The sequence below is a fragment of the Rhodothermales bacterium genome (assembly GCA_039944855.1).
Classification (GTDB): Bacteria; Bacteroidota; Rhodothermia; order Rhodothermales; family JANQRZ01; genus JBBSMX01.
Genome location: JBDUXZ010000034.1, coordinates 57,672 through 115,342, shown reverse-complemented (window position 1 = coordinate 115,342; position 57,671 = coordinate 57,672). Strand labels below are relative to the sequence as shown.

General features: G+C 69.5%; 40 protein-coding genes (2 of these 40 cut by a window edge). 20 read left to right on the top strand and 20 right to left on the bottom strand.

The genetic code is table 11. The features are described from left to right. The 4 genes from ABJF88_17490 to ABJF88_17475 form a co-directional block, all read left to right on the top strand. Positions 1–3,245, top strand: partial view of a M1 family metallopeptidase gene (locus ABJF88_17490; protein ID MEP0548733.1) — the 3' portion only. It extends 10 nt beyond the left edge of the window; only the last 3,245 of its 3,255 coding nucleotides appear in the window; its start codon lies off the left edge, out of view; the stop codon is at positions 3,243–3,245. Between the two features lie 86 nt (positions 3,246–3,331). Continuing rightward, a complete protein-coding gene (locus ABJF88_17485; GenBank protein MEP0548732.1) occupies positions 3,332–3,952 on the top strand; it encodes a hypothetical protein in 621 nt (206 codons plus the stop codon). Positions 3,953–4,018: 66 nt separating this feature from the next. Beyond that, on the top strand, positions 4,019–4,579 hold the full coding sequence (locus ABJF88_17480) for a hypothetical protein (GenBank protein ID MEP0548731.1): 561 nt from the start codon (positions 4,019–4,021) through the stop codon (positions 4,577–4,579). Positions 4,580–4,651: 72 nt separating this feature from the next. Further along, complete coding sequence (locus tag ABJF88_17475) at positions 4,652–5,884, top strand: DUF2391 domain-containing protein (GenBank protein ID MEP0548730.1); 1,233 nt, start codon at positions 4,652–4,654, stop codon at positions 5,882–5,884. A 4-nt stretch (positions 5,885–5,888) separates the two neighbouring features. On the opposite strand, the gene ABJF88_17470 is transcribed toward ABJF88_17475, so the two are convergent. Further along, positions 5,889–6,815, bottom strand: a complete 927-nt coding sequence (locus ABJF88_17470) for a patatin-like phospholipase family protein (GenBank protein ID MEP0548729.1) — start codon at positions 6,813–6,815, stop codon at positions 5,889–5,891. A 228-nt stretch (positions 6,816–7,043) separates the two neighbouring features. Here ABJF88_17470 and ABJF88_17465 point away from each other — a divergent pair, with 228 nt between their 5' ends. From ABJF88_17465 to ABJF88_17445, 5 genes are all read left to right on the top strand, one after another. Continuing rightward, positions 7,044–7,799 (top strand): glycogen/starch synthase, encoded by a 756-nt coding sequence (locus ABJF88_17465; GenBank protein ID MEP0548728.1) that lies wholly within the window; start codon positions 7,044–7,046, stop codon positions 7,797–7,799. Between the two features lie 400 nt (positions 7,800–8,199). Then, a complete protein-coding gene (locus tag ABJF88_17460) occupies positions 8,200–9,462 on the top strand; it encodes a hypothetical protein (protein MEP0548727.1) in 1,263 nt (420 codons plus the stop codon). Positions 9,463–9,523: 61 nt separating this feature from the next. Then, positions 9,524–10,837: a hypothetical protein gene (locus tag ABJF88_17455; protein MEP0548726.1), complete on the top strand. Its 1,314-nt coding sequence runs from the start codon at positions 9,524–9,526 to the stop codon at positions 10,835–10,837. A gap of 39 nt (positions 10,838–10,876) precedes the next feature. Continuing rightward, positions 10,877–12,196, top strand: a complete 1,320-nt coding sequence (locus ABJF88_17450) for a tetratricopeptide repeat protein (GenBank protein ID MEP0548725.1) — start codon at positions 10,877–10,879, stop codon at positions 12,194–12,196. Positions 12,197–12,359: 163 nt separating this feature from the next. Continuing rightward, positions 12,360–14,048, top strand: coding sequence for a capsule assembly Wzi family protein (locus ABJF88_17445; GenBank protein ID MEP0548724.1), 1,689 nt, complete (start codon positions 12,360–12,362; stop codon positions 14,046–14,048). A 20-nt stretch (positions 14,049–14,068) separates the two neighbouring features. Here ABJF88_17445 and wecB read toward each other — a convergent pair whose 3' ends face one another. Both wecB and ABJF88_17435 read right to left on the bottom strand, forming a co-directional pair. Next, positions 14,069–15,154 (bottom strand): UDP-N-acetylglucosamine 2-epimerase (non-hydrolyzing), encoded by a 1,086-nt coding sequence (gene wecB / locus ABJF88_17440; protein MEP0548723.1) that lies wholly within the window; start codon positions 15,152–15,154, stop codon positions 14,069–14,071. Between the two features lie 70 nt (positions 15,155–15,224). Beyond that, entirely contained in the window at positions 15,225–16,289 is a 1,065-nt protein-coding gene (locus tag ABJF88_17435) for an NAD-dependent epimerase/dehydratase family protein (protein ID MEP0548722.1), read from the bottom strand. A gap of 449 nt (positions 16,290–16,738) precedes the next feature. Here ABJF88_17435 and ABJF88_17430 point away from each other — a divergent pair, with 449 nt between their 5' ends. The 5 genes from ABJF88_17430 to ABJF88_17410 all read left to right on the top strand — a co-directional run bounded on the left by ABJF88_17430 (position 16,739) and on the right by ABJF88_17410 (position 23,154). Further along, entirely contained in the window at positions 16,739–18,691 is a 1,953-nt protein-coding gene (locus ABJF88_17430; GenBank protein ID MEP0548721.1) for an ion channel DMI1, read from the top strand. A 67-nt stretch (positions 18,692–18,758) separates the two neighbouring features. Continuing rightward, positions 18,759–19,007 (top strand): SEC-C metal-binding domain-containing protein, encoded by a 249-nt coding sequence (locus ABJF88_17425; GenBank protein MEP0548720.1) that lies wholly within the window; start codon positions 18,759–18,761, stop codon positions 19,005–19,007. Positions 19,008–19,184: 177 nt separating this feature from the next. After that, positions 19,185–20,558: a T9SS type A sorting domain-containing protein gene (locus ABJF88_17420; protein MEP0548719.1), complete on the top strand. Its 1,374-nt coding sequence runs from the start codon at positions 19,185–19,187 to the stop codon at positions 20,556–20,558. Between the two features lie 98 nt (positions 20,559–20,656). After that, a complete protein-coding gene (locus ABJF88_17415; protein MEP0548718.1) occupies positions 20,657–21,742 on the top strand; it encodes a T9SS type A sorting domain-containing protein in 1,086 nt (361 codons plus the stop codon). Between the two features lie 212 nt (positions 21,743–21,954). Beyond that, on the top strand, positions 21,955–23,154 hold the full coding sequence (locus tag ABJF88_17410; protein ID MEP0548717.1) for a LuxR C-terminal-related transcriptional regulator: 1,200 nt from the start codon (positions 21,955–21,957) through the stop codon (positions 23,152–23,154). Between the two features lie 88 nt (positions 23,155–23,242). Here ABJF88_17410 and ABJF88_17405 read toward each other — a convergent pair whose 3' ends face one another. The 4 genes from ABJF88_17405 to ABJF88_17390 form a co-directional block, all read right to left on the bottom strand. Beyond that, positions 23,243–23,800, bottom strand: a complete 558-nt coding sequence (locus ABJF88_17405) for a hypothetical protein (GenBank protein ID MEP0548716.1) — start codon at positions 23,798–23,800, stop codon at positions 23,243–23,245. Between the two features lie 230 nt (positions 23,801–24,030). Further along, complete coding sequence (locus tag ABJF88_17400) at positions 24,031–25,959, bottom strand: nucleoside-diphosphate sugar epimerase/dehydratase (GenBank protein MEP0548715.1); 1,929 nt, start codon at positions 25,957–25,959, stop codon at positions 24,031–24,033. A gap of 323 nt (positions 25,960–26,282) precedes the next feature. Then, entirely contained in the window at positions 26,283–26,987 is a 705-nt protein-coding gene (locus tag ABJF88_17395) for a DUF1990 family protein (protein MEP0548714.1), read from the bottom strand. A gap of 1 nt (position 26,988) precedes the next feature. Then, on the bottom strand, positions 26,989–27,594 hold the full coding sequence (locus ABJF88_17390; protein MEP0548713.1) for a hypothetical protein: 606 nt from the start codon (positions 27,592–27,594) through the stop codon (positions 26,989–26,991). 136 nt (positions 27,595–27,730) lie between these two features. Here ABJF88_17390 and ABJF88_17385 point away from each other — a divergent pair, with 136 nt between their 5' ends. Then, positions 27,731–28,048, top strand: a complete 318-nt coding sequence (locus tag ABJF88_17385) for a hypothetical protein (protein MEP0548712.1) — start codon at positions 27,731–27,733, stop codon at positions 28,046–28,048. A gap of 10 nt (positions 28,049–28,058) precedes the next feature. Here ABJF88_17385 and ABJF88_17380 read toward each other — a convergent pair whose 3' ends face one another. Further along, positions 28,059–30,728, bottom strand: a complete 2,670-nt coding sequence (locus ABJF88_17380) for a T9SS type A sorting domain-containing protein (protein MEP0548711.1) — start codon at positions 30,726–30,728, stop codon at positions 28,059–28,061. Between the two features lie 422 nt (positions 30,729–31,150). Next, a complete protein-coding gene (locus ABJF88_17375; GenBank protein ID MEP0548710.1) occupies positions 31,151–31,483 on the bottom strand; it encodes a hypothetical protein in 333 nt (110 codons plus the stop codon). Positions 31,484–31,684: 201 nt separating this feature from the next. On the opposite strand from ABJF88_17375, the gene ABJF88_17370 reads away from it, so the two are divergent. Beyond that, the gene (locus ABJF88_17370) at positions 31,685–32,596 is read left to right on the top strand and encodes a serine hydrolase (GenBank protein ID MEP0548709.1); all 912 of its coding nucleotides are present in this window, start codon (positions 31,685–31,687) and stop codon (positions 32,594–32,596) included. A 38-nt stretch (positions 32,597–32,634) separates the two neighbouring features. Continuing rightward, positions 32,635–33,669 carry a dihydrodipicolinate reductase gene (locus ABJF88_17365; GenBank protein MEP0548708.1) on the top strand — a complete coding sequence of 345 codons (1,035 nt, stop codon included), beginning with the start codon at positions 32,635–32,637 and terminating at the stop codon, positions 33,667–33,669. Here ABJF88_17365 and ABJF88_17360 read toward each other — a convergent pair. Genes ABJF88_17360 through ABJF88_17350 form a run of 3 tightly spaced genes read right to left on the bottom strand, consistent with a single transcriptional unit; the run spans position 33,647 to position 38,339 of the window. After that, the gene (locus ABJF88_17360; GenBank protein MEP0548707.1) at positions 33,647–34,585 is read right to left on the bottom strand and encodes a BadF/BadG/BcrA/BcrD ATPase family protein; all 939 of its coding nucleotides are present in this window, start codon (positions 34,583–34,585) and stop codon (positions 33,647–33,649) included. The genes ABJF88_17365 and ABJF88_17360 overlap by 23 nt on opposite strands. Continuing rightward, entirely contained in the window at positions 34,582–36,534 is a 1,953-nt protein-coding gene (nagB, locus tag ABJF88_17355; GenBank protein ID MEP0548706.1) for a glucosamine-6-phosphate deaminase, read from the bottom strand. Before nagB ends, ABJF88_17360 begins: the two co-directional genes overlap by 4 nt. A 20-nt stretch (positions 36,535–36,554) precedes the next feature. Continuing rightward, positions 36,555–38,339: a glycoside hydrolase family 3 protein gene (locus tag ABJF88_17350; GenBank protein MEP0548705.1), complete on the bottom strand. Its 1,785-nt coding sequence runs from the start codon at positions 38,337–38,339 to the stop codon at positions 36,555–36,557. Between the two features lie 261 nt (positions 38,340–38,600). Here ABJF88_17350 and ABJF88_17345 point away from each other — a divergent pair, with 261 nt between their 5' ends. Continuing rightward, positions 38,601–41,720, top strand: coding sequence for a fibronectin type III domain-containing protein (locus ABJF88_17345; protein MEP0548704.1), 3,120 nt, complete (start codon positions 38,601–38,603; stop codon positions 41,718–41,720). Positions 41,721–41,727: 7 nt separating this feature from the next. Here the strand turns inward: ABJF88_17345 and ABJF88_17340 are convergent, their stop codons facing one another. The 3 genes from ABJF88_17340 to ABJF88_17330 all read right to left on the bottom strand — a co-directional run bounded on the left by ABJF88_17340 (position 41,728) and on the right by ABJF88_17330 (position 46,304). Next, positions 41,728–42,633 (bottom strand): GNAT family N-acetyltransferase, encoded by a 906-nt coding sequence (locus tag ABJF88_17340; protein MEP0548703.1) that lies wholly within the window; start codon positions 42,631–42,633, stop codon positions 41,728–41,730. Further along, positions 42,630–44,660 (bottom strand): MFS transporter, encoded by a 2,031-nt coding sequence (locus ABJF88_17335; protein MEP0548702.1) that lies wholly within the window; start codon positions 44,658–44,660, stop codon positions 42,630–42,632. Before ABJF88_17335 ends, ABJF88_17340 begins: the two co-directional genes overlap by 4 nt. Before the next feature lie 87 nt (positions 44,661–44,747). Then, complete coding sequence (locus ABJF88_17330) at positions 44,748–46,304, bottom strand: family 10 glycosylhydrolase (protein ID MEP0548701.1); 1,557 nt, start codon at positions 46,302–46,304, stop codon at positions 44,748–44,750. 166 nt (positions 46,305–46,470) lie between these two features. Here ABJF88_17330 and ABJF88_17325 point away from each other — a divergent pair, with 166 nt between their 5' ends. Together ABJF88_17325 and ABJF88_17320 are read left to right on the top strand one after the other, a co-directional pair. Further along, entirely contained in the window at positions 46,471–47,433 is a 963-nt protein-coding gene (locus ABJF88_17325) for a hypothetical protein (protein ID MEP0548700.1), read from the top strand. Then, positions 47,430–49,979 carry an Ig-like domain-containing protein gene (locus tag ABJF88_17320; protein ID MEP0548699.1) on the top strand — a complete coding sequence of 850 codons (2,550 nt, stop codon included), beginning with the start codon at positions 47,430–47,432 and terminating at the stop codon, positions 49,977–49,979. The genes ABJF88_17325 and ABJF88_17320 overlap by 4 nt, the downstream gene beginning before the upstream one ends. 207 nt (positions 49,980–50,186) lie before the next feature. Here ABJF88_17320 and ABJF88_17315 read toward each other — a convergent pair whose 3' ends face one another. The 5 genes from ABJF88_17315 to ABJF88_17295 all read right to left on the bottom strand — a co-directional run. Further along, a complete protein-coding gene (locus ABJF88_17315) occupies positions 50,187–52,034 on the bottom strand; it encodes a family 10 glycosylhydrolase (protein ID MEP0548698.1) in 1,848 nt (615 codons plus the stop codon). A 106-nt stretch (positions 52,035–52,140) separates the two neighbouring features. Further along, positions 52,141–53,529 (bottom strand): T9SS type A sorting domain-containing protein, encoded by a 1,389-nt coding sequence (locus ABJF88_17310; GenBank protein ID MEP0548697.1) that lies wholly within the window; start codon positions 53,527–53,529, stop codon positions 52,141–52,143. Between the two features lie 127 nt (positions 53,530–53,656). Further along, on the bottom strand, positions 53,657–54,910 hold the full coding sequence (locus ABJF88_17305; protein ID MEP0548696.1) for an IPT/TIG domain-containing protein: 1,254 nt from the start codon (positions 54,908–54,910) through the stop codon (positions 53,657–53,659). A gap of 59 nt (positions 54,911–54,969) precedes the next feature. Further along, a complete protein-coding gene (locus ABJF88_17300; GenBank protein ID MEP0548695.1) occupies positions 54,970–56,028 on the bottom strand; it encodes a PorV/PorQ family protein in 1,059 nt (352 codons plus the stop codon). 44 nt (positions 56,029–56,072) lie between these two features. Then, positions 56,073–57,671 carry the 3' portion of a hypothetical protein gene (locus tag ABJF88_17295; protein MEP0548694.1) on the bottom strand. It continues 567 nt past the right edge of the window, so 1,599 of the gene's 2,166 nt are visible here — the last part of the coding sequence; its start codon lies beyond the right edge, outside the window; the stop codon is at positions 56,073–56,075.

The window sequence follows — 57,671 nt, the reverse complement described above, 5'->3', positions numbered from 1 at the left end:
TGCCCTGCCTCATTTCGGCCCTCGCATTTCTCCTCTCGTCGCCCCCCGTGCACGCGCAGCAGGCCGCCTCGTGGCAGCAGTCCGTGGCGTATGAGATGGACGTCCGGCTCGACACCGACCGGCACCGGCTCGCCGGGCGGCAGCGCCTCGTCTACGCCAACAACAGCCCGGACACGCTGCGGCACGTGTTCTACCACCTCTACTTCAACGCCTTCCAGCCGACCTCGATGATGGCGGAGCGGAACCGCCACCTCCCCGACCCCGACCGCCGCGTCGCCCCGCGCATCTTCGAGCTCGGCCCTGACGAGATCGGGGTTCAGCGCGTCGAATCGCTCACGCAGGACGGCATCCCCGTCACGTATCGCGTGGACGACACGGTGATGCAGGTCGACCTCGCCCGGCCGATCCTGCCCGGCGCGTCGTCGACGTTCGAGATGGAATTCGAGGCACAGGTGCCGCTGCAGACGCGCCGCAGCGGGCGCGACAGCCGCGAGGGCATCGACTACTCGATGACGCAGTGGTACCCGAAGATGGCCGCCTACGACGCGCTCGGCTGGCACGCCGACCCCTACGTCGGCCGCGAGTTCTACGCCCCGTTCGGCACGTTCGACGTCCGCATCACGCTTCCCGCCACGTACACGCTCGGCGCGACGGGCGTGCTGCAGAACCCCGATGCCATCGGTCACGGTTACGGTGACCCTGCCATCTCTCCCACGACGGCCCGCCCGCTCGCCGACTCGCTCACGTGGCACTTCCGCGCCGAGCGCGTCCACGACTTCGCGTGGACCGCCGACCCCGACTACCTGCATACCCGTCTCCGTGTAGACGACGTGCCCGGCCGCACCGAACCCGTCGAACTCCACTTCCTCTTTCAGCCCGACGTGGCGGAAAACTGGGAAGCGATCGGCGAGCAGACGGCGGAGCTGATCCGCTTCTTCAGCGCGCACTACGGCGCGTATCCGTACCCGCAGTTCACGGTGGCGCAGGGCGGCGACGGCGGGATGGAATACCCGATGATCACGCTCATCACCGGCGACCGCCCGCCGCGCTCGCTCCTAGGCACGACCTCGCACGAACTGGCCCACATGTGGTTTTACGGGATGGTCGCCACGAACGAGGCCGACTTCGCGTGGATGGACGAGGGGTTCACGAGCTACATCTCCCGCGAAGCCCTCGCCCACCTCCGCAACGCCGATGCCGCCGAGCCCGTGAGCCACGCGAGCGCCCGCGAAGCCATCGTCCGCCTCCAACTCCTCGACCTCTACGAGCGGCCGAGCAAGCCCGCCGACTGGTTCGAGACGAACCGGGCCTACAGCGCCGCCTCGTACTCCGCCGGCGAAGCCCTCGCCGACCTTCTCGGCTACGTCATGGGCGATGCGACGCGCGACGCCTTCCTTCGCGCATACGTCGAGCGCTTCGCCTTCCGCCACCCCTACCCCGCCGACGTGCTCGCCGTGGCGAAGGACCTGAGCGGGCTCCAGCTCGACTGGCTCTTCGAGCAATTCCTCCACGGCGAGCGCTACGATTACAGCGTCGACGACATCACGGTGGAGGACGCGCCGGGCGGCGTCCGCTCGACGATCCCGCTCCGGCGCAACGAACCCGGCGTACTGCCCGTCGACGTGCGGCTCCGCTTCGCCGACGGGGCCGAGGAGTGGGTGACGGTGCCGCTCACGGCGATGCAGGGCCACAAGCCCGTCCCCGCCGACTGGACCGTCGCCCCGGCGTGGGCGTGGACCGACCCGAACTATGACCTCGTCGTCGAGCGGCCGAGCCGCGTCGTCGAGGCCGCCGTGGACCCGGAGGGGCGGATGATCGACCTCGACGTGGCGAACAACCGCGCCGTGCGGAACGGGCCAGACGTGCCGCTCGCCTTCGCCGGATTCCTCGCCGACCCGCCCTCCGCACGCGGCGCCATCACGTATGCACTCAGCCCCATCGCGGTCTACAGCCACGACTACGGCGGCGGCGGCGGCGCCCAACTCCGCGTCGCCCTCCCGAACGACCGCGGCTCGGTCCAGCTCGGCGTGACGCTCTGGCCCGCCGTCCTCGGCGACGAGGCGCGCGGCTTCGACCCGGTGCTGCCGGACTACAGCCCCACACCCGATCTGCCCGGCGACCTCCCCTTCCCCCCTCCCGCGCAGAACGCCTCCTCGCTCGACGGGGTCGACTACACCGCCGTCTACAGCCGCCGCCTCCGCGCCCTCGGCCCGCACGACGAGTTGAGGTTCAGCGCGCGGAAGCACCTCGGCATCGTGGAAAACCAGATGGCGCTGACGAAAGTGCTCGGCCGCTACCCGACGCTCCGCGACTGGGGCCACACGCTCACCCTCACGCTCAGCCACCAGGACCGCACCTCCGACCGGGCCTTCGAGGACTACGACCCGATCGATCCGCCTCTCTTTTTGGAGGACACCTTTGGCTTCGACACCGGGTTCAGCGAACGCCCCGTGCTCTCGTCGCGGCTCGACTACCGGATCGGTGACGATGACAGCGAGATCGCCGCATTCCTCGAAGTCGGCGGCAGCCTCGGGACGGAAGATGGCCGCTTCGTCCCCGACAACGAGACCGCCAACCGGCTCTTCGTGACGGCGACGAAGGCCGGCGGCATCGGGCCGTTCACCGGCCTCGCCCGACTCGCGTTCGGCGTCGGGTCTGACCGGCTGAGCCCGCAGAAGCAGTTCGGGCTCGGCTCGGCCTCCGTCGAGACGCGGTGGCGCTCCGACGCGTACCGCGTGCTCGCCACCGCGCCGGACGACCCGCAGCGCGACGCGCACCTCTTCGCGCTCTCCGGCGTCGGCCCCGTCGCGTACCTCGCCGCCGAGCCGTACCCGGTCTCCGAGTTCGATTACCACCGGAACGACCCTTCCCCCTACCCCACGACCGGCGCGTCGGTGCTCGCCGGGACGCTCGCGCTCCGCTTCGGCCCACCGAGCATTCCGGGACTCGATCCCGAGTGGCGGGCCCTGCTCGCCCCGCTGCAATTCGAGGTCTTCAGCGGCTTCGGCTCGCTCCAACGGCCCGATGGTCTGTTCCTCGACCCCGTCGCCGACGCCGGGTTCGGCGTCCGCTACGACCTCCCGGCGTTCACGCTCCTCCGCGGCGTCATCGCCCAATCCGACGTGCTGGGAGGGCTCCGCCTCGCGGCGAAGTTCCCGATCTGGGCCAGTGACCCCGAACGCATCGGACCAGGCGAAGAGGCGTTCGGCTTCCGCTGGCTCATCGGCGTCGAGACGGGGCTGTAGCGATAGCTCGTCGCCATTGCAGAATGCGTTGCGGTTTTTCTACCTTCGCTCCCGTTATCCTTTTTCCTCTGATTCCCGAGCCTACGATGCGCGCGAATTCGCTTCTCCTCCTGACGGCCGTGCTCTTCCTCGCGGCCTGTGATTCCAATGATGACGACGGGCGGCTTATCGCCCAACCCGGCCGCTTCAGCGCCACCGTGACCATCGACGGCGGCGACCGGCTCTCGTTCGACGGCCTCGCCAGCGCGAGTCCCGGCCAACTCATCGTCCTCGACTCCGTCTTTGTCGGGGAGGACAGCCTGTTCACTATCGACTCGCTCCGCACGAGCTTTATGATCACGCTTGGTGCGTTCCAGGGAACGGGGCCGGGCCATTTCATCTCGCTCATGCGCGACGGCGAGCGGCCCGAGCCCGGCACGTACACGCTCGGGGGCCTATTCGACCCCACCGAGTTCTCGGCCTTTTTCAGTTCCTTCGACCGCACGGGCTTCCCAGGCGTCGGAACGACGCTCGTCGCCGAGTCCGGCACGCTCACCGTCGAGGCGTCGAGCGATGAGCGCATCGCCGGCCGGTTCGAGTTCCGCGCACGCAGCATCGGGTTCGGCGAGGACGATGAGGCCGAGCAGGCGGCGACGGTTCGGGGGGCATTTGACGCCCAGATTCGGGCTTTCCCCGACGGATTCCCGCGCGGGACGAGCGGGGGCTGACCCGCGGGGCGCGCAGGATTCGTACCATGAGAGATACGCACCCCTAACACTAATCTTTGCAACCTCATGCTACGTCTCTCCTTCCGCCTCCTCTTCACGCTGCTCCTCGTCCTCCCCCTCGCCGCCTGCGACTCCGACGGCGACGGTGATGGAGACGGCGACGGCAACGGCAACGGTACCAACATCGGCAGTTCCAGCGTCACGGTCAGCGGCGGATTCAGCTCATCGTTCGACGGCAGCGCCGTGTTCGGCGTGGCCGAAGACGGAAGCAGCTTCTCGATCGGCATTTTCGAAGGAGCGCTCCCCACCTCCGGCAACCTCAACGGCGAGTTGGTCGCATTCGGCCGGAATGGTGACCGGCCAAGCCCCGGCACGTACTCGTTCGACCCCAGCGACATGGACTTCACAGCCGCGTACGTCAGCGACTTCGCTAACACCACGAGCGGCACGTTCCTCGGGTCGAGCAGCGGCACGCTCACGATCACCTCGTCGTCGAGCGACCGCGTGGCGGGGTCCTTCACGTTTACCGGCCAGGCCATCAGCGGCGGCGGCCCTGTGGGGGCCGTGACAGTTGCCGGCACGTTCTCGGCTGAGTTCGCAACGAACGTCCCTTCGACCGGATTCTAGCCCAGACCCTTCGCACTGTCGGCTGACGCGCCGCGCTGCCTCGGTAGCGCGGCGCGCTTTATTTTCGGGGCCATGCCCGACGCCGCTGCCGCCTCCTCCCCTACCACGCCCGCCCCCATCGCTCCGGCCCTCATCGAAGTCGGGTGGGTGCTCGCGGGGGGGCTCGACGAGGACGAGTTGGCGGCGTGCCGGACGGCGCGGCTCCGCATGGCGAAGGTGCTCCGCGCCGGCTTCCCCGGCTTCCGGTGGCACTTCCCCGTCGCCCACCGCTCCGACTTCCCCATCCGCCGCCGTGTCGAGCCCGTCGACCTCCTCGACCTCGGCGTAGCGGAGCGCGAGGTGCGGAGTTGGGACTTCGCCCTCGTCGTGACCGGGGCGGAGCTGGAGAGCTACTACAAGCCGTTCGCGCTCGCCACCCCGTCGAAGGCCACGGCCGTCGCCTGCCTCTCGACGGCCCGCCTCGACCTCGGCGCGTCCGACGACGACGACGAGGACGACGCCCGTGCGCAGACCGCACTCCTCGCCGGCCGCCTCTTCGCCCTCGCGATGCACGTTTTCGGCGACCTCTGCGGCATCCCCCACGCCGACGAGCCCGAGAGCTTCATGTGGATCCCGAGCGCGACGGCCGACCTCGACGACATGAGGGCCTATACTGACGACGACCACGAGGCGCTGCAGGAAGAGCTCGCCGACGTCGCCGACGTCCGGCTCGAAGAAACGACGACGCACTCGCGGATCGGCCCGGCCCTGTTCTACCTGCGAACCGTGCTGATCAACGGGCGCGACGTGCTCGGCTCGCTGCGGCAGATCCGGCCGTGGCTCTTCCCGCTCCAGTTTAGCAAGCTCACGCTCGCCGCGGCCTCCACGCTCGTCGTCCTCCTCATCACCGAGGAGGCGTGGACGATCGGGACGAGCCAGTCGCCCGCGTGGATCGCGACGTTCGCGACCGTCGCGCTCGGGCTCACGAGCCTCTACATCGTGAAGCGGCAGCACCTCCTCATCCGGCGCGAGCGCGGGCGGCTCACCGAGCAGGTCGCGGTGGCGAACGTCACCGTCAGCCTCGCGATCGTCCTCGGCATGGCGACGATGTTCGTCGTGCTCTTCGGGCTGACGCTCGGCTTCAGCATGCTCCTCTTCCCCGACCCACTCGTGGAGCGGTGGACGGGCCGACCGGCGACGCTCGAGCTCTACGCGACGCTCGCCGGGTTCTCGGCTACGCTCGGCCTGCTCATCGGCGCGCTCGGAGCGTCGTTCGAGGACGAGGCCTACTTCCGCCACGTCACCTACGTCGACGAGGAGGTGTAACGGCTCACGCCGTCGTAGAGAGACGGCGGGCCAGGAGGGCGAGCTCATCGGCCTTCTCCTCGGCGGCGGTCACGCCCGCCTGGAAGATGGCCTCCTTCTCCTGGCTGAACGAGAAGAGCCCGAGCGAGCCCACGCGGGGAACGACGAGCACGTCCGGCCGGTACGTCTGGAGCCGGAACCCTTCGAGCTGCGCCATCATGATGTCGAGCGCGCGCTGCACGACCTCGAGCCCGTTCGGGCGGTCGTCGGGCTCGCGCCCGAAGCGCTGCCGCACGCGATCGGCCCACAGCCCGAGGCCGACCTTCTGCTCCACCTCGTCGTCGGGCTCGTCGAGCGTGCCGTCACCCCATGCCGTGAGCGCGCCGATCCGCTTGTAGAGCTGGACGCCGATGGTGTACGCCGCGCCGCGGTTGACGAGCGCCGAGACCGGCACGTTGTTGCTCACGCCACCGTCGATGAGCAACCGGCCGCCGAGGCGGACGGGCGCGAAGATGCCGGGGAGAGCGCACGACGCGAGGATGGCTTCGACGAGCGGCCCCCGGTCGAGCACCACCTCCTTCCCCGTTTCGAGGTCGGTGCAGACGATGTAGAGCGGGCGTTCGAGGTCTTCGACCCGGCGGTCGCCGAGGTGGCTGCGGAGGTAGGCGGCGAAGTCGTCGGTGGAGACGAGTCCGTAGCGGTCGAAGCGGAGCGAGAAGAGGGCGCGGGTGTTCTGGCTCCGCATCAGCTCCGTCATGTGCTCGACGGAGAACCCGGCGGCGTAGTACGACGCCGTGATGGCGCCGGCGCTGCACCCCGAGACGAGGTCGGCGCGGAGCCCGTACCGTTCCAGCACCGAGAGCACGCCGACGTGCGCCCAGCCGCGCACCCCACCGCCGCCAAAGGCGATGCCGAGGTCGGGAAGAGCTGGGATGGGAGGGCGCGATTCCATCGAAACGAGAAGCAGTGGGGCGGGTGCAGCGGCGGGGCGGCGGGTGAACCACGGAGCACCGGGGCTGTTTCCCCCATTTGGACGCGGAGGGCGCTGCGGGTTTGCCCTGCGGCGGTCCGATTCCGTACCTTTTGTGCCGTTTTAGTTGCTGCCCGCCGTGGCGGCACGGCCCCCTTCGGCCCCCACGGCTTCCCTGTCTGAGCCGACCATCCTGAACTGAGAGAGCGCATGAAAGTACTGTTCGTAGCAGGCGAAGTCGCCCCCTTCTCTAAATCGACGCAGACCGCTCGCCTCGCCCGCGAGCTGCCGGAGCACCTCCAGGAACTGGGCGATTTCGAAACCCGCATCATCATGCCGCGCTACGGGACCGTCTCTGAGCGGCGGAACCGCCTCCACGAAGTCATCCGCCTCTCGGGCAGCGAGATCGAGACGGGCGACCGCACCGAGACGCTGAAGGTGAAGGTGGCGTCCATCCCAGGCATCCGGCTCCAGGTCTACTTCATGGACAACGTCCACTTCTTCAAGCGGAAGGGGCTGTTCCAGGACCGGAAGACGGAGAAGCTCTTCGAGGACAACGCCGAGCGCGCCCTCTACTTCGCCCGCGCCGCGCTCACGACGGTCGAGAACCTCGGGTGGTCGCCCGACATCGTCCACGCCACCGGGTGGATCACCGGCGCCGTGCCGCTCCTCCTCAAAAACGAGTTCGCCGATCACGAGCTGTTCGAGCGCACGAAGTCCGTCTACACCCCCGACGCCGCCGACGTCGACGTGCGCTTCACGGCGGACGAAGCCGAGGCATTCGGCCTCCCGGCCGATGCGGCCGATCAGGAGTTGCGTGACCTCGGCATGGCCTACGCCGACGCCGTCGCCTTCGGCGCGGGCCGCCCCGGCGAGGGCGGCACCGACCTCACCGGCGAGCCCAAAGAGATCGCCGAGAAGGCCGCCGCGCTCTACCGCGAGATCGGCGACGAGGTCGCCGCCTGATCAGTTACCGTGGACAGCGGGTGGTGGACAACCGCTCCGAACGCCCCGGCGGGCATTACCGCCGGGGCGTCTCTGTGTACGGGCGACCCCGAATCGCCTTATCTGGCAACGTGCCATTCCCGACCGAGGCGAGCCTCGCCCCTACGGCACGGAGCGCTCGGCCTCACGAGGGCGACCACATGGGATCGCCCCTACGATCTCGGCGCGACGGCCTCGGTAGTTTTCCAAGCTTCCGCCCACACCTCCACACCTCCACACTCCCACCCCTCTTTTCTCCAACTCTTCCCTCCTGCCCCCCGCCCCCGGCCGTTCCTTTGAATTGCACGCGCCGGCCATACTAGGACCGGCGCGTCCGCGTTAGACCTCCCTATCCGCCCTGCCTCACCCACGCTCGTCTCTTATGCGCCGACTTCGGCCCGCTCGTATCCGCCTCGCCAGCACGTTCGGCGCAGCCGCCCTGTGCCTGCTCCTCCTCGCGGCGTGCGAAGACCCCTCCGGCGTCGGCCTGACCGTGCTCGATCCTGGGGAGAACGACCCGCGCGCCCGCAGCCTCCCCGCCGAGACCGCGTTCGCGCCCCTCACCGACGTCACCGGGGCCTTCCTGACCGCGCAGGGCTTCAGCGCCTTCCGCACTCTCGCCGGCCGCGTGGACGACCCGCTCTTCGGGACGACCTCGGCCCGCGCGTACCTCGACCTCCTCCCGCCGCAGAACCTCCCGGAGGGCTTCCGCGACCGCCCCATCGAGCAGGCCATCCTCCGCCTCAACCGCACCTACGTCTATGGCGACACGACGATGCCGACGCGGCTCGACCTCCGGCAGATCTCGGAGGAGTGGAACGCCGTAGGGGCCGAGGCGGACACGCTCTTCCCCGTGATGGACGAGCTCATCACCTCCTTCGACGTGGCCGCCGGTGACTCCCTCGTCGAGGTCGCGTTACCGGCCGCGTGGATCGCGGCGAATGACACGACGCTCCGCAGCACGAGCTTCTCGACGCTGTTCCACGGCTTCCAGCTCAGCCCAGGCGAAGGGGCAAGCGCCGTATACGGCTTCACCGGGGCATCCACGCTCGAACTCATCTCCGCTGAGGACACCGTGCGCTATGGCGTCTCCGAGCTGTTCTCCGGCATCGAAGGCCCGGAGACTGCCCCAACGGCCGACGACCTCCTCCTCCTGCAAGACGGCACCAGCCGCGGCCTCGAACTGCTCTTCGACCTCGACCCGCTCGGGCAGTCGGCGATCAACGCGGTGTTCCTGCGCGTCAACGCGGACACGGCAGCAGCGGCGACGAACCTGCCCGCTGGCTTCGCCCGCCCCTTCGCCCGCCAGCTCGCGCTCTACGGCTTCGTGACTGATACGACACAAACCCCAGCTGTGGACGTGATCATCACGGATAGCAACGGGAGCCCGGTCCCGTTCGCCGAGGCGACGCTTAACGAAGAGACGCAAACCTACACCTTCGCCTCGTCCCGGATCAACGAGATCTTCCAAGATCAGGTCCTGTCCCGCGCCGAGGTAGACGGCTTTCTGATCGGCTTCTCCCGCGCGACATCCAGCCTCGATGTGGCGCCACTCGTCCAGGCGTCGGCGGGATGCGGCACGGAGAGCGGCATGCCGTGCGAGGGCCCGCGAGCTACCATCTTCCTGATCCCGGCCGACGGGTAGGCGACGTTTCCGCCGCCCGCGTGTCTTTCTTCTGCTGCCGCTCCGCCAACGTCAATAGCTCATGCGCATTCTGTTCCTCTCCCTCCTGTTGATCGCCGGCACGACGGCGGCCGACGCTCAAAGCAACCGCAACTACGGGACGACCTACTCCCGGTTCGGGCTCGGCGAGCGGCTGTCGTTCTCGTCGTCGCAGTCGCAGATGATGGGCGGGGCAGCCGTCGCCCTCCGCTCGGCGACGTACAACGGGCTCGACAACCCGGCGCTCTGGAGCGACATGGCCCTCACGCAATTCAGCATCGCGGCGCAGATCGAGGGCGTCGAGACGGAGAACGCGCTCGGCGACCAGGCCCAACTCTCGAGCGGCTCGCTCGCGGGGCTCCAGTTCGGCGTGCCGCTCCTCTCGAACCGGCTCGGGCTCACGCTCGGCTTCCGCCCGTTCACGCGCGTCAACTACCTCGCCGTGCGCGACGGCTTCGTGCGCGACCCCGACTTCCCCGACGACTCCCTCGGCTACCGCGTCAACTTCGAGGGCGACGGCGGGCTCCAGCAGGCCCAGCTCGGCCTCGGCTACCGGATCGGCCCGGGCGTCTCCGTCGGCGCGAGTGTCGACGTGCTCTTCGGCACGATCGACTACCTCCAGCGGACGGAATTCACGAACACCAGCATCGCCGAAACGCGCGCCGTGGAGTCGACGAAGCTGAGCGGCGTCAGCGCCACCGTCGGCGCACTCGTCTCCACCGTCGGCCTGCTCGGGGAAGAGGACGCCCTCTCCATCGGCGCCTCGCTCTCGCTCCCGACGACGCTCAGCGGGAAGCGCGTGCGGACGCTCGGGTTCTCCCTCGACCAGGACACGCTCGGGGTGGAGCGCTCCGGCGACGTCACCGTCCCCCTCCAGCTCGCGGCCGGGTTCTCGTACGTGCCCGACGCTCGTTGGACGCTCGCCGCCGACGTCCGCTACGAGCCGTGGAGCGGCTTCGAGAGCGACTTCGCCTTCGGCGGGTTCGACGCCGACGCCGGCATCGACCAGCTCCGCGACCGGCTCCGCGTGGGCGGAGGTTTTCAGTTCCTCCCGGCGGGCAACAACCGGCTGCGTCCGTATTTTGCCCGGACTGCGTACCGCCTCGGCGGCTACTACGACCGCGCCTACTTCGACGCCTCCGGCCTCGACGACGGCGCAAGCGAATCCATCACCACGCTCGCCCTCACCGGCGGGGTGAGCCTCCCGGCTGTGCTTCCCACCGCCCGCTTCGACCTCGGTTTCGAGATCGGAACGCGGGGGACGACGGAGCAGGGTTTGGTCCGCGATTTGTTTATTAAGGGCTCGGCCACGATCAACTTCGGCGAGCGCTGGTTCCGCCAGCGCCGACTGGGCTGACGCCGCCCCCACCGCCATCCGCCAGCAACCGACCGACCGATGAACCGCACCCTCTCCGCGCTCGCCTTCCTCGCCCTGCTCCTCGCAGGCCTCGCCCCCACAGCCTCCGCGCAGGCGGACACGGCCGTGGAGTGCACCGACGACGAGAACGAGCGGCGCATCCATTACAGCCTCTATTACGAGTCGTATAAGGCCGGCGACTACGAAGCGGCCCTCCCGGAGCTCCTCTGGATCCTGGAGTGCGCGCCCGGCTTCGGCGGCCCCACGCCCGACGACCGCAACATCCGCCGCGGCATCGAGGTCTACGACAGCCTCGCCGTGCGGGCCGAAGATCCCGCTCAGCAGCAGGAATTCATCGGCAAAGCCCTCGCCCTTTTCGAAGAGGGACCGTCCATGTTACAGGACGACGGTGTGGAGGTGAGTGAATACGACTACGTCCTCCGCCAGGGCCGCTTCATCCAGTCCCGCAACGAGATGCTCAGCGACCAACAGGGCCAGGTCTACGACCTCTACCTCCGCGCCTTCGAGCTCCAGCCGGACTCCCTCGGCGACTACTTCATCAACTTCATCGCCGGTGAGCGGACGCGCCGCGCGGTTCAGGCTGACACGCCCGAGGAGAAGGCCGCTACGCGCGATTACCTCACCGGCACGCTCATGCCGAAGGCCGACGACCCCGCCTACATCCAGGGCCTGATGGACAGCCTCATCACGACCCCGCGTGAGCAGTACGCCTTCCTCAAGGAGAAATTCCTCGCCGACCCCACTGCCCTCGGCGAGGAGGACGTCAAGACGCTGTTCTCGCTCAACCAGAACCCGGAGTTGAAGGATGACGCGCTGCAGGCCCAGCTCATCGACGTCCTCGTGGAGATGGACCCGACGCCCTCGCTCCTGCGGACCCTCGCCCGCGGCGCCACCGACGACGGCGACTTCGACGAGGCGCAGCGCCTCTACGAGCGCGCCCTCGAACTCGCTGAGGACCCCACGGAGCAGCGCGACATCTACTACAACATCGCGGTGATGAAGCAGCAGCAGGGCCAGCTTGCCACGGCGTCAAACTTCGCGCGCAAGGCGCTGGAGATCGACTCGAACCACGGCCCGTCGCTCTACATCCTCGGCAGCGCGATTGCCTCGTCGGTCCGGGGCGGCGACGTGCCCTCCCGCGCCGCCTACTGGTGCGCCGTCGACTACTTCAACCGCGCCGCCAGCGATCCGCAGGTGTCGAGCGCGGCCCGCAACGCCGCCGGCACCTACAGCCGCGCCGCGCCCTCGCAGGAGGAGTACTTCTTCCTCGGGTGGAAGCCCGGCCAGTCCGTCAGCGCGTCCTACGGGTGGGGAAGCTGCTCGACGACCGTACGGTAACCGGCGCCTCGTCTGACCCACGACCGGCGGCTCTCTACAGGGCCGCCGGTCTTTGTCTTTAGCCGCTTCCGACAAGAAGCGGTGAACGGATCGGGAGGACGGTGCCACACGGCGTCTCCTTCGGCTATTTTCTGCCGCTCCCTCTACTGCCTGCCCCTTCCCGATGCGGACCGTCGCTCTCTTCTTCGCCCTGCTCCTCGCGGCCCCGGCCGTGCATGCCCAGCAGGAAGGGCTGCTGCAACCCGACGACGAGTTCAGCCGCGTGCTCCAACGCCAGCGCGTGCTCGGCCGGCTCCCCGGTGCCCACCTCGGCGCCCGCCCGCTCTCGGCCTACACCGCCCGCGCCTATGCGGACTCGGCGCTCGCCGTCGGGGGCCCGCTCGGCAGCGCCGACCGCGCCCTGCTCCGGCGCCTCACCGGGCGGACCGCCGGCCCCGGCGTCGCCACCGTCCGCCGCCTCACCCCGTTCCTCTACGGCGACGGCAACAGCTTCTACTCCGTCCGCGCTGACGACTACGCCCTTGAAGTCGAGCCCCTCGCGAACCTCTCGTATGGACGGGCCCGGCAGTCGGCGCGGGAGGACCGCGAGGCGACGGTCCCGCTCTGGCAGAACACGCGCGGAGTCCGCGCCGCCGGCCACGTCGGGGACCACATCTTCTTCGAGGCACGGCTCGAAGAGAACCAGCGGCGGCCCGTAGCGACAGCGTACGACCAAAGGGTGCTCACCGCCCCCCGGCTCGGGAATAGCAAGATTCAGGACGGCACGACCTACGACTACTTCGTCGCGACCGGCGTCGTGGGCTTTAGGAGCAAGTACTTCGAAGCGCGCTTCGGGCGCGACCGGAACGAGTGGGGCTACGGCCGCACCAGCCTCCACCTCTCCGACTACGCCACGGTCTACGACCAACTCCAGATTCGGACGCAGTTCTGGCGGCTCCATTACACGAACCTGTTCGCCCAGTTCGCCGCGTTCCGCCCGGCCGACGAGCCGCAAGACTCCATCGTTCCCCGCAAGTACGGCGTGTTCCACCGGCTCGCCATCGACCTCCCCGCGCGCGTCCAGGTCGAGCTGTTCGAGTCCGTCATCTTCGCCTCGGACTCCACCGGCGCCGGCCGCCGCCCGGGCTTCGACCTCGCCTACCTCAACCCCATCATCTTCTACCGCGCCGTCGAGCACGACCTCGGCAGCCCCGACAACGCGCTCCTCGGTGCCGGCGTCTCGTGGGTCGCCACGCCGGGCGTCGAACTCTACGCGCAGGGCATCCTCGACGAGTTGACCGTGAGCGAGTTCGGGAACGACTGGTGGGGCAACAAGTGGGGCTACCTCGTCGGGCTCTACCTCGTCGATCCGGGCATCGGCGAGACGCGGCTACGCGACTTCGACCTCCGTGTCGAGTACGCGCGGCAGCGGCCGTTCCTCTATGGGCACCGGACCGAGGCGACGGCCTACGTCCACTACGGCGACTACCTCGGCCACCCGGCCGGGCCGAACTCGTCGGACCTCGCCGTCTTCGCCACGTACCGCCCGTGGGCGCGCCTGCTGGCCGCCGTCAACCTCGCGTTCACGACGCGGGGCCGGGACCCCGAGGGCGAGATCTTCGGCGCCGACCCGACCCGGCCGTACAGCGAACGCGACCGGAGCCTCGACCGCTCGGCAGAGACGTTGCGCGGGATCCGCCAGAACCTCGTGCTCGCCGAAGCTCGCATCGGCTACGAGCTGCTCCCGTCCCTCTTCGTCGAAGGCACCCTCCGCGCCGAGTCGGTGGACGACGCCGAGCGCGGGCTCGACCGCTACGTCGCCCCGTCCGCCGCGCTTCGCTGGGGCCTCCCCTTCCAGAGCACGCGCTACTAGTGTCGGGGGTCACGGCGTCGCTACCGCACGAGCACGGCGGCGATGCGCTCCGCGGCTCGCCCGTCCCACAGCGGCGGCACCGAGCCCTGCTTGAACCGGCCCGCCGCCACGTCGCGCACACGCTCCGCCACCCGATCTGCATCCAGCGGAAGCAACACGTTCGTCCCGACGTCCACCGTCACCGGACGCTCGGTGCTGGAGCGTAGCGTGAGGCACGGGACGCCGAGGTACGTCGTCTCCTCCTGAATCCCGCCGGAATCGGTGACGACGACCGCCGCGTGCTCCATGAGCTTGAGGAATTCGAGGTAGCCCACGGGATCGAGCAGATGCACGGCGTTGAGCGCGTCGAGCCGGTCCATGAGCCCGGCCGTGGTGAGGTTCTTTCGGGTGCGCGGGTGGATGGGGAAGACCACGGGATAGCGCTCGGCGACGGCTTCGAGCATGCGGACGAGTTCGGCGAGCCGCGCCGGGTCGTCCACGTTCGACGGCCGGTGCATCGTGACGAGCGCGTAGCCCTTCGGCTCGACGCCCACGTCCTCCAAGACCGTGGAATCGGCAGCCTTCGCGCGGAAGTGCACGAGCGAGTCGATCATCACATTCCCGACGAAGTGGACACGCTCGTCGGGCACGCCTTCTCGACGGAGGTGATCGCGTCCGCTCTGCTCCGTGACGAAGAGGTAGTCGGCAATCGCGTCGGTGGCGAGCCGGTTGATCTCCTCCGGCATCCGCCGGTCCCCGCTCCGCAACCCGGCCTCGACGTGGGCGACGGGCACGTGCAGCTTCGTCGCCACGAGCGCCGCCGCGAGCGTCGAGTTCACGTCACCGACGACGATGACGAGGTCCGGCTTCTCCTCCATCACCACGGTCTCGAAGGCCATCATCACGCGGCCCGTCTGCTCGGCGTGCGAGCCGCTGCCGACGCCGAGGTACACGTCGGGCTCGGGGAGTTCGAGCTGACGGAAGAAGACGTCGCTCATCCGCTCGTCGTAGTGCTGCCCGGTGTGGACGATGCGCGAGCGGACGCCGTCGACGTGGGCGAGGGCCCGGTGGAGGGGGCCGACCTTCATGAAGTTGGGACGGGCGCCGACGACGCTGAGGATGTGCATGGCGGAGGGGATAAAAAGAGGTAGGGGCGACCGCGTGGCCGCCCCTACAAGGTATCGCGGGGAGGGTGAATCAGGCGACTTCGGCCAACTCGGCGTCGCGCTCGGCATCACGCTCTTGGCGGGCGAGCTTGTCGCGGAGCTGCGCCTCGATCCAGTTGTACGTCCGGGCGAGGCCTTCTTCGAGCGCGATCTTCGGCTCCCAGCCGAGGACCTCGCGGAGCTTCGAGTTATCCGAGTTCCGCCCGCGCACGCCCATCGGGCCGTCGATGTGGACGTGCTCGATCTCGATGCCGGCGGCGTCGGCGGCGATGTCGGCGAGCTTGTTGATCGTCACCATCCGGTCGCGGCCGAGGTTGAGCGGCTCGCTGTAGTCGCTCATCATCAGGCGGTAGACGCCCTCGACGCAGTCGTCGACGTGCATGAACGAGCGGGTCTGCTCGCCGTCGCCCCAGATCTCGATCTGCGGCGAGCCGCCGGGGCTGCCCTCCTTGCCGCCGAGAAGCTTGGCGTAGGCCGTCTTCCGGCACATCGCGGCGGGCGCTTTCTCGCGTCCGCCTTCCCACGTGCCGAGTTCGCCGTAGACGTTGTGGAAGCGGACGGTCCGCGTCTCCATGCCGTAGTCGCCGGAGTAGTAGTGGCACAGCAACTCGGTGAAGAGCTTCTCCCATCCGTAGGCGTCCTGCGGGGCCGCCGGGTAGGCGTCGTCCTCCTTCAGCGCCGCGGCGTCGGCCGAGGTCTGGAGGTGCTCGGGGTAGACGCACGCGCTCGACGTGTAGAAGTAGCGCTCGACGCCGGCCTTGCGCGCCGCCTCGATCGTGTGCGTGTTGATGAGGACGTTGTTGTGCAGGATCAGGCTGTGGTTGGCCGAGATGAAGCCCATCCCGCCCATGTCGGCCGCGAGGGCGTACACGTGATCGATCTTCCGGCCGTCCGGGGTCGGACGCACGGCTTCGAGGCAGGCGTCCCACCGGCGGAGGTCGAGGAGGTCGAACTCGTCGGCGCGCGTGGCCTCGAACTCAGGGCGCTTGATGTCGACGCCGCGGACCCAGTAGCCCTTGTCCTTGAGATAGTTGACGAGGTGGTGGCCGATGAAGCCACCGGCTCCGGTGACGAGGACGCGTTTCTGATCAGTCATCGATGGGGGTGCTGGTCTGGGAAAAGGGGTGGAGACACGTGCGACTACGAAGGTCGCCTCAGATCATGCAAATACGTTGCCGAAGCCGTTCACGCTACGGGGAGAGGGTCGGGAATGGTGCTCACCGCTGCCCGTATTCGCGGCGACCTGCGGGCAACTACGCGGCGCCGCACGGTCGGTAACGAAAACGGGAGGATCAGCGGGCCCTTGCCGGAAGTCGCCGGAACCTACGTGCAGATCGCTGTCGCTCCAAGAGCGATGCCCCAATCCTCCCCTCTTTAATCCTTCCCCGTATCCGATGCGCAGTTCCGGGTGCCGCGCACGCAGCGCGCACTCGGACCAACCGACGGGATGGCCGTGGCTCGGAGCGATCGCGCGTCCACCGGAGGAGGGGTAGCGTGCCAGCGCTGCGAGGCCGATATTCACCGTCCGCCCCACCACCCACTCCCATGCCGCGCCGCCTCGCCAACCGCTTCAAGTTCCGGCTCGAACGATTCATCCTACGCGGCGCGCTGTTCCGCCTCCTCGTGATTGCGCTCGTGATGGGGGCGATCGCGCTCGTCGCGGGCCTGCTCGTTTACCTCTTCACGGGCGGATTCGCGCAGCCCGGCGAGGCGATCTGGTGGGCCTTCCTCCGCATGACGGACTCCGGCTACCTCGGCGACGACGAGGGTGCCTTCCTGCGCACGGTGTCGACGTTCTTGACGGTCGCCGGCATCGTCCTCTTCCTCGGCGCGCTCATCGCGATCCTCACGCAGTGGCTGAACCAGACGATCGAGGAGCTCGAAGGGGGACACACGCCGGTCGCGCTGCGCAACCACATCGTGATCCTCGGGTGGACGAACCGGACGGCGGCCGTCGTCCGCGAGCTGATCCTGTCGGAGGGGCGGATGCGGCGGTTCCTCCGGCGCCACGGCACGCGCGGGCTCCGCATCGCGATCCTCGCCGAAGAGGAGCCGGCCCCGCTCCTCCTCGAGCTGCGCGAACGGCTCGGCGCACTCTGGAACGAGCGGCAGGTCATCCTCCGCTCCGGGACCCCGCTCCGCCTCGACCACCTCCGCCGCGTCGACTTCCTCAACGCCGCGACGATTCTCCTCCCCGCCGCCGACTTCAGCGACAAGGACGCGAGCGCCGACACCCAGGTCATCAAGACGCTGCTCTCGATGACGAACCACCCCGCCGTGCGCACAGGAGCCGGCACGGCGCGCCCGCTCCCCCCCGTCGTCGCCGAGATCTTCGACGCGCAGAAGATCCCGATCGCGCGCGGGGCCTACGGCGGCCGGGTCGAGCTCCTCGCCAGCGACTCGATCATCAGCCGGCTCATCGCACAGAACGTGCGGCACCGGGGCCTCTCCCACGTTTACGGCGAGTTGCTTTCCCACGGGCGCGGCAACGAACTCTACATCCGCGAGCACCCCGCCTTCGACGGCCTCCCGCTGCACGCGCTGCACGGTGCGTTCCCCACCGCCGTACTCCTCGGCATCGTCCGCCAGCACGGCGAGAGCTTCTCGCCGTTCCTCAACCCGCGCTCGGACTTCACCGCCGCGCCCGGCGACCGCTTCGTCCTCCTCGCCCGAGACTACGACGACGCGGCGCCCGACCCCCGCTTCACCCCTGCCGCCATAGCAACCGGAGAATCGGCTCCGCGAACGGGTCGTCCCGTGGAAGAACGGCAGATCCTCCTCCTCGGCTGGAGCCACCGCGTCCCCGCGCTCCTGCAGGAGTTCGACAGCTACCACGAGGAGGCCTTCCAGATCGACATCCTCTCGCTCGTCCCGGCCGCCGAGCGGGAGCGTTACATGGAGCGCTACGACGTCCGCCCGAGCCGGATCGCCCTCACCCACATCGAGGGCGACTACAACGCGCCCGCCGACCTGCGGCGCGCGAATCCGGATGCCTACACGAACGTCGTCCTCATCGGGAGCGACTGGCTGGAGTCGGGCGCGGAGTCCGACGCGCGGACCATCCTCGGTCACCTCCTCCTGCGCGACCTCCTGCCGGATGACGGCCCCGAGATCCTCCTCGAACTCCTCGACCCCGAGAACCTCTCGCTTTTCCGCCGCCGCCCAAGCGAGGTCCTGATCAGCCCGATGATCCTGAGCCACATGCTCGCCCAGGTCGCCCTGCGCCCGGAATTGCGCGCCGTGTTCGACGAGCTGTTCGGCCCCGGCGGGGCTGAGATCGCCTTCGTGCCAGCGCCGCGGTATGGACTCGGCACCGAGCCGGTCACGTTCCCCGCGATCCAGCAGCGCGCGACGCAGCGGGGCGAGATCGCCCTCGGCGTGCGCCTCGCGCCTCGCGACGGCGAGACCGGCAGCACCGTCCGGCTCAACCCGCCGAAGAAGACCGAGTGGGCGCTCGGGCCGAGCGACGACCTCGTCGTGCTCACGACCTACGCCTGAGCCCGGCACGAACCCCTGAGCCCGGCCGCGTGCTATCTTCCCTCTCCGTCCCACAACCCCGCACGTTATGAACGCCGGAAGAAACGAGCCCTGCCCCTGCGGCAGCGGCAAGAAACACAAGCACTGCTGCGCCGGAAAAACGCCGTGGTACAAGGAAGCGAAGTGGACCGGGGCGCTCGTCGCGCTCGTCCTTCTCGGTGGCCTGTTCCTCGCCGGCATCGCCTTCACGGATGCTGGGGATGACGACTCCGACGGCTCGGCGGTGCCGGGTCGCGTGTGGTCCGAGGAGCACCAGCACTGGCACGACGCGCCGTAGCCCACCGGCGTGGGGCGAGGCCTCCCGCGGAGGTCGAACCGGTGACGCCGAGGCTGGAGCGGGCGTGCGACGCGCCCGATAAATAGGCAGGTCTGCCCATGTGGAGGGCGGCGTGACAGGGGGAAGTTGAGATCCGTGAGCTTCGGCTCCACCTCTCTCTCCCCTGACCCGACCGCCATGCGCACGACTACAACCCTCCTGCTCCTCCTCGCGAGCTTCCCGCTCTTCCGCCCCGCCCTCGCCACCGACTGCGCGTGGACGGGCGGCACGGGCGACTGGAACGTCGCCACGAACTGGTCCTGCGGCACCGTCCCCGGCGCCGACGACGACGTCACCGTCAACACGTTCGACGCCGTCGTCACGCTCAACACCGCCGCCACGATCGGTGCCCTCACCTTCAGCCGGGGCACGCTCACCGGCAGCGGTGCCCTCACCGTCAACGGCGCCTTCGCCTGGATCGATGGCGGGACGCTGGGCGCCGCCGTCACCGTCTTCGGCGAGAGCACGTTCAGCAGCCAGGTCTCGATGCGGATCTCCGGCACGCTCGACCTCGCGGGCGGCGCCACGTGGTCCAACGGCAACATCAACATGACGGACGGCGCTGTCCTGCTCAACCGCACCGGCCGGACCTTCACCGACAGCGCCGTCGGCTCGCACTCCATCGCCCGCGTCAGCGTCACATCGACCGAGCCCGTCGTTACGAACGGGGGGACGTGGGTCACCGAGGGTGTCGGTGGCACGGCGATGAACGTCCAGTTCAACAACGCCGGCGCCCTCGTCGTCAACGGCGGCGGGCTCGAGTTCGTCAGCCCCGGCCAGCTCACGCAGGGCAACACCGCCACGCTCCGCGGGACGTCCGTGCTGGACGTGGACAGCGGGATCGCGTTCACGAATGCGGGGAGCACGCAACCCGGCAACGGGGCTGGCGTGCCCGCCGTCCTGTCCGTCCGGGGCGACTTCCCGATGACGACGAACGAGCACGACCTCCAGATCGACCTCGCGGGCACCGCGCCCGGCACTGGGTACGACCAACTCGACGTCGAGAACGGCGACGTGACGGTTAACGGCCGGCTCTTCCTCACCTTCGCCGACGGGTTCGTGCCTACGGTGGGCCAGACCTTCGCTGTCCTCACGCACACCGGCAACGGCAGCGTCTCGGGGTGCTACGAGTCAGAAGACATCGTCGTCAGCCCCGAAGCCTACGAGGTCGCGGTCGTCTGCACGGACGAGGGCATCGTGGCGCAGGTCGTCGCCGTGACGGCGGGCGATCCGGGTGCGGCCCCCGACGCGCTCGCGCTTTCGGCGGCTTATCCCAACCCGTTCCGCACGAGCACGGCGCTCGTGCTCACCGCGCCAGCCGCGCAACGCGTCACCGTCGAGCTCTTCGACGCGCTCGGCCGGAACGTGGCGACGCTCTTCGACGGGGCCGTCGCGGGGGGGGAGGTGCGCACGCTGGCGCTGGAGGCGGTCGCACTCCCGAGCGGGCTCTACGTCGTCCGCGCCCGTGGCGAGGGGTTCACGCTCACGCGTCGCGTCACGCTCCTCCGCTAGCTCCTCCGCTGGTTCCCCTGCTGGTTCCCTGCTGGGCGGAGCCCGTTCCGCCCGGCTCCTTCTCCCCTCCACCCGCGTCCTCCGGCGCATGCACGACCATGACCCTGAAACCGCTACTCCTTTTCCTGCTCCTCGCTGCCGCTCCGGCCGCGCACGCGCAGCTCACCCTCACGCGCTCCGACATCCTCGGCCAGCTCAGCCGCCCCACGACGGCGACCTCGTTCGAGACCGGGCCGTCGTCCGCCCTCGCCGTGATCGCGGCGACGGGCGGGGCGAACCGGACGTGGGACTTCTCCGGCCTCTCGTTCGACGTGGGCATCACGGCCGTCTCCGAGGTCGTCGCCCCGCCCGTCCTCGGCTCCGACGACCCCCACCTCGCCGAGGCCGACCTCATCGTCCGCACGGCCATTCCCGAGTCGGACTCCGTCGCCTTCGGGTTCTACGACACTACCGCCGACGCCCTCGCGATCCGTGGTTTCGCTGCCGAGGGCGAGGTGGACGGCGAGCCTGGCGTCGTCCTGCTGAGGTTCGCACCGCCCAATCGGCTCTTCGCGTTCCCGCTGGCGTTCGGGACCGCGTGGACCGACACGTACGAGCTACAATTCGTCCCCTTCGTCGAGCAGATTCGGATCGAGGAGACCGTCGAGAACGAGGTCGTCGGGTGGGGCACGCTCGTCACGCCGGCCGGCTCGGCCGAGGCGCTCATGCTCTCGTCGCGGACGTTCCAGACCGTTCGCGTCGTCAGCACGGACCCTGACACCTCGTTCGTCGTCGGCCAGGATTCGTCGTACTCGATCTCGTTCGTGACGCGCACCGGGCTCGGCGCCAGCATCGACCTCGACGGTGAGGGCAACGTCGAGAGCGGCGGCTACGTCGTTCAGACGCCGACGACGGCGTCGGAGCCCGACGCGGCGCCGGGGCAGGCGCTCCTCTCCGCCTATCCGAACCCGCTCCGACGTGGGCAGACCGTGACGCTCGGCTTCGCACCGGCCACGGCGGGGACCGTTCGCATCGAGGTATTCGACGTGCTGGGCCGCATCGTCGCCACCGTGCTCGATGAGACGCGGGCGGCGGGCCCGCAGCAGGCGCCGTGGCGGCCTGACGGCTTGCCTGCCGGACTCTACCTCGTCCGTATCGTGGCGGGCGACCGCACCGAGACGCGCCGCGTTACGATCGTGGAATGACCTGCGCTGCCGCGGGGGCGGCCGGTGGTGGGCCGCCCTCGCCGTTTGCGGTGGCAACGCCACGTCCTCTCCCGCCCCAAGCTCGAAGCGACATTGTTCGCATCGGGCTCGCGTTATCCAGCGTCCTGCTACCGGGCCTGCTACCGGGACGGCGCCGCCGAAAGGTTGAATCGACGCCGAGCAGGTCGTGTCCGCTCGCGGGACCGGCATCGATGAAATTCGACAGAGGCACGGCCGAGGAAGCGAAGACCGACGGGGTTCTTTTTAACATAGTACTCCGCCGTCCTCATGCCTGCGCCGTGCTCTCCTCCACCCACCTCCACCGGCTCGAATCCGCCAGCCGCGCGCTCCTCAACCCCCTCGCCGCACCCGACGCGACGGCGTGGATCCAGGAGGCCGGCCGCCTCGTGCGCGACTTCATCGGCGGCGAGCGCGTCGTCGTCATCTCGCCCTCCGAGCCGGGCCGCTACCAGAGCGAGGACGCCCCCGAAGTGGCCGACGGCGTGGACGATTACATCGCCGGGGTCACGTCGGAGGGCATCCTCTTCACCGACCCCGTTATCGTTACGTGGTACCGGCTCCGGCAGCAGACCGGCCAAGAGGTGCTCTCGTGGGACCAGAGCCGCCACCTCGTCGAGACCAACGGTCACCGGATGCTCGACTCGCCGATCGTGGCGGACGTGCTCCAGGGCCAACGCTACAACGACTTCGCCGTGCTCGTCCGCTCCACGGCCGTCGGCGATGCGATGATCTGGGCGCTCCACGGCACCCACGGCGGCTTTGCCTTCGGTGAGCAGACGACGGCCGCTCTCAGCACGCTCCTCCCCTCGTTCCGCGCTGGGCTCGACGCGCTCCTCCGCTTCGGCGCCCACCGCCACACGCTCGACGCCGTCTCCGAGCCCCTCGCCGCCTTCGACGCCGACGGCCGCCTCCTCCACCGCAACCCCGCTCTCACCCGGCTCCTCGACGCTGACCCCGAGCGAGATCGGGTCGAGGTCGAACTCCGCGTGCTCGCCCGTCGTCTCCGGGCCCTCGCCTTCCCCCTCCGCCACGAGCCGGCCGCCCCGCCTACGGCCGAACGCGAGGCCACGACGAGCCGGGGATGCTACGCGCTGCGCGGCCTCCTCCTCCCCGCAACGGGCAGCGGCTTCGGCGAAGCCGTCCTCATCTCCGTGGCCCTCGACGCACCGCCCGCGCTGCCCAACCCCGAGGTTGTCCGCACCCGCCACGGGCTGACGAAGCGGGAGGCCGAGGTGGCGGTCCTCCTCGCCGAGGGCCGCTCGAACGCCGACCTCGCCGAGCGGCTGTTCGTCTCGCCTCACACCGCGCGGCACCACGTCGAGAGCGTGCTTTCGAAGCTCGGGCTCACGAGCCGGGCCGCCGTCGCCGCCCGCCTGATGGGAGCAGCCTGACGGGGCGGCTCGGCCGAGGTCGAGACACGGACCCGGCGCTCCACGAAGTCACCGCGGAGCGCCGGGCGTGGGACGTTTGCCGTGCGCGTTACCGTGTCAGCCACACCTCCGCCTGGCTTCCCGTCGCGTCATCGACCTCGCCGGCGCGGGCGTTGAACGTGCCCCGCAGCGTGAGCGTGTCGTCCTCGTCGAAGGCATTGACGGCCGTGAACGAGAACCGCCCCTGGAGGCCGCTGCTGCTGACGGCGGTAAGCGTGAGCGAGCCACCATTCGAGGCGTAGAACGCGCCTTCGTCGTCCGAGGTGCTCACGAAGAACAGCGCGCCGGACTCGGCTTCTTCATCGTCGGGCGGCGATAGCGCGTAGGTCCGCTTCGCCGGCTGCCCGCTCCCGACGAAGATTACGGAGTCTTCGCCGTCCGGGTCGATCAGGCCAATCGAGAACACGATGCCTTCGATGGAATCGGTCTCGGTGGTGAAGCCGGCGATGCCGGAGAGGTTCATTTCGAGGTCGCCACGGACCTCCGCCTCGAAACGGCCGAGGGCGAGTTCGTCATCCGCGTCGTCGCTAGCGTCGCAAGCGGCGAGGAACAGGGTGCCGCCCAGGAACAGGGCCGGCAGGAGGGGGAACAGCTTGAGGATGTTCATTCGATTTCAGCGTGATGCGCGGTGGAAAGAGAGCGGGCGGGGCCTCGCGCAAGGGGACACCCGACCCGCACGTTCAGGGTCGGAGCCATGTTATCCTGGCCGCTGCCCCCGCCGCATGGGCGGATCCGCCCATATTCTCACGCACCGCACCGCATCGCACTCGAACAGACGAAGACGGGCCCGCCTCGGTGGAAGGCGGGCCCGTCGTTCCTAGGCGTGCTCGGTCGGGCTCAGGCCCTTAGGGTCGGGGATGCGAGCAGTTCCGGCTCCGCCGCGCCGTCGCCGGAGGCGCCGTCGCCGGAGTTGGTGGAGCGGTTCGGAATCGGGAGCATGTGGGTCGGGACGATGGCGGCGAGGGCTTCCATGATCGCGAGCGGGTCCCGGCTGTGCGCAGCGTCGAAGAGCACGGTCAGGTGTTCGTCGAGCGCGCCCCCCTCGACGGCCTGTTTGCGCGCGACGAAGATCTTCTCGTGCCGCGACGAGTCCGTCCCCTCCTCGGCCGTGAGCAGCTCTTCAAAGAGCTTCTCGCCCGGCCGGATGCCGTTGAAGACGATCGGGATGTCGACGTCCGGTTCGAAGCCGGAGAGGTGGATGAGGTCGCGCGCGAGGTCGACGATCTTCACCGGCTCGCCCATGTCGAGCACGTAGACGCGGCCGTTCGTCCCGAGCCCGCCCGCCTGCAGCACGAGTTGCGCGGCCTCCGGGATCGTCATGAAGTACCGCTTCATCTCGGGGTCCGTGACCGTCACCGGGCCGCCGTCGGCGATCTGCTGCTTGAAGAGGGGGACGACGCTGCCGCGGCTCCCGAGCACGTTCCCGAACCGGACCGAGACGAAGCTGTGCCCCGGCTCGGCGTAGTTCGCCGCCCGGCCGACGACGTACTCGGCCACGCGCTTCGTCGCGCCCATCACGGACGTAGGGTTGACGGCCTTATCGGTCGAGATATTGACGAAGCGCTCGACGCCGTGGGCGAGGGCGAGGTCGGCGAGGTTCAGCGTGCCACCGACGTTGTTGAGCACGGCCTCGTCGGGGTTCCCCTCCATCAGCGGGACGTGCTTGTGCGCGGCGGCGTGGAAGACCACCTCGGGGTGGTGCTGCTCGAAGAGGTGGCTGAGCCGCTCGCGGTCGCGGACGTCGCAGATGAGCGGGCGGACGTCGAGGTCGGGCCACTTCCGCCGGCACTCCCCGAGGATCTGGTAGATGCTGTTCTCGCCGCGCCCGAGCAGGAGCACGCGGCGCGCCCCGAAGCGGGCGACCTGCCGGACGATCTCGGAGCCAATCGACCCGCCCGCCCCCGTCACGAGGACGACGCGGCCCTCGACGTAGCCGCGGATGTCGCTCACGTCGAGCCGGACGGGCTCGCGGCGGAGGAGGTCTTCGAGGTTGACCTTGCGGATCTGTGAGATCGCCACCTGCCCGCTGAGGAACTCGTACACGCCCGGGATGATGCGGTGGTCGATGTCGGCGTGGCGCGTGTGCTCGACGACGCGGCGGATGACGCTGCCGGCCTCGGACGGCATGGCGATGATGACCTCATTGATGCGGTACGTGTCGAGGACCCGCGGGAGGTCGTCCAGTTTGCCGAGCACGGGGAGCCCGAGGAACCGCTTCTTCTGCTTGCCCGGGTCGTCGTCGGCGAAGCCGACGGGGCGGAGCCCGGATTCCGGGTGGCGCAGCATCTCGCGGGCGATCATCGTCCCGGACTCGCCGGCCCCGACGATCAGCACCTGCCGTACGTCCTTCCGCTTGCCCGCCACGTGGCGGCGCTGGGTCTCGCTGAGCATCCGCGTCGCCATCCGCGCGAAGCTCAGGAAGAGCACGGCGAGCATCGCTTCGAGGAGCGGGACGCTACGCGGGATCGTGACCACGGGCGAGAGGAAGACGGCCACGCCCATGAGGAACACGGTGACCACGGCTACCCCTTGCAGCAACGTAGAGAGGTCACGAAGGCCCACCTTGTACCACGACCGCCATGGCAGGTGCATCGCGTACACCGCCAGCGCCTTCACCGGGAGCCCGATGAGGAGGAGGACGACCATTCCGTCCACATAAGCGACTGCGTCGGCCTCCAGCCGCAGGAGGAAGGCGAGCGGCGTCGCGAGCACCCAGAGGACGAGGTCGACCCCGTACTTAATCCACACGCGGCGGCGATTTCCCATCGCTGGGAACAGGGAATACTGGGAGCGTTGCGTCTTCAAAGTGCAGTAATATTAAGAGACAAGCACAAGATAGGTATAGCGCGCAAATAGCAAAGAGGTTTGCCCGCGTTCAATGTGCAAAAGGTATGGGTCGTGGCCCCGATCCACCACAGCCCCGGGCAAAGGGCGCGCAATCTTCGTTCGTTATCGGTCCGGCCTCCGGTACCCTTAGCGCACGCGAGGGGCTTCACCCCCTATTTACCGAGCCTCGTGTCTTTGTGGCACCCGACACTAGACAGGTCGGCGCGTCCCGGCGGCGCCTCGTGGTGTTATTCCGCACGCGGTTATTCGTAGCGCGCCTCGTACCGCTCGAACACGACCTCCGGGGCGGCGTGGGCTAGCGGCTCGCCCTCCGCCCCCTCGTCGGGCTGCACGCGCACCCACTCGGCCATGAACGCGTGGGCGCGGTGGTGCCACACCCGTTGGTAATATTGGCCGAGGACGGCGAAGCCGAGGCGGCTCCACCAGTTCGGGAACTGGCCCGGCCGCCACGACGCCTCGATGCGGAAGCGGAGTTCGCCGCTCGCGTGGTCCTTCGTGAGGAGGAACCACTCCGCCCCCTCTTCGATGTGGCCTTCGAGCGTATCGTACCGGAAGCCGAAGACGCTCTCACCCTCCCCCACCTCCGAACGCACGGCGCCGACCACGACGCCGCCGAGGTAGTGCAACGCGCGGAGCGCCCGCATCTCCAGCAGCATCCGTCGCCCTTCCAATGCCGCGTCCGGGTCGAAGTGCGCGATGACGATGCGGGGGTCGGAGAAGGCGTAGTCGGTAATGGCGGCGGAGCCCCGGCGAAACGGCCCGTCCTCCTCGGGCGGCCCCGGCGCGACGCGGGCGATGACGGACTCCGAGTAGTAGCCGTGCCACCCGTGCTCTGGCCCGATCTCGTCGACCGGATCGGGGAAGTTCCGCCCGAGCGCATGGAGGCGCACGAGCCGCTCGGCGATCTCCGCCTCGGTCCAACCCCGCCCGATCCGCCACTCCGCCATCTCAGTCCCCCGTCGCCGTGAACGTGGGCGCGTCCGCTGCATCGGTCTCGTCGTCCTCGACCTCGGAGGTCTCGACGTAGATCGAGCCGATCACGCCGTCAGCGAGGCTGTGCGCGAGGCGGTCGATGAAGTCGGTCCACGTCTTGGTCTGCATCGCTTCACCGAGGGCGAGGAAGCCGGCGTAGTGCGCCGACGTGCTCGACCGCGCGCGGCTACGGATGTGGAAGATGACGTCGGCGCGGCCGTTCCGGTACGCGCCGAACGTGATCCGCCCCGCCTCGGGGTGCCCCTCCGCTGTCGCGAGCGTGATGCTCTGCTCGTCGACGTGGAGCACGCGGACCGCCGTCGTACCCGCCATCCGAATCTCCACTTCCAGCGTGTCCCCGACGTTTAAAGGGCCGTCGCCGCTCGCACGCCGGAAGACGACGAGGTCCTCAGGAGGGAAGTCGAGGAACCGCTCGCGGACGGTGCCGGCCACCTCCGACGGAGAGAGCGGGCACGCGTCGAGGACAGCCCAGTAGTCCCGCTGCAAAAGGGGCCCGACGCCCTCAGCGGCGGGCACTACATCAGCCCACAGCGCGCGGATGCGTGCCTTCGTTGTGCCCACGGTTGCCCTCTATCGTACGGTGAGTGGTATCGTATCTCTGCCGCCGATGCGACGTGGGAGGAGGAACAGGCCCGCTTTCCGAATCGTTCCCGACGGCCGCTGCCCGCCCTCTCGCCGAGCCCCAACCTATCGCGCCATGCCGATCCAGGAGAACGCTGCCTCGCCGCAGCAGGACGTGAACCCCGCCCGCGAGAAATCCGAACGCGCCTACGAGCCGACCCCCATCGTGCGGGACGAGCACGCCGAGAGCACGCTCACGAGCGTGATCGAGCAACAGGCCGCGAAGATCCCGTCCGACGTCTTCCTCTTCGCGGCGCTCAGCTCGATGGGGCTCTCGCTCGTGCTCGAACTCGCCGGCCGCCGCGACGTCAGCCGCTTCGTCGGGATGTGGGCGCCGACGCTGCTGACGATGGGCGTCTACAACAAGGTCGTAAAGCTCATGGGGCCCCGCTGACGAGGCTTGGCTACCGCACGAGGAGCGTCCGGTGCGTCTGCGCGAACGCGCGCGCCTGCATCCGGTAGAGGTACGTCCCGGCGGCCATCCCGGCCGCGTCCCACGTCGCGCGGTGCGTCCCTGCCTCCAGCTCGCGGTCTACGAGCGTGGCGACGCGGCGGCCGGTCACGTCGTAGACGGCGAGCGTGACGTGCGCCCGCTGCGGTAGGTCGAACTCGACCGTCGAGGTGTGCTCGAACGGGTTCGGATAGCTCGGGCGGAGCGCGAACGCGCCCGGCGTCGCTCCGTCCTCCGTCGCGACCCCGCCCGTCACCACGAGCGTGACCGCGACGTTCAACGCCGGCTGCTGCGGGTCGTTGGTCTCGATGAGCACGTCGAACGTGTACGTCCCCTCGGTGAGCGTCGCCGCGTCCGCTAGGAGCGTCAGGCTCTCGCTAACGCCCGCCGCAACGCTGCCGGAATCCGGCTCGACCGTGAGCGCGCTGTCGTCTCCGGCCGGTTCCTGCTGGGCGACGGTGACGGCGTAGACGAGCGGGCTGTTGCCGAGGTTCGAGAGCGAAATGCCGGCGCTCGCCGTCTCGCCGGGCGCGAGCGTGAGTGTCACCTCTGTCGCATCGAGGGAGGCGACGGAACCGACGGCCTCGCCGAGTTGCCCCGTCGCGCGGATCATGAACGCGCCGGGGAAGATGACGAACTCCGGGTTGTCCATCCGCGTGCCGAACGGCGCCGACGCGAGGTCGTCGATCACGGCAGCGATGTCGGGCGCGTAGAAGAACCACGAGCGATCGCCGTCCGCATCGGTGTCGACGCGGGCGGGGCGGTCCTGCCCTCCGAGAAGCTGCGCGCTGACGCCGACGAAGAAGGCCCCGCTGACCTGCGTCGGCGGGATCCCGACGGTGAAGAAGTTGTCGTTGAACACGTCGGGCGTGGCCTCGACGCTCGTGAGCGCCGTCGCGTTGCGCGGGTCGAAGTCGGCATCGGGATCGTCGAGCAACCAGAACGTAACGGGTCCATTAGCCAGCGAGGGGAACGTCGGGCCGAAGGCGACGGAAATCTCGGTGAGGATCTCGCCGCCGGGCTGCGTGAGGTAGTAGTTGCCCCACAGCATGTCCGGGTCGAAGGTCGAGGGCGGCCCCTGGTTGGTGTCGCCGTCGCCGTCGTCGTAGAGGTACGTCAGGCTGGAGGTTTCGATGGGGCCGAGTGCGCCGTCGGCGCTGACGTTCTGCGCTTTGATCGCGTCGGGGTTCGACCCGTCGCCGCTGTCGTCGGCCCACACATACGCGGCGAAACCGAGGCTGCTGAGCGCGCCCCGCATCCGCGTGTTCGAGGTGGCAGCTGTCTTGAGCGGCACGATCTCGTCGGGCCACACGAAACCGCCGTCCGCGTCGAGCCGGGCGGACTCGATCTGCATCGGGGCGGGAGCGGAGCCGAGCGACCACGCGAAGACGGCGCCGGCACCGAGCGCGAGCGCGCTCACCTGGCTCGCCTGCGCATCGCCGAGGGGGACGAGCGGCTGCCCGTCGTCGCCCCACTGCCGCGCGCCCGCCGCGTCGATCCGCTGCGCCGAAACCCCGAACGTGCGCGTCTGCCCGACCTGCAGTTCCTCGGGCCAGACCACGAACACGTCACCCGTGGCTTCATTGAACGCGGCCGACGGCGCCGTACGCTGCCGGTCGGCCTCGGCGGTGGCCTCGACGCCGTTCTGCGGAAACGCCGCGCTGCCGTCAGCGAGCACGCGCTGGACGCGGACGCGCCCCTCGCCGATGCCGCCGACCTGGTACCACGCGAAGACGGCCCCGCCGCTGCCGTCGGGCACGAACGGCGGGAAGTAGCCGAACTGGAGCGCGCCGTCGCTGCCGTCGAACACCTCGACCGGATCGCTGCCCCACAGCGGGGCGCCGTCGGCCGAGGCCAGCTTCTGCGCCCACAGCCGCCGGTCGAAGTTCGAGAGCTGGGCCGAGCCGGAGACGATCGCGTTCCCCGCGTCGTCGGCGTGGAGGTCGGCGAGGAAGAAGAACCCCGTCGGCGTGCTGAGGCTGACGCCGTCCGCCCCCCACTGCGGAGCGCCCGCCGCGTCGAGCTTCTGCACGACGATCCCGCCGTTTGAGAACGACGTCCACGCGACGACGGCACCGCCGCCCGGAATGCCTGCGACGCGGGGCGATGCCGCCGCGCTCGGGTCGTCGGAGACGAACACGCCGGGCTCGCCCCAGAGGAAGTCGCCCGAGGGCGAGACGAGGCTGGCGACGGCCTGCGCCCGCCCGTCGCCGTCGGCCACGCGGAAGGCCAGCAGCGCATTGCCGTCCGCGTCGACCGCCAGCCCGTAGTCCTCCGTCGAGCTGAAGCTGCGGTCGGCGACGCGGATGCCGTCGTCCGCCCACTGCGCGACGCCGTCCGCGTCGAGCCGCTGGAGGTACACGTCGTAGCCGTCACCCCCGCCGCCGAACCAGCTCACGTAGAACCCGCCGTCGTCGGTCGGGGCGATCTTGGGCTGCGTTTGTCCCTCGGAACGATCCGCTACCGTGAGGTTCTGCGCCGGGTCTTCGGACCACTGCGCGAACGCAGGCGAGGCCGCGAGCAGCACGGCTACCAGCAGGACGGCCCAGGCTACGCGGCGGGCAGGCATCGGCAGCGGGCGGGGCGAGGACGAACGAACGGGCGAGGCGGCGGTGACGCGCATGGCGGTAGCGACGAGAGGGGCGGGACGGCGACGGCCGGCACCCGCTCCCTCGGAGCCGCCGGCGACGCGCTCGACTGGTCGCCCAAAGTACGCACCGCTACGAAACCAATCACCCCTCCGCCGCCGCCGCGCAAGCAGGGATGACAGAGGGGAGATTGCTCTGTTGAGGAGCTCTCTACGTTGTCATCCCGAGCGGAACGGAGTGGAGCCGAGGGGTCTCTGCGGAGACAGTTTCGACAGTCTGCTGCGGGCTTCCCCGGAAAGATGGGCTTCGCCGAGCCTTCGGGACGAGTCCCTACGGGTTCTTCGTCTGCAGCCTGCGGCCTCCGCTCAGGATGACATCCATTCGAGCTTCTCAACAGAGCAAGGGGCGATAAGTGGAGCGCGTCGACGACGGGATCGCCGCCCGCGAAGTCGAACGCCTACTCTTCGCTGTCGAGTTCGTCGGCCACGACGGAGCCGATGAGATCGAGGAGCGCTTGCAGCATATCCTCAGCGGCGTCGGCCGCGGTGTCGGAGTCGTCGGAGGTCGTGATCTCGGTCGGCTCGTCCTCGTCGGAGAGGTCGAACGGGAGGAACGCGACCGAGTTCGACGCGCTGACGCCGTCGCCCATGTCGCCGGTCTCGAAATCGACGACGATGAAGCCGGAGTGGGTGCCGTCCTCGTTGGGGCCGGAGGCGATGTGGAAGAAATCTTGCAGGCGATCGACGATGCGGTCGGCGATGGCTTGGGGGTCGGACGAAGGCTTGGCCATAGGAAGGCGAGGGTGAGCTGCGAAAGGGGAGAAGGAGGGGAAAGAACGTCGGCTGGCCCGCGAGGTTCTTCGGACTCCGCGAGCGATGGGAGTCGTCCCGTTCGTGCGCGGCGGGCATCCACCGGATCGCTGCGGCGGCTATATTCGTCGGCGGCATCCCGCATCGCCCCAGCCCGTCCCGCCGCTCGCCGCCGCCCACCCATGCTCCGCCGCCCCCGCCTCGCGCTCCTGCTCGGGGTCTCCCTGCTGACCGGCTGCACCGCCTCGCCCTCGGCCGAGACCGACCGGACATTGCGCGCGGCGGTCGAAGCCGTCCTCGCGGACTACCCGGAGGCGACCGTCGCCGTCGCCGTCCGCGACCCGGCGACGGACACGCGGTTCGACATCAACACGGAGCGTGTTTTCCACGCGGCCAGCACGATGAAAGTGCCGGTGATGATCGAGGCCTTCCGCCGCGCCGGGACCGAACAGCTCGGCGATTCGCTTACGGTGCGCAACGAATTCCGGTCCATCGTCGACGGCTCGCCCTTCGCCATCACAGACGATTCCGACGACACACTCTACGAACGGATCGGCGAGCGCGTGCCGGTGCAGGCTCTCCTCCGCCGGATGATCACGCACTCGTCGAACCTCGCGACGAACCTCCTCATCGAGCACGCCACGGCCGACTCCGTCCAGCAGACCATCGAGCGTCTCGGCACCGAGCGGATGCGCGTGCTCCGCGGCGTGGAAGACCTCAAGGCCTTCGATCAGGGATTGAGCAACACGGCCACGGCCGCCGACCTCGCCACGCTCCTCCTCGCCCTCATGGAGGGCCGTGCCGTCTCTCCTTCGGCCGACTCCGCGATGGTCGCCATCCTGCTCGACCAATCCTTCGACGCGATGATCCCGGCCGGGCTACCGACCGACGTCCGCGTGGCCCACAAGACGGGCGAGATTACGCGCATTCACCACGACGCCGCGATCGTCTATCCCGACGATGCGCCGCCGTACGTCCTCGTCGTCCTCACCGAAGGCGTCGACGACCACGACCGCTCGGCGCGACTCGGAGCCGCGCTCGCACGCGTCGTCCACACGACGCTGCGAGGCCCCGCGCCTCTTTCCGACGACTGAATCCCCCGCTCTTCCTTCCACTTTTGCACCCGCTCCCCATGCTCACGTCCTCCCCGCTCCGCGTCATTCAGTACGGCCTCGGCCCCATCGGGCTCGCTTGTGTCCGCACCGTCCTCTCGAAAGCCGACACCGGGCAGATCGAACTCGTCGGCGCCATCGACGTGGACCCGCAGAAGGTCGGGCGCGACGTGGGCGACCTCCTCGGGAGCGGCGAAACGACGGGGATCGTGGTCTCCGACGACGCGGCGCGGACGCTCGACGAGGCCCGGCCGGACGTGGTGCTGCACACGACCTCGTCGTTCCTGCCGGGCGTGCGCGACCAACTCCTCGGCTGTGTCCGCGCCGGCGTCCATGTCGTCTCCTCGACGGAAGAGCTGTCGTTCCCCTTCGACCGCCACCCCGCGCTCGCTGCCGAGCTCGATGAAGCGGCGGAGGACGCGGGCGTCGTGCTCGTCGGGACGGGCGTGAACCCTGGCTACGCGATGGATACGCTCGCGCTCACCGCCACAGGCGTCTGCGTCGGCGTGTCGCGCGTGCACGTCGAGCGGATCGTGGACGCGGGGCTGCGGCGCGGGCCGCTCCAGCGAAAGGTCGGCGCGGGCATCAGCGAGGCCGACTTCGAGGAGAAGAAGGCGACGGGGAAATTCGGCCACATCGGACTCCGCGAATCCCTGCTGATGATCGCGGACGGGCTCGGCTGGCCGCTCGACGCGATCAACGAATCGCTGCGGCCGATGATCGCCGACCGGGCGCACCGGACGCCGCACGTCACCGTCGAAGAGGGCGCGGTGACGGGCATCCGGCACTCGATCACCGGGGCCGTCGGGGGCGAGGTGGTGATCTCCCTCGATCTGCGGATGTACGTCGGCGCCGAGGACCCGCGCGACCGCGTCCGGGTCGAGGGCGATCCGCCGGTGGAGCTCGTCGTGCCGGGCGGCATCTTCGGCGACACGGCGACGGTGGCGACGCTCGTAAACACGGCCGCGCTCGTCGGCGAGGCGCGGCCGGGGCTTCGGACGATGGCCGAATTGCCCGTACCCCGCGCGTTCGCTACGCGCCCGGCGAAGGGGTGACGCCTTCGGCGAGCGCCCACGCCATCCGCAGCGCCCCACCGACGGCGTCCTCGGCCGCTTCCCGCCGCCGCACGCCACCGGGGACCGCCTGCGCGATGGCGTCATCCACGCGGCGCGCGAAGCCCGGCGTCCGAAACATCCCGCCGAAGTAGACGACCGTCGGCGCGTTCGTCCACGGCCCGAGCCGCTCGACGAGCGCGGCTACGAGCCGGGCGAGTTCCTGCGCGGTCGTCGCCACGAGTTGCTCGGCGCGGTCGTCACCCTCGGCGGCGACGCGGGCGACGAGTGGGGCGAGCGCGGCGATCTCCGTCTTCTCCGCCCGCCCGGCCCACGGCGGGATCTCGTCGGGCGAGCGCAGCCCGAGTTCGTCGAGCACGGCGGGCAGCAGGCGCGAGTCGGGGTCGCGCCCGTCGTGGGCGCGGAGCGCGGCGACGAGCGCCGCCCGACCCGTCCCGTACGCGCTCCCCTCGTCGCCGACGATCATGCCCCACCCGCCGCACCGCTCCACGTGGCCGTCCTCACTGCGGCCGTACGCGATCGAGCCCGTGCCGGCGATGACGAGGATGCCCGCGCCGCCCGCGAACGCTCCCTCCAACGCTGTCTCCCCGTCGCCTACCACGACGACGCGCCGGGCGACGTCCTGCGCGGCGAGTGAGGCGCGGACGACCTCCCGCTCGGCGGCATTCCCCACGCCCGCGAGGCCGGCGCAGAGCGCGGCGGCCGGACCGTCCACGCCAGCCTCCGCCCTCGCCTCGCGTATCAGCGCGACGAGCACGTCGGCGCTGGCCGCCGGGTTGCGCGGGTCGACGAGCCCCGGCGGGCCCGTGCGGCGGAGAAGCTCGCCATGTGCGTCAGCGAGGGCCACCGTCGTGCGCGTCCCACCGCCGTCGATCCCGATGACGTAGGGCTCGGTCACGCCTCCTCCGCCTGCGCGACAGCCTCCGCGGCCTCCTCTCGGGGACGGCCGAGTGCGCTCGTGGAGATCATCTCCTCTTCGATCGGCTCGCCGTTCTGGCGCACGACGTAGCTCTCCATCGCGAAGTATTCCGGCAGGCCGAGTTGGTCCACGATCCGCGCCGTGTTCGTATTCCGAGCCTGGACGCGCTGCCAGAACTCGCGGTCGTCCTGGCCGGGGAACGGCGCGCGGTCCTTCTGCGACTGGTGCTTGTAGATGGCGAGGATCTTCAGCCGGAGTTCGTCCTCGGAGAGTGGCACGAGCACGTCCGACTCCGCGATGCGCCACTCCTGCCACGCGCCGCGGTAGTACCAGATCTGCGGGGCCGGGCCGGTGTACGCATCGAGCGCGCGGTGGACGGCTTCGAGGCACATCCGGTGCGTGCCGTGCGGGTCGGAGAGGTCGCCCGCGACGAAGACGAGTTCGGGCTGCGTCTCGTCGAGGAGGTCGAGCGTGATCTGCACGTCCTTCGGGCCGATGGGGTCTTTGCGAACCTTCCCCGTCTGGTAGAACGGGAGGTTGAGGAAGCGGGCCTGGTGCCGCGTCATCCCGAACGTCTCGATGCCCGAGACGGCCTCGGCCTCGCGGATCGCCCGCTTCATCTCCTGCACCGCCTCGATGTCGACCTGGCCCGGGCTCTTCGTGTCGAGGAACTCCTCCATCTGCTCGACGAGCGCGGCGCCTTCCGGGCTGCTGCTCCCGAAGCGGCGGAGGAAGTCGAGGTAGCGCCGGACCTCGTGGTCGAACACGGCGATGTTGCCCGAGGTCTGGTAGGCAACGGTGATGTCGTTGCCGTTCTGGTGCAGCTTGTTGAGGATGCCGCCCATCGAGATCACGTCGTCGTCGGGGTGCGGCGAGAAGACGACGATGCGCTTGCCGGCAGGCAGCTTGCTTTTGCCCCGGATCTTGGCGATGAGCGCGTTGAATACCTCGCCGTTGATGGGACCGGCCGCGCCGTAGCGCGCGATCAGCGACGACAGGTGGTGCTCGCGGTAGTCGAGGTTGTCGAGCTTGAGCACGGACTTCCCAACCTCCATGCTGAGCCAGATCACGGCCTGGATCTCCAGCTCCCGCGTCCACGTCACCTCCCCGACGATCCACGGCGTGTGGATGCGCGTCAGTTCGGCGGCGGCGGGCGGGTCCACGTAGAACGTCGCGTTCTCGTGCTTCTGGAGGTAAGTCGCCGCGATATCGGGGTTGATCGATCCTTCCACGGCGCGCTGGACGATCTGCGCTTTGTGCTCACCCGTCGCGATGAGGGCGACCTCGCGGGCCGCCATAATCGTCGCGACGCCCATCGTGATCGCCTGCGTGGGGACGTTGTCCTCGCCGAAGAAGTCGGCGGCGGCGTCGCGGCGGGTGACCGTGTCGAGCGCGATGAGGCGGGTGCGCGATTCCATCCCCGAGCCCGGCTCGTTGAACCCGATGTGGCCCGTCTTCCCGATGCCGAGGAGCTGGAAATCGATCCCGCCGACCGCCTCGATCTTGCGCTCGTAGTCCGCCGTGAACGCCTCGACCTCCTCGCGGGGGAGCGCGCCGTCGGGGATGTGGACGTTCTCGGGGCGGATGTCGATGTGCTCGAAGAGGTTCTCCCACATGTAGCGGTGGTAGCTGTGGATGCTCTCCGGCCGCATCGGGTAGTACTCGTCGAGGTTGAACGTCACGACGTCGGAGAAGTCGAGCCCCTCCTCGCGGTGCATCCGGATCAGCTCGCGGTAGATGCCGATGGGGGTGCTCCCCGTCGCGAGGCCGAGCACGGGTGGCTTCCCGGCGGCCTGCTTGTCGCGGATGACCTCGGCGATGCGGCGGGCGACGATGTGCGCGATCTCGTCGTATTCGGCGATGACGACGGGCACTTTCTCTTCGCGGCTGCGCCACGCCGTTGCGTTCGAGCTGGAGTTGTGGGCCATGAGGGTCTCAGCGTTGAGGGTCAGAGAGGAAGGTCGAGCACGGCGGGGCGGGCGAGGCCTTCGCCGGCTTCGTGAAACGGGGGGAGCGAGATCGGCAGCCGGCAGCCGATGGCAGCGGCCCCGAGGAGGGCTCGCGCCGCCGCGCGCTGGCTGACCTCCTCGCCGCCCCACGCGAGGAGGTAGGTCGACACCGAGGGGAAGCCGCTGAGCAGGTACGGGCTCCCGAACGATACCACGACGGTCGGCGTGCCGCTCGCGGCGAGGGCCTCCACGAAACGGGAGAATGCGCCCTCGGCCGCCACCGAGCCCTGGTAGTTCCGGGGCGAGACGTACATCGACACGACGACGAGGTCGGCGTCTTCGGCCTGCGCTCGCAACGCCTCGATCTCGTGCGGCATCGTCCGGGCGTCGGCGCGGATGGAGGCGACGGTCCGCCCCACCCCGTCCGTTGCAGCCGCGCTCAGCACGCCGTCGAACACGCGGCCGGCGAGGAGGTCGTCGGCCTCGGCGTACGTGATCGAGAGCACGCGGCGGGCGGCGGCCGGGATCGGGACGAGGCCGTCGGCGTCACGCGCGAGCGTGAGGGAGCGCTCGGCCACCTCCCGCGCGAAGGCGTGGTGCGCCCGCACGCCGACGGCGCGGTCCACGGCGTCGAGCGCAACAAGCCGTTCTTCGTGCAATCCGGCGCGGGCTTTTGCCGAGAGCAGGCGGCGGACGGAGCGGTCGATCCGTGCTTCCTTGATCCGGCCGGAGACGACGGCGTCAGCGACGGCCTCGGCCGCGCCGCGCACGTCAATCGGATAAAGCAGCACGTCCGCGCCCGCCTCGAGCGCGAGCACGGCGGACTCGGCCGCGCCGTAGCGGTTTGCCACGCCGCCCATGTTGAGCGCGTCGGTGAAGAGCAGGCCGTCGAAGCAGAGTTCGTTCCGCAGCACGTCTGTCATGAAATACGGCGAGAGCGTCGCCGGCGGCGCGTCCGGCCCTTCGACGCCGACGACGGCGATGTGCGCCGTCATGATGCCGTCCACGCCCTCGTCAATGGCCGCGCGGAACGGCGGGAGGTGCACGGCGTCGAGCGCAGCGCGGTCCACGCCGATCGTCGGGAGTTCGATGTGCGAGTCGGTGTCGGTGTCGCCGTGGCCGGGGAAGTGCTTGCCCGTCGTCATCAGCCCGGCGGCGCGGGCGCCGCGGATGTAGGCCCGGCCGTGCCGCGCCACCGCCTCCGGGTCTTCGCCGAACGAGCGCGTGTTGATGATCGGATTCGCCGGATTCGAGTTCACGTCGAGCACCGGCCCGAACGTCATGTGCACCCCGACGGCCCGCGCCTCGCGCCCCATCACCTCGCCGAGCCGCTCCGCGAGGGTCTCGTCGCCGGTCGCGCCGAACGCCATCAGCGGTGGGAAGACCGTCGCCCCGCCCTGCGTGAGGAGGGTCGGGAGGGCGTATGAGCGGGCGAGCCGCATCCCCGCCCCGTTCTCCATGTCCGAGGCGACGAGGAGGGGGACGGCCGCGCGCTCCTGCGCCGCGTTCAGCTTCGCCGCATAGCTGTGCGGCAACCCCATCGAGAGGATCAGCCCGCCGACACCGTCCTCCTCCACCCACGCCCGGATCCGGTCGAACTCCGGCGAGTCAAGCGCGACGTATTCGCCGCCCACCCACGGCATCAGCAATTGGCCGATTTTCTCGTGCAGCGTGAGCGCGGCGAGCGTCCGCTCGACCCACTCCTGCCCTACCGCAGAGGGTGTCGCCGCGAGGCCCGGCGAGGGAATCGGCCGAGGTGATGAGATGGGAGAGGAGGCGGGCACGGGTGGAGGCGTGAAGCGGGGCGAGATGCGAGCGGCCTTCGAGAAAGGCCGCCCTGCAATGACAGGCATGGCACGCGGCAGGCAACAGAAAGTAGCCAACGACGACCAACGGAGGGAGAGATTCCGAGGGCTTCCATCGCAAAATCACCCGGCCGACACTTTGCGATCCTGGACCTGCCGATGGCGTTCGTACGCGCTCGGCGAGTACCTTCCACGTGCCTTCCGCCGTCCTCACTTCGCCCCTTCGGCATCCCCCTCCCGATGCGCCCCTCCCCCCTCCGCACGTCCGTCGCTCGCACGCCGCTCGCTCCCGTCCTGCTCGGCCTCCTCCTCGTCGCAGGCTGCGCCGGACCGCGCCCGGCTGCCGTTCCGCCTCCCGCCTCCGCACCCGCGCTCTCCGAAGCGGAGGCCCGCGCGCAAAGCCGCGCCGCCCTCGCCAACCTGCTCGCATCCTGCGCCCGCGACGGCTGCGCGTTCGACTTCGCTCAGGGCACGGACGTGGACACGCTCGCCATCGACGCCGACGCGCGGCGCGTCGACATTCGGTTCAACGAGGCCCTCGCCTACCGCCCGTTCCGGCCCGCCACAGTGGACGCGCTCCACGCCCTCGTCCGCGACCGCCTCGGCCCGTTCTTCCCCGGCTACGACCTCCGGCTGTGGTCGAAGCAGACGCCCGTCGAAGCCCTCGTCCCGAACTACTACCGCGCCGACGCCTCGGACTTCGACCGCGCCCGGCTCGCACGGAACGAGGCCCGCCCCGCCCCACTCGTCCGCGCGCTCGACCGGGCGTGGACGCCGACGGCCGGGCTCGACGGGCGCTACGTCGCGCTCTGGCCGAGCCACGGCTGGTACTACGAGCCCAAGCTGGACCGGTGGGAGTGGCAACGCGCGCGACTCTTTCGGACCGTAGAAGACCTGATCCCGCTCTCGTTCACGCAGCCCTACCTCGTGCCGATGCTGGAGCGGGCGGGCTCGACCGTCTTCCTCCCCCGCGAGCGCGACCTGCAGACGCACGAGGTGATCGTCGACAACGACGGCCCGGATGCGAGCTACGCGGAAGCCGGACCGTGGCGTACAGCGGACGGCGCGGGCTTCGCCGTCGGCGCGCCGCCCTACACCGAAGGCGTCAATCCCTTCCAACTCGGCACGCACCGCGCGGCCCGCGCCTCGGCCGATTCGACGGCGGGCATCCGGTGGACGCCCGCCATCCCCGAGACCGGCAACTACGCCGTCCGCGTCGCCTACGCTCGCGATCCGGGGAACGTCACCGACGCCGCGTACACGGTCTACCACGCCGGCGGCGCGACGCGCTTCGAGGTCAACCAGCAGATCGGCGGCGGGACGTGGGTCTACCTCGGCACGTTCCGCTTCGAGGCCGGGCGGAATCCGGCGTCCGGCAGCGTCGTCCTCACGAACGCGAGCGCCACGCCGGGCCGCGCGGTCTCGGCCGACGCCGTCCGCTTCGGCGGCGGGATGGGGATCGTGGCGCGCGGCGGACACGCGAGCGGGCGGCCCCGGTGGGTCGAGGCGGCGCGCTACGCGATGCAGACCGACGGGATGCCGGACTCGCTCGTCTACAGCCTCTCCGGCGGCGAGAACGACTACACCGACGACTACCGCGGGCGCGGCGAGTGGGTGAACTACCTCCGCGGCGCCCCCTTCGGCCCCAACCGCGACCGGCAGACGCCTGGCCTCGGCATCCCCATCGACCTCTCCCTCGCCTTCCACACCGACGCCGGCATCACCCGGTCCGACACGACGATCGGCACGCTCCTGATCTACAGTACGGAAGGCGCTGACGCAGCTGACGCGCCGCCCGTCACCGTCCGCCCGATCCCGCCCCGCGCCGAGCGGCAGAGCGACGACCCCGCGAAGTTCTTCCCCGACGGCGTCTCCCGCCTCGCCAACCGCGACTTCGCCGACCTTCTCCAGACCCAGCTCGTCGAGGACATCGAAGCGCTCTACGACCCGGTCTGGAACCGGCGGAGCCTGTGGGACCGCGACTACAGCGAGGCCGTCCGCCCGAACGTCCCGGCGGCGCTCCTCGAACTCCTCTCGCAGCAGAACCTACTCGACATGAAGTTCGCCCTCGACCCGCGCTTCCGGTTCGACGTCAGCCGCTCGATCTATAAAGCAGTCCTCCGCTTCCTCGCGACGCAGCACGGGACGGCGTACGTCGTCCAGCCCCTCCCTGTCTCCCACTTCCAGGCGACGCTCGCGGGCACCGACGGCGTCGCGCTGGGCTGGCAGCCCACGCCCGACCCGCTCGAACCGACGGCCGACGCCACGGCCTACGTCGTCTACACGCGCGTCGAGCGCGGCGGCTGGGACAACGGCCGCGTCGTGGACGGTACGGCGGTGACGTTGCGCGGGCTGGAGCCGGGCGTGATCTACTCGTACCGCGTGGCCGCCGCGAACGCCGGGGGCGAGAGCGCGCCGTCGGAGACGCTCGCCGTGCTCCACCTCCCGAGCGGCGGCGGCCCCGTGCTCGTCGTCAACGGGTTCGACCGCATCGCCCCCCCTGCCGTCGTCGAGACCGATTCGCTCGCCGGGTTCGCACACTGGCAGGACCAGGGCGTGCCCGACCGCTACGACCTGAACTTCACCGGCAACCAGTTCAACTTCGACCGGAACGATCCGTGGACCGACGACGACGCCCCCGGCTGGGGGTCGAGCTACGGCGATAGGGAGACGACGGTCCTCCCCGGCAACACGTTCGACTTCCCGCTCCTCCACGGCGAGTCGCTCCGCGCGGCGGGCGTCGCCTTCGCCTCGACGAGCGCGGCGGCGTTCGCAGCGGGCACGGTCGACGCCGCGCCGTACCGCGCGCTCGACCTCATCCTCGGCGAGCAGAAGACGACGCCGTGGCCGAAGCCGACGCGCCCGCCGCAGTTCGAAGCGCTGCCCGCACCGCTGCGCGACGCGCTCGGCCGCTTCTGCGACGGCGGCGGCGGCCTCTTCGTCTCCGGCTCGTACGTCGGCACCGATGTGTTCGAGGGGCAGCCCGACGACGCGCCCGGCTCCGCGTTCGCCCGCGAAACCCTCGGCATCCGGTGGCGGACGGACCACGCCGTGACGACCGGCGGCCTCGTCAGCCCGAACGATGTACTCCTGCCCGACGGCACCACGCTCGACTTCGTCTCCGACTTCGACCCGGACGTGTACGCCGCCGAGGCGCCCGACGCGATCGAACCTGCTGACAGCACGGGCGCGACGGTGCTCCGCTACGCCGAGAACAACATGAGCGCGGCCGTCGCGAGCCGGGGCGCGTGCCCGCGCGTCATCTTCGGCTTCCCCTTCGAGACCATCCGCACGCGCGACGACCGCGACGCCGTAATGCAGGCCGTGCTCCGCACCCTCGCGCTGCCACCGTCGCCGTGAGCGAACGTCAGCCGCCTAGCTTCTTCTCGTAGCGGTAGAACAGCCGGCTGATCTCGGCGCCGACGTGGTGGGCGTAGAACGCGATCGGCGCGACCCACGGGATCGTCGAGGTCGCGTGGCCCTGCGCCTTCATGTCGGCGAGGCAGCGCTTGAGCAGGACGGCGCCGACGCCCCGGCCGCGCGCGGCGGGCGCGGTCCCCATCGGTCCGAACCAGCCGGTGCCGACGTTGTTGGCGTCGTAGGCCGAGAAGCCGAGCACCGCGCCGCCTTCGAACGCGAGGTGGAGGCTGACCGGGTCGTTCGCGAACGTCCGGCCGATCTCGGCCTTCCACGGCGGCCAGTGTTCGTCGAGGAACGTCATCACCGTCTCCTGATCGGAGCCCGCCGCGCGGCGGACGGTGATGCCGTCGGCGGTGAGCGCCTGCTCGTCCGCGTCCGTGTCGAAGGTCTGGCCGGCGAGGTCAGCGGCCATGTGGTAGGCCTCCCGGAGCCGGGTGTAGCCGCGCTTCTCGAACAGCAGGAGGGCCCGCGTGTAGCGTGGATCGAGCCCTGGCGAGAGGTAGTTCGGCGGCGACTCGCCGAGACGGATCGCCGTCGCGCCTGCCGCCTGCATCGCCGTTTCGAGCGCCTCGACGAGGCGCGTACCGATCCCTTCGCGCTGCCGCTCCGGCGCGACGGCGAGGAGCTTGATCACGCCGCGCGGCCCGTCGTCGCTCGGCCGGACGACGCCGAACGCGAAGCCCGCGATCTCGCCGGCGGCGTCGGCGGCGAGGGCGAGATCCGGCGTGAAACCGGGGTCGTCCCACACCTTCTCGTCGAAGAGTGGCGCGGAGAGCGGATCGTGCACGGCGGCCCGATTCCAGAGCGCGCGGAGCGCCTCAGTGTCAGCGCGGCGGATCGGGCGGAGCGTCATGCGGTCTCGACGGTTTCGACTTCGTCTTCTTTCTTGCCGAACTCGGGATCGACGCGAACGAGGGCGGTGACGAGGAAGCTCGGGATCGTCGCGATGAGCACCCAGACGAAGAACTCCTGGTAGCCGATCAACTCTTGGAGCCAGCCGCTGAACATCCCCGGGATCATCATCCCGAGCGCCATCAGCCCGGTGCCAATCGCGTAGTGCGCCGTCTTGTGCTCGCCCTCCGCGACGTAGATCAGAAACAGCAGGAAGGCCGCGAACCCGAACCCATACCCGAACTGCTCCACCGCGACGGCCGTGTTGATGACGAGGAAGCTCTCGGGCCGCACGGTGGCGAGGAAGAGGTACACGGCGTTCGGGACGTTGATCGCGATGACCATCGGCCAGAGCCACTTCTTGAGCCCGTCACGCGCTGCGACGATCCCGCCGAGGATCCCGCCGAGCGTGAGGAAGAGCACGCCGACGGTGCCGTAGACGAAGCCGACCTCGCCCGTCGTGAGCGCGAGCCCGCCCACCTCGGCCGTGTCGAGCAGGAACGGGCTGGCGAGCTTTACGAGCTGCGCCTCGGCGAAGCGGTAGAACAGGAGGAATGCGATCGCCACGCTGATCTCGGGCTTGAGGAAGAACGAGACGATCGTCTCGGCGAACGGCGAGTCAGAGAATGGGAGGCGACGGAAGAGGTCGCCCCACGGGCCGGTGCCGCGCGGCCGGACGAACCCGTAGATCAGTATCGGGACGAGCAACAGGAACAGGAGTGGGATGAAGAGGACGAGGAAGCCGAGGTACTGAATCAGCCCTGCTCCGCTCGCGCCCTCGACGGCGGGCCGGTCGGACGCCGGGCGCGGCAGCGCATACTGGTGCCACAGCATGAGGAGGATGAACGCGCCAGCGAGGATGAAGAACGTGATCGCCCACGCGAGCGGGAGATTCCCCGAGAGCGCCTCCAGCGACCCCGTCGTCGGCGCGTCGAGCTTGGGGTCGAGCTGGACGACGACCTGCGCGGGCGTGTCCCAGTTCTCGGATGTGAACTCCAGCCGCGCGCCTTCGACGAGGCGAATGCTCTTGTCGCCCGACTGCCGGAGGTTGACGACGGCCGTCTCGCCCGCCGGGAGGGGCCCCGAGAGCCGCAGCCCGAGAACGGCTACGTTGCCCGCCGTAGCCGACGGTGCGACCTCGCCTTTCCCGAACCAGTCGCGGAGGAGCACTTCAAGCGGGGCGACAATCGCGCGCTGCCACCACCCGGCCTCCATCGCCTCCGCTTCGGCCTCGGCCATCGTTTGCTCGGCCTCGTAGAACCCGGCGGCCACGTTCGCCGCCTTCGCCTCGGCGATGAGCGCGTTGACCTCGTCGGTCGCGCGCGGGGTGATCTCGACGGCGAGGTCGGACGTCGTCGGGACGAGGCGGAGCTCTTCGGCATCGGTCGTGAGCGGTGGCGGCACCGGAGCGACAGCAGCGGCCGGAGCCTCCGCCACCGCGCGGACGTCGACCTCGACGGGCGGCATCCCCGTCGCGCTCTCCAGGAAGCCCGCGAGGATGATGAGCAGGCCCTGCCCCGTGATCATCGCGAGCCGGTAGAACGTGCTGCGAATCCCGACGAACCACGCCTGGTCGTGCTCTGAGAGCGCGAGCATGTAGAACCCGTCGGCGGCGATGTCGTGCGTGGCGGACGAGAACGCGAGGAGCCAGAGGAACGCGAGGGTGTACTGGAAGAACGGCTCCGTCGGCAGCGTGAGGGCGACGCCCGCGAAGCCCGCGCCGATGAAGAGCTGCATGATGACGGTCCAGAACCGCTTCGTCTTGAGCACATCGACGGCCGGGCTCCAGAACGGCTTGATCACCCACGGCAGGTAGAGCCAGCTCGTGTAGAGCGCGATGTCGGTGTTCGAGATCCCGAGCCGCTTGTACATGATCACCGAGACGATCATCACGACGACGTAGGGGATCCCCTCGGCGAAGTAGAGGCTCGGGACCCAGAACCACGGGCTCCGCTTGGGCGGCTTCGGCGAGGCGGCGGGAGGCTGCATCAGACTTGGGAGTTGGGAGAGGGGGCCTGAAGCTACGGCCGGATCTGGAGGTTAGAACAACGCGCGACGGCGGCGCGACGGTATCGACTACGGCATCGTCGGGTTCAGCCGCAGCCGCGCCACCGGCCCCTCGTTCCCGACGCGGTCCACGGCCGACACGGCGACTTCGTCCGGCGCCTCCCCGTTCGTGCCTCGCGCGAGCGGATGCATCTGCTGCCAGCCCGGCACCACGTCGACGGTCCACGTCGCGCCGTGCCGCGTGCGGACGGTCCACAGCCAGACGGGCTCGTCGTCGCCCGGCGTCATCGCCACGGCGAGGAGGTCGGCGGCGCGCTCGATAGCGAGGGTTGGTGCCCCCGGCGCGTCGGCGTCGAGCCACGGCGAGGCGGGGACGAGCGCGGGCGCCCCGTAGACCTCGGCGGCGAGTTGTTCGCCAAGCACGCTGACGGTGTCGCGCAGCGCCTTGATGCTGAAGTGGACGTTGCCCGTCGCGCCCGGCCGTGCGCGCGTCACGCGGACCTGTTCGACGATCTCGCCCGGCTCCCACGCGCTCCGCCCCTCGAACATGACGCGGCTGATGTAGTTGCCCGGCCAGAGGTGACGGCGCTGGGTGTTCTGCTCGACCCACCAGTCGAGGAGGGCCGGATAGCTCTGCCCCTTGCTGTCGATCGACCAGTAGAGCTGCGGCGTGAAGTAGTCGACCCAGCCGGCCTGCTGCCACTTGCGCGCGTCGGCGTAGATCGCGGCGTAGGCGTCGAAGCCCGTGACCGACGCGGGGTAGCCGGGCCGCCAGATCCCGAACGGGCTGATCCCGACCTTCACCCACGGCTTCGCCGCCTTCACCTCGTCGTAGAGCCGCTCGACGAAGCGGTCGACGCTCTGCCGCCGCCAGTCGTCGCGGCTGAGCGTGTTGCCCTCTGCGACGGCGCGCATCCAACTCGTGCTGTCGGGAAACGGCACGGTCTGGTCGAGGGAGTCGGTGACGGGGTACGGGTAGAAGTAGTCGTCGAGGTGGACGCCGTCGATGTCGTAGCGCGCGACGACGTCGAGGATCACGCGGAGGCTGTGGTCGACGACGACGGGCTCGCTGGGGTCCATCCACAGCAGATCACCATACTGATGCACGACCTCGGGGTGCGTCCGGCTGATGTGGCTCGCGGCGAGCTCGCCCTTTGCCGTCGGGTGGTAGGCGCGGTACGGGTTGAACCACGCGTGGAGTTCGAGCCCGCGCCGGTGCGCCTCCTCGACGGCGAAGGCGAGCGGGTCGTAGTACGGCTCCGGCGGCTGCCCCTGCTGCCCCGTGAGGTACGCCGACCACGGCTCGTGCGGCGAGGCGTAGAACGCGTCGGCGGTGGGTCGAATCTGGAAGACGATCGCGTTGAGGTTGAGGAGGACGGCGCGGTCGAGGAGCGCGCGGAGTTCGGCCTGCTGCTCGGCCGTGGACAGCCCCGGCCGCGTCGGCCAGTCGATGTTGTCGACCGTGGCGACCCACGCGCCACGGAACTCGCGCTGCACGTCCGGCAGCGGCGGCACGACGGCGGGCCCGTCGAGGTCGAGCGCGGGCGGGCGCGTGGAGGAGCACCCGGCGAGTCCCGCGAGGCTGAGTAAAAGAACGGAGAGGCTAAGAGAGCGGAGGTGTCGCACGAAGCGGTCGTCTGGGTGAAGGAAGTGCGGCGAGCCGGGGTCGCTGGAGCGAGCGCCCCTCGACGGGTGGAGCATACGAACCCCGAAGCTAATGAGGGCAGCGCGAAAGGGTATGTGGTATTATATGCCCTCTGCCCCGCTTCCCGACCGCCTGACCTCCGCGCTCATGCCACTCCGCACGCTGCCCCTGCTGGGCGGCCTCCTCCTCGCCCTCGCCGTCGCGCCGCCCGCCGTGGCGCAGAGCACGCTCCGCGCCGCCGGGGCACCAGTCCCGCTCAACCTCGACGGCACCGGCTTCGCCCACCCGACGTGGTCGCCGGACGGCACGCAGCTCGCATTCACACGCCCCGGATACGACGGGCTGTGGGTCGTCCAGCCCGACGGGCAGGCGCTCCGGCAGATCACGGCCGAGTCCGCCGCAGGCTTCGGCTTTGCGTGGTCGCCGGACGGACAGGCCCTCCTCGCTCGCGTGTCACAAGTCGAGGGCACGCAGCGGCGGAGCGCCGTCAAGGTGTTCGACCTAGCGAGCGGCGCGGCCGAGCAGCTCACCGACTACCGGGCGCGGATGCCCGTTCTCCCGCAGTGGAGCCCGACCGGGACCGCCGTCCTCCTCCCCTCGCCCGACGGGCTCGAAGTCCTCGCCCTCGCGTCGCCCGGTGAGCCGCAGCGCGCCGTCGCAGGCCCGGCGTTCGTGGTCGAAGGCACGACGCTCGCCGCCGTCCGAGTCGGCGACGGCGGGGCTCAGACGGAGGCGCTGCTCACCGACCGGCGCGTGCTCAACGCCGTCGCCTCGCCCGACCGAGCGCGCGTCGCGTTCGAGATCATGGGCGGCGACCTCCACGTGATGAACGCCGACGGGAGCGGGCTACGGAGCCTCGGCCCCGGCCACCGCCCGACGTGGTCGCCCGACGGCCAGTGGATCGCGTTCATGCGCACCGAGGACGATGGCGAGGCGTTCACCGCCTCCGACCTTTTCGCCGTCCGCACCGACGGCAGCGGCGAGACCGTCGCGCTCACCCAGACGGCCGATCGGCTCGAGATGAACCCGTCGTGGTCGCCCGACGGCCGCACGATTGCCTTCGACGACCTCGGCGACGGCACGCTCTACCTCCTGCCCCTCGCCCGATGATGCCCCGCCTCCTCCCGACCTCGCCCCTCATGGTTCGCTTGCTTCCCCTCCTCGTCCTCGCCGTGAGCCTCGCCGCGCCCGCCTCGGCGCAGGTCACCGGGCTCTCCGACTGGAGCCTCTACCTCGACCCCGGCCACAGCCAGAACGAGAACATCGGCGTCTTCGGCTACTCCGAAGCGCGGAAGGTGCTCCGCGTCGGCCTCGAACTCCGCGACATCCTCCTCACCGAGACCGACATCGACACGGTCTACCTGTCGCGGACGAACGACCAGCAGAACGTCGGCCTGAGCCAGCGCGTGGACGACGCGAACGCGCTCAACGCCGATCACTTCCACTCGATCCACAGCAACGCCGCGGCGCCGAGCGCCAACTCCCTCTTCGTGCTCTGGCCCCAGCTCCGGACCGGCGGCGAGCCTGCGCCCCCGTACAACGGTGGTCGGCCGTGGGCCGAGATCATGGGGCCGCTCCTCGGCCGCGGCATGCGCATTCCCCTCTCGAACGACGGCGCGTGGGGCGAGTGCGACTTCTACGGCGAGTCCTCGTGCCGCGACGTGTCGGTCACGCCGAAGGGCTCGCGCAACTTCGTGCAGAGCTTCTCGCTCATGCCCTCCGCGCTGAGCGAGGCCGGCTTCCACACGAACCCGACGCAGAACCAGCGCAACATGAACGCGGAGTGGAAGCAGCTCGAAGCCCGCGCGATGTTCTGGGCGATCCTCGACTACCACGGCATCGAGCGCCCGCCCGCCCGCATCGCTACGGGCATCGTCTCCGACCTCGAGAGCGAGCAGCCTATCAACGGCGCCGTCATCACGATCGGCGGCCAGTCGTACACGACCGATACGTACGAATCCCTCTTCAACCAGTACTCCGACGACCCGGACGAGCTGCGCAACGGGTTCTACTACCTGCCCGGCCTCCCCGCCGGCACGCTCGCGTTCACCGTCGAGGCCGAGGGCTACGCGCCGTTCTCCAGCCAGATCACGCCCGTCGACACCTTCTTCACGTTCACCGACGTCCAGCTCGTCTCGACGATCCCGCCGGTCGTGACCTCGACGACGCCGGCCGAGGGCGACGACAACTTCCGCATCACCGACCCGCTCGTCTTCGAGTTCAGCCGGCCGATGGACCGCGCCAGCGTCGAGGCCGCGTTCTCGATTGCGCCGGACGTGGACGGCACGTTCGCATGGAACGAGGCCGACACCCGGCTCGTCTTCGAACCCGACACGCTCCTCCCCCAGACGGATTACACGGTCACGATCGCCGGGACTGCCGAGGGTGCGTTCGAAGATCCGCTCGACGGCGACGGCGACGGGACCGGCGGCGACGCATTCACGCTCACGTTCACGACCGGCTTCCCCGACACTGTGCCGCCGCGGCTCGCCGGCGCGTTCCCCGCCTTCGGGGCGACAGGCGTCGAGTTCCGCCCCCTCGTCACCGCGACGTTCAGCGAGCGGATCAACCCGGCCACGCTCGACGGTCGCGTCCGGCTCGAACCGACGGGCGGCGGCGCGGCCGTGCCCGGCGAGGTGGTCCCGTACGACGTGGGCGAGCAGAGCGTCGTCACGTTCTTCCCCGCCGCCGACCTCGCCGCGGAGACGGTCTACCGTCTCGTGCTCGAAGCCGGGATCGAAGATCTCTTCCGTAACGCGCAGCCGTCGCGCCAGCAGACCCTCTTCACGACGGGCTCACGCGCTACCGTCGTCACCGAGATCGACGACTTCGAGAGCGATGTGGACGTCAACTGGTGGGTGCCGCAGCAGAGCGGCTCCACGACGGGCATCGTCACCGACTCGACCGGCGCCGTCGTCGACACCGACGTGTACAACCTACTCAACGGCGGCGTCGCCTCGTTCCGGCTCGACTACGGGTGGAACGTCGACACCTCGCCGTGGCTCATCCGCGAGTTCCTCGCCGGCGGCCCCCCGTTCAACGTCCGATTCGACAGCACGTACACCCTGCAGGCGTACGTCTTCGGGGACGGCCTCGGCAACCAGTTCCGCTTCGCCGTCGATGACCGGGTGAACACCGGCACGACGGGCACCGAAGTCAGCCCGTGGTTCACGATCGACTGGGTCGGCTGGCAGCTCGTCTCGTGGAACATGGGGAGCGACGGCGTCGGCTCGTGGATCGGCGACGGCGTGCTCGACGGGACGCTGCGCTTCGACAGCATGCAGCTCACGTATGTGCCCGGCAACGAGCCGTTCGGCCAGTATTACATCGACGACCTCCGCCTCGTGAAGCAGATGGCCGTGGCCGGCGAGCCAGAGGCGGGCACGCCCGAGCGCTTCCGCGTCCACGCCAGCTACCCCAACCCCTTCCGTACGGAAACCACAATTGCCTTCGACCTCCCGGCTACGGCCGAGGTCACGGCCGTGGTCTACAACGTGCGCGGGGCCGAAGTCGCCCGCCTCGCCGACGGCGCCCGCTTCCCGGCCGGGACGAACGCGCTGACGTGGGACGCCTCTGCCCTCGCGAGCGGCGTCTACTTCTGCCGCCTCACCGCGGGCGAATCGACGGAGACGATCAAGCTGACGCTTGTCCGGTAATACGACCGCCGCAACGCAAGGGGGGCGGCACCGGTCTTCGGTGCCGCCCCCTTTCCGCTGGTGGCGGAGCGCTTCCTGGTTTGTCCTGCTGCCGACGCGATAGCCGTTGATTCGACCGTTGGTAGAGACGCAACATGTTGCGTCTCTACGGCGATGGAGACGGCTCAGTCGAGATGAGGGGCTCGATGTGGAGTAGAAGGCTGGGCATTATCGGATCAGCGTCATCGGCTTCGCCGCGCGCCGGCCGTCGGCGTCGAGCCGGTAGAAATACGTCCCGCTGCTTAGCCGTCGGCCCGACGCCGAGATGCCGTCCCACTCGACGGTGTGCGAGCCGGCGGGGTACCGCGCATCGTCCACGAGCGTCGCCACCGTGCGCCCGAGCATGTCGTACACGCGGAGCGTCACCGCTGCCGGCCGGTCCAGCGAGAACCCGATCGTCGTCCGCGCAGCGAACGGGTTCGGGTAGTTCGAGCCTAGTTCGAAGGCGAGCGGCCCGGCCGTGTCCTCCGTATCGATCGCGACCCCTTCGAGCACGACGGCGTTGCTCGGCGCGCTCTCGATTGAGTTCGCGCTGACGCCGGTCACGACGTAGTAATACGGCTCGCCGACGTTGAAGGGACGGTCGGTGAACGTCGTCTCGCCTGTGACGGCGAGGAGATTGCGGGCGTCGGCGAGGGCCGTCTCGTAGTCCGGCTCGGTCGCCGACTGGATGCGGTAGACGGCGAAGAACCGGGCGGAGTCGGCGGCACTGGAAGCCGGCGGGGTCCACGCGAGCGTCACGTCCTCGCCCTCGAACACGTAATCCAGTTCCTCCGGCGTGGCCGGGACGGCCTGGCTTCGCCACGGCATCACCGGGGGCAGCGCCGGATGGCGGTAGAGGTCCGTCTCCAATGAATCGCGGAGGTTGCCGGGACTCGTGAGGATTCCGGCTCGCGCGCGGAACAGGATCGTCCCCTGCATGTCGGCCGCCTCTCTCGTGAACCGAATCTGGGTTGGGATCTCCGACGGGGCGTACCCCGGGTTGCCGGATCGGTAGGCCGCGAGCCCGGGGTAGAGATGTCGCCCGGCCGCGGCCGTCTGTAGCGCCCACCACGGCGCCAACGTCGAGAACCGTTGCAGATTGAAGTCGAGGTCGCCATCCCCGTCGGCGTCGAACGAGCGCTGCGACGACCAGTAAAGTTGCGGCGCGAGGTAGTCGATCGTGCCCCCATCGAGCCAGGCCAACGCATCGGCGTAGACAACGTTGTAGGCGTCGAGCCCCGACGTCCCTGCCGGCACGCCGTTCTTCCAGATGCCGAAGGGGCTGATCCCGAAGACGACGTCGGGATTGGCAGTCTGGATCGCCGCGTTCACAGAAGCGACGAGCAAGTTGACGTTGTCGCGTCGCCAGTCGCCGATGTTGGTGAACCCTCGCGGGTCGGCGGCGAACGCATCGGCGTCCTCGTCCGTAACCTGATTCGGGGGGTAGGGATAGAAGTAGTCGTCGAAGTGGACGCCGTCGATGTCGTAGCGCTCGGCCACCTCGGCGATGACGTCCGTCACGTACTCACGGACCTCGGGCAGGCCGGGGTTGAGCACCTGCAAGTTTCCGAACGTGAGCAACCACTCGGGGTGTTCCATCGAGACGTGGTCGGCGGAGTTGGCGTACCCCGAGCCACGCACGGCGCGGTAGGGGTTGAACCACGCGTGCAGTTCCATCCCCCGCTTGTGCGCCTCCTCGATCGCGAAGGCGAGCGGGTCGTAGAACGGGTCCGGCGCCGTCCCCTGCTCGCCGGTCAGCCAGTAGGACCACGGCTCCGTCTCCGAGGCGTAGAACGCGTCGGATTCGGTGCGGACCTGGAAGACCACCGCGTTGATCCCCGCGCCCTGCAGGGCGTCGAGGATCCCGATTAGCTGGGCCTGCTGCTGGGCCGTCGTAGCGCTCGGCGACGTGGGCCAGTCGAGGTTGATGACGGTGGCGATCCACGCCCCGCGGAACTCGTGCTTCGGTGGGTCTTGGGCGAGCGCGGGCAGGGTCGCGAGCGCGAGTAGCGTGGCGAAGAGGAGGCGTTTCATGATGGGAGAGTCGAGCGGAACGGAAGGAAGCGCATAGGTCCAACATACAACGAGGGGTGCCGAGCCGTGACGGCCCGGCACCCCCGGTGCTACCTGCGGCGTGCGATCACTCGATCAGCATCATCCGGTTGGTGCTGAGCTGACGCCCGTCGAGCGACAGCACGTAGACGTAGACGCCGCTGGCGAGGCCTTCGGCGTTGAACTGCGCCGAGTAGCTCCGAGCGGAGAGCACCTCGTCCACGAGCACGGCGACCTCGCGGCCCCGCACGTCGTAGACGCGGAGGGCGGCGTGCCCGGTCTCCGGCAGGTCGAAGTCGATCTGCGTCGAGCCGCGGAACGGGTTCGGGTAGTTCTGCCCGAGCGCGACCTGCTCCGGCACGGCCGTGCCCGTCGGCTCGACGGCGACGCCCATGCGGATGAACTTCTCGGCGTTGCTGCCGGGGCTGATGTCGTCCGCGCTGAAGGCGGCCACATACGCGACAGTACCGTCCGTGGTGAACGCGATGCCGCGCGGGCGAGCCGGTGTGTCTTGGCAGACGCCGGCGATGTAGTTCTCGCAGCCGGCCCAGCGGATCGAGTCGAGCGGCGTCTCGAGGTCGTCGGGGCTGAACTCGTACCACGTGTTCGAGAGCCACGAGGTCTCAACCGTCGCGTCCTGGTTCGGGAGGTTGAGCGGGTTGCCCGAGCTCACCCAGAGGTTGCCCGTCGCCGGGTTGAAGGCGGCCGACTCGGTGCGCATCCCACGGAACGCCACGCCGACCGAGTCGAACTCGGAGAAGATGTCGGCGCGCTGGTGGATGATGGTGAAGGTGTTCTCGAAGGCCGTCTCGTAGACCGTGAGGCCGTCCGGGGACGCCGTGATGCTGCGCGAGAAGTTCGACGAGGCCTCGCTGACGTTACCGAGGAAGTTGAGGTCCGTGTCATAGATCCGGATCGGCGTGCCGGGGACCACCGGGGCGAGGTACACGTTCCCCATGTTGTCGACACCGGCCTGGGTGAGCGTCTCGGGCACGTCGACGCGGGCGAGGCCCTGGCCGGTCTCGTAGTCGAGCTTGAACAGCGTGGTGAACTGCGACACGAGGATGTTGCCGTCGCTGTCGGCGCGGAGACCGCGACCGCTGCGGCCCTCCCAGATCAGCTCGTTGGCAGCGTTCCGCGTAACGAAGCCACCGAGCGTGTCGCGGGGCGTCGTGCCGTCGGCGTAGTCGACGAACCGGACGGGCGAGAAGCTGGCCGGCGTGCCGTCGGCATTGAACACGGAGATCACACGGACGGGGAAGAAGTCGCCGCCGAGTTCGGCGACCGCCACGCTGTCTGTGGCACCGAACGTCTGCATCCAGACCTTGCCCTCGGGGTCGACGGCAATACCGTGCATGCCGTTGCCGTCGGTCTCAAGGGTGTCCGGGGGGAAGACGTTGGCGAACTGCCAGTCCTGCGCTGAGGCTGGGACCGCAGCAGCCAGCACGAGTACAGCAAGGAGTAACGATAGTCTCATGGTACCAGGGCTTTGGGGATGATGTGGGTAGAAGTGGCTCGACGGACCGGAGGGACCGGTTTCCGTGTGCTTTGTTATGATACGGTGAAGCGTTTAGAAACTCACGGTTGATCGAAGGGCTTCTTCGTCACGCCCCGGTCTTCCGCGTCTCGATGCGGACGAGGTCGAAGAAGATCTCCGTCGTCTGGGCTTGGATTTCGAAACGCCGGATGGCGTAGAGGCCCGTGCTGGCATCCCAGGCGAGCGAGCGGACCTGCACGAACGTCGAACTCTGCGCCGGGCCGAGTACGCCGGGGTAGACCACCTCCGTCGATCCGTCGGGCAACACGGACACGACGGGGTTTCGCTCTTGGAGGTCAATGGCCCCGCCTGCGTCAGTCCCGATGAAAAGGGTGCCGTCCTGGGCGAAGGCGAGCGCCAGCGCCTGCGCAGTGAACGCCGCCGTCACGTCGATGTATGTCTCGGCCGCGCCCAGATCGCCGTTGCTGTCGATGGGGAAGCGCACCACGCGGCTAACGTTGTCCTGCGTCACCGCCACGTAGAGCGCCCCGTCGAAGACGACGAGGTCCCGGATGTTGCCGGGGAGGTCGAACTGCTCGAAGCTCCCGCCGCCCGGGGCCACGCGGAAGAGCCCTCCCTCGCGGCTCCCTGTCCACAGCTCGCCGTTCGGGCCGAAGGTGAGGGCGCCAAGCCGGGCCGAGCCGGTCACGACCTGGTACGTCTGCTGCGCCATGCCTTCGGGGAGGCGGAACACCGCCTGCACCCCGCGCACGCCGTAAAGCGCGCCGTCGGGCCCGACGGCGAGGTCCGACCACGGGAAGGTCGTCGAGAAGTAATCGCTTCGCTCCCCTTCCGGCGTGAACCGGTCGATACCGACGGAGCTACCCTCCGAGAAGATGGACACGTATGCATTGCCGAGGTCGTCGCTCCCGATTCCGATCGGCTCGTCCGCCATACCGAGATCACCGAACGGCACAATCGCCGATACCAGCCGATACGGGACGAGGTTGCTGTAGTTCTCCGCCCCGAGCACGGCCACCCGAATCTGCAGTTCGGGCGACGGGACGTTCGGGGCTCTCACACGCAACTGCGTCGGCGACGCCTCCACGACTTCGGCCCGCACGTCGTTGAAGTAGACCAGGTTCTCGGAGGCGTTGGCGGAGAAGTTCGTCCCCGTGAGGGTCACGTCGTCGATGCCGGCGAGGACGATCTCCGAGGGGTCCGGCGAGACGGCCGTGACGGCGGGGTCGGGGTTCGTCGTGGGGTCGGGGTCGTAGAGCGATTCCCCAGGGCCCGTATCGCAGCCTGCCGCGAGGATCAGGAGCGCGGCCAGAAGCCCGCATTGGAGGGCAGCAAGGCGAGGGGTCGTCGTCGGTCGCATAAGGGATCGTGCTACGGGTACAGGCGGGGACGGGAGGCCGCGGGAATCGCGGGAGCCGATTAGAACGAGAGTCGGAGGGCGATGCGCTGGACGCCGGAGAAGACGCCGAACGTGGTGTAGGCGTAGTCGGCGCCGAAGCCGATCCCGGCGAACTCCTGCCGCACGCCGCCGCCGAGGCTGATGCCTTCCTCGTCGGTGGGGAAGACGTACCCGGCACGGAGGGAGAGCGCGTTGTAGAAGGTGTACTCCCCGCCGATCTTGATCTGCTCGGAGAAGTCGCGCGGGTTCTCGGCGTCCACGCTCACGACGAGGCTGTGGAGGTTCGAGGCGCCGTAGCTCGTCAGGTCCAGCACGTCCATCGACACGCCGATCTGGAGGGTTAACGGGAGTTGGAAGCTCTCCTCTTCGAAGGTGATCTCGGGGGCGAAGTTGCGGGCGCTGACGGCGAAGTTCAGGCTGTGGAAGCCGGTGTTATACAGGATGCCGAAGTCGAACGCGGCCGTCCCTTGTTCGTTGTTCTGGCGCACCAGCACGGCCCCGTCGTCGGTCACCGAGCCGTCGCCCTCGACGCCCATCACGCTACTGCCGAGGTCGAGGTTGGCGTACTTCACCTGGCCGCCCACGGAGAACCGGTCGGTAATGGCTCGGGCGTAGCCGACGCCGACGCTCCACGCCTGCGGCGAGAACGAGCCGAGATCGAGAAAGCCCTGCTCGTTGCCGGCGCGGACGGTCTCCTGCAACTCGCCGTAGTCGGCGAAGACGAGACTGACGCCGATCACGCCGTAGCGCCCGCCGGCGGGGCGGTAGGCGAAGCTCCCGAAGTTGTAGTCGATGTCGGCGATCCAGCCGGTCTGCCCGAGCATGAGGTCCGCCTGCGAGCCCAGCCGAGCCATGCCCGCCGGGTTGTAGAAGAGCATCGACGACCCGCCTTCGAGCGCCGTCATCGCGCTGGCCATGCCGGCGGCGCGGGGGTCGGCGGAGATGCTGAGGAACTTCATCCCAGTCTGCGCCAGCTTCTCCTGATCCGCCCCCTGCTGGGCGACGGCGCGGGGGACGGCGGCGCCGAGCAATAGGCCGAGCGCGACGGCAACGATAGCGTGGATTTTCATGGTCGTCATGGAGGCGTGGGCGGTTCGGCCGGGCGTGGACCAACGAATGGGGCTCATCGGATGATGACGAACTTCTTAATAGTGCGCTCCCCCTTCTGGAACAGCATCTCGCCGGTCTCGAGGTCTCCGATGTCCTGCGTCACCGTGATCACGGCGATGTAGAGCCCGCTGACGACCGTTTGCCGGGACGAGGTGGTGAAGTCCCAAAACGCATCGCCGCTCCCGTTGTCGTGCTCGATCGTGTCAACGAGTTGGCCAAGCTCTGTGTAGATGTCGATTCGGGCGAAGCCCGGGATGTTGAAAAAGGCGAGTTTGTCGGTGGCGGTTCCTCCTCCGAAACGGAGCCCGCCCGCCGAGGTGATATTGAACGGGTTCGGGACGATGCGGATGTCGTCGAGCGTCCGGCCCTGCTGCCGCTTCAACTGTGTCGGGAGGAACGCTTGCGTGAAGTAGCGGCTGCTGCGCAGCGGTACCCCCGCCGGCGTCATTCCCCCCCCGTCGTTCCCGCTCCCGTCGCCCACTGCCACGAGGTAGTAGTAATAGTCGAGCCCACGCACCGGCGTCGTGTCGTCGAAGGTGCGCTCGCCCGGCCCGGCCGTGTGGATCAGCGTGTACGTGCTGTCGAACCGCGCCTGCGCCCGGTAGATCTCCCACCCGGCCGGCTCGGCAGCGCCCGCCTGCGACTCCCACTCCAGCGTGATCCGGTCCCCGCCCCCGGCCACGGCGAACGAGGCCGGCGGCGCGGGCGGCGCGGGGATCGCGAAGTCCGATTCGTAGTTCGCGATCGCCCGGCGGAACGTCTGGAACAGCGAGTCCCGGCTCGTGAAGATCCACTCGTTCTTCGTCATGCTCCGGGTCTGCCCACCCACGTCGAACGAGAGGATCGCGTTGGCGTCGGCTCCGGCCTGCTTGAATTGCCGGCCGAGCGCCGTCGCCGCCTCACGGCTGATCCCCGCCGCCCCCTCCGCCATCACGATCCGCACGCTCTCGCCCGGGGCGAGGGTGTACGGCCCGTACCCGTTCGCCGACGAGTACCCGCCCGTCGTCCCCTGCGAGGGGTCACCGGTAGGGTCGAGGAAGCCCGGCAGACCGGTCGGCTCGACGGCGAGGGCGTGGCGCGGGCTCTTGTGCCCCGACGTCATCACGTCGTACTCCACCTGCATCCGGCCCGGGCTGAAGGGATCGTTGCTCGAGGTAAACGGGGCGTCGGAGTGGATCCACGTCGTCGTCGTCGGCTGCCCCGCGTCGTCGGACTCGTCGGCCGCCGAGGCGTCGGCGTGCAGCGTGACGACGCCCGCGAACTGCGCCGATGCCAGCCGGCCGAGCGTGTCCCCCGCGGCCACGTTGATGGCCGGCACGGCCGGCGGGAGCAGCGGCCCGCCAAGGTTGTCGTAGGCCGTGAACGGGGGGAAGTTACCGTGCCACGCGTACTGCGCCCGGAACTGCTCGTCCGGCGGGTCCGGCATCAGCCCGTCGCCCCGCGTGTCGTTCATCGTGTTCTTCCCCCACCCCGTCGGGTTCCCGATCGCGTAGCGGCTGTTCGCCGTCGGGGCCAGCCGGTACTGGAAGAAGAACGTCACGCCCTCGAGCGTCTGGTTCGGCAGTTCGATCTCGGCGTCGCGATCGGTGTTGCCCGTGTTCGTGAAGACGTA

Coding starts and splice junctions, on each gene's coding strand:
- ABJF88_17470 (MEP0548729.1), bottom strand. CDS start 6,815: ATGGAATCGCGCCCTCCCATCCCAGCTCTTCCCGACCTCGGCATCGCC.
- ABJF88_17455 (MEP0548726.1), top strand. CDS start 9,524: ATGCGCATTCTGTTCCTCTCCCTCCTGTTGATCGCCGGCACGACGGCG.
- ABJF88_17425 (MEP0548720.1), top strand. CDS start 18,759: ATGAACGCCGGAAGAAACGAGCCCTGCCCCTGCGGCAGCGGCAAGAAA.
- ABJF88_17460 (MEP0548727.1), top strand. CDS start 8,200: ATGCGCCGACTTCGGCCCGCTCGTATCCGCCTCGCCAGCACGTTCGGC.
- ABJF88_17405 (MEP0548716.1), bottom strand. CDS start 23,800: ATGAACATCCTCAAGCTGTTCCCCCTCCTGCCGGCCCTGTTCCTGGGC.
- ABJF88_17310 (MEP0548697.1), bottom strand. CDS start 53,529: ATGAGACTATCGTTACTCCTTGCTGTACTCGTGCTGGCTGCTGCGGTC.
- ABJF88_17475 (MEP0548730.1), top strand. CDS start 4,652: ATGCCCGACGCCGCTGCCGCCTCCTCCCCTACCACGCCCGCCCCCATC.
- ABJF88_17465 (MEP0548728.1), top strand. CDS start 7,044: ATGAAAGTACTGTTCGTAGCAGGCGAAGTCGCCCCCTTCTCTAAATCG.
- ABJF88_17305 (MEP0548696.1), bottom strand. CDS start 54,910: ATGCGACCGACGACGACCCCTCGCCTTGCTGCCCTCCAATGCGGGCTT.
- ABJF88_17370 (MEP0548709.1), top strand. CDS start 31,685: ATGCTCCGCCGCCCCCGCCTCGCGCTCCTGCTCGGGGTCTCCCTGCTG.
- ABJF88_17385 (MEP0548712.1), top strand. CDS start 27,731: ATGCCGATCCAGGAGAACGCTGCCTCGCCGCAGCAGGACGTGAACCCC.
- ABJF88_17400 (MEP0548715.1), bottom strand. CDS start 25,959: ATGGGAAATCGCCGCCGCGTGTGGATTAAGTACGGGGTCGACCTCGTC.
- ABJF88_17435 (MEP0548722.1), bottom strand. CDS start 16,289: ATGACTGATCAGAAACGCGTCCTCGTCACCGGAGCCGGTGGCTTCATC.
- ABJF88_17480 (MEP0548731.1), top strand. CDS start 4,019: ATGCTACGTCTCTCCTTCCGCCTCCTCTTCACGCTGCTCCTCGTCCTC.
- ABJF88_17365 (MEP0548708.1), top strand. CDS start 32,635: ATGCTCACGTCCTCCCCGCTCCGCGTCATTCAGTACGGCCTCGGCCCC.
- nagB (MEP0548706.1), bottom strand. CDS start 36,534: ATGGCCCACAACTCCAGCTCGAACGCAACGGCGTGGCGCAGCCGCGAA.
- ABJF88_17420 (MEP0548719.1), top strand. CDS start 19,185: ATGCGCACGACTACAACCCTCCTGCTCCTCCTCGCGAGCTTCCCGCTC.
- ABJF88_17430 (MEP0548721.1), top strand. CDS start 16,739: ATGCCGCGCCGCCTCGCCAACCGCTTCAAGTTCCGGCTCGAACGATTC.
- ABJF88_17380 (MEP0548711.1), bottom strand. CDS start 30,728: ATGCGCGTCACCGCCGCCTCGCCCGTTCGTTCGTCCTCGCCCCGCCCG.
- ABJF88_17340 (MEP0548703.1), bottom strand. CDS start 42,633: ATGACGCTCCGCCCGATCCGCCGCGCTGACACTGAGGCGCTCCGCGCG.
- ABJF88_17415 (MEP0548718.1), top strand. CDS start 20,657: ATGACCCTGAAACCGCTACTCCTTTTCCTGCTCCTCGCTGCCGCTCCG.
- ABJF88_17445 (MEP0548724.1), top strand. CDS start 12,360: ATGCGGACCGTCGCTCTCTTCTTCGCCCTGCTCCTCGCGGCCCCGGCC.
- ABJF88_17300 (MEP0548695.1), bottom strand. CDS start 56,028: ATGACGACCATGAAAATCCACGCTATCGTTGCCGTCGCGCTCGGCCTA.
- ABJF88_17410 (MEP0548717.1), top strand. CDS start 21,955: ATGAAATTCGACAGAGGCACGGCCGAGGAAGCGAAGACCGACGGGGTT.
- ABJF88_17395 (MEP0548714.1), bottom strand. CDS start 26,987: ATGGCGGAGTGGCGGATCGGGCGGGGTTGGACCGAGGCGGAGATCGCC.
- ABJF88_17375 (MEP0548710.1), bottom strand. CDS start 31,483: ATGGCCAAGCCTTCGTCCGACCCCCAAGCCATCGCCGACCGCATCGTC.
- wecB (MEP0548723.1), bottom strand. CDS start 15,154: ATGCACATCCTCAGCGTCGTCGGCGCCCGTCCCAACTTCATGAAGGTC.
- ABJF88_17345 (MEP0548704.1), top strand. CDS start 38,601: ATGCGCCCCTCCCCCCTCCGCACGTCCGTCGCTCGCACGCCGCTCGCT.
- ABJF88_17485 (MEP0548732.1), top strand. CDS start 3,332: ATGCGCGCGAATTCGCTTCTCCTCCTGACGGCCGTGCTCTTCCTCGCG.
- ABJF88_17320 (MEP0548699.1), top strand. CDS start 47,430: ATGATGCCCCGCCTCCTCCCGACCTCGCCCCTCATGGTTCGCTTGCTT.
- ABJF88_17450 (MEP0548725.1), top strand. CDS start 10,877: ATGAACCGCACCCTCTCCGCGCTCGCCTTCCTCGCCCTGCTCCTCGCA.
- ABJF88_17335 (MEP0548702.1), bottom strand. CDS start 44,660: ATGCAGCCTCCCGCCGCCTCGCCGAAGCCGCCCAAGCGGAGCCCGTGG.
- ABJF88_17315 (MEP0548698.1), bottom strand. CDS start 52,034: ATGAAACGCCTCCTCTTCGCCACGCTACTCGCGCTCGCGACCCTGCCC.
- ABJF88_17325 (MEP0548700.1), top strand. CDS start 46,471: ATGCCACTCCGCACGCTGCCCCTGCTGGGCGGCCTCCTCCTCGCCCTC.